This is a genomic window from Kitasatospora sp. NPDC028055, assembly GCF_040637885.1.
Lineage (GTDB): Bacteria > Actinomycetota > Actinomycetes > Streptomycetales > Streptomycetaceae > Kitasatospora.
In genome coordinates this window covers 54,563-98,455 of record NZ_JBEZXE010000035.1, presented here as the reverse complement: position 1 = coordinate 98,455, position 43,893 = coordinate 54,563, and the positions used below count along the sequence as shown (strand labels likewise).

Below are 43,893 nucleotides of genomic sequence, written 5' to 3'. Positions count from 1 at the left end.
CAGCACGACCCACCCCCACAGTCAGCCAACCCACCCAAATCAACAGGCACTTACTGTCCCACAACCACCCCAACCGACTTCGCCAGCAGAGTCGCGGGTTCGACTTCCTGTGTCGGCCTCGGGGTGGGACCGGGTGGTCCTTGTGGCCCAGGGAGGTCGGTTGGTTCGTGTTGGGGTGTCGGCGTGCATGAAAGTCGGCTGGGTCGACGTTCTGTGTGCCCTGCGCCCGTGCCGAGCGGCAGTAGACGCGAGCATGGGTTGCCTGGCGCTGTGCGTGGGGGAGTGGGCGGGTCCGACTGTCTGCGTTGTTGGCTCGGGTTGGGGCGAGGCTGCCGTTCGCGCGGGTGGCTGGTGGGTTCGTGTTCGGGTGTGGGCGTGCGTGGGAAGTCGGCCGGGTTGACGTTCCGTGTGGCCGTATCGGGGGGCCGGTGCGTATTCGGTGGCTGTGTGTGGGAAGTCGACGGGTTCGACTTCTTGTGGTGGTTGGGGTGGGGGCCAAGCGGCCTTTTCTACTCCAGGTGGCCGGTTGGCCTGCGTAAGAAGTCGGGTGGGGCGGTTTCTTGGGCGCGTGCCCGGTCAGCGGGGCGTGGGGGCGGTGCGGCGTTCGGCGTGGCGGGCGGTGAGGGCGAGGACTGCGCCGAGGAGGCAGAGGGTGGCGGCGAGCAGGACCGCGCGGTCGGTTCCGGTGGCGAGGGCGTGGGCGGCGGCCTCGGGGCCGGGGGTGCGAGGGTGGGCGGAGGAGGCGACAGCGACCGTCGCGGCGACGCCGAGGGCGGAACCGAGGTAGCGGGAGGTGTTGTTGGCGCCCGAGCCCATGGCCGCGCGGTGGGCGGGGACGCTGCTGACCGCCAGCCGGGCGAGGGCCGCGTTGAGGACGCCGCTGCCGAGGCCGGCCACGGCCAGGCCGGGGGCCAGCCGCAGCCACGAGGAGTCGGGGCCGAGGCCGTACAGTCCGGCCTCGCCGACGCCGCAGACGAACAGGCCGAGGGCGACCTGGGTGGTGGCCGACAGATGGGCGGCCAGTCGGCGGGCCTGGAGGGCGGCGACCACGGACAGGCCGGACCACAGTGCGAGTACGCCGCCCGCTGCCAGGCCCGAGAGGCCGAGCACGCCCTGGAGCAGGGTGGGCAGGTAGCTCATGAAGCCGACCAGTGAGAGCCCGGTGAACAGGGCGCCGCCGGTCGCGGCGAGGAAGCCGGGGCTGCGGAACAGGGTCGGGTCGAGCATCGGCTCGCGGCCCTTCGTCTCGACCACCGCGAAGGCGGCGAGCAGCAGCACCCCGCCGACCAGAAGCGTCACCACCCAGGCTCGCCCCCAGCCGTCACGGCCCTCGGCGAGTCCGGTGATGAGCAGGGTGGTTCCGGCGGCGAGGGTGAGCACGCCGTACGGGTCCAGCGCGCGGGGCCGTTCGGCCCGGGACTCGGTGAGGAGGACGGCGGCGCAGACGGCGACGGCGGCCGAGACGACGGCGAGTCCGCCGCCGACCGCCCGCCAGCCCGCCCACTGCTGGACTAGCGCGCCGTAGACCGGTCCGACCGCGATGCCGAGGCCGACGGCCGCGCCCCAGACGCCGAGCGCCCGGATCCGCTGCGGCCCGGCCGGGTGGGCGTGGCTGATCAGGCCGAGTGCGGGCGCGAGGACGGCGGCGGAGGCGGCGCCGAGCAGGATCCGGGCGGCCAGGTAGACGCTGCCGTCGGGGGCGAGTGCGGCCAGGGCCTCGGCGGCGGCGAACAGCAGCACGCCGGAGGTGAAGACCCGTTTGCGGCCGTGGTCGTCGGCGGCGCTGCCGGCCGTGAGCAGGAGGGCCGAGATGCCGACGAGGGTGCCGGTGAGGATCCAGGTGCGGCCGGTGGCGCCGAGGTGAGCGGCCTGGGCGGTGGCGGCGAGCGAGGCGGTGGGGGCGGTGTACGCGACGGTGCCCAGGGCGGTGGCGGCCGCCGTGACGGCCAGGGTGGCACCAGGCCGAACAGGCCGAACAGGCCGGGCGGGTCGAACAGGCCGGGCGGGCCGGAGCGGCCGTACGGACCGGCGGGCCCGGACGAGCAGGCCGGGCAGTGCGGACGCGGCAGGTGGTGCGGGGGACATGGGTGTTCCCTCCGGAGGGCGGGCCGATGGGTCTGGTGAATGAACCTTCATCTCGAGTGGGACGCTACCACCGAAAGTCTGTTCATTGAACCCATGTCGCCCGTGGACTACGCTGGCCCGCATGGCGCTGGGAACGGACTACGAACTGCAGGACTGCGCACTGGCCCGCGCCCTGGAGGTGGTCGGCGAACGCTGGAGCCTGCTGATCGTCCGCGACGCGTTCTACGGCGTGCAGCGCTTCAACGACTTCCTCGTCCACCTGGGCATCCCGCGAGCCGTCCTGACCGCGCGCCTCAACGCCCTGGTCGCGGCGGGGGTGCTGCGCAAGGAGCCGTACCAGCAGGCGCCGCTCCGCCACGGCTATCTGCTCACCGACACCGGCCTCGAACTCTGGGGCCCGCTCTACCAGTTGAGCCGCTGGGGCGGTCGGCACGCGACCCCGGGCGGCCCGCACCACCTGTTCGCGCACCGCGCCTGCGGCACCGACCTCGACCTCATCGGAGCCTGCCCCAGCTGCGGCGGCGGGCCCGTCCCCCCGGCCGAGGTCACCATGCGCCCCAACCCGGCCCACGCCGGCGGCCACCGCGAGGACCCGGTCTCCCGCGCCCTGGTCCGCCCGCACCCGTTGCTCGAACCGATCGCCTCGGCCGCTGCCTCCGCCGCGTAGCGGAGCGCCGTCGGGCGGCGTGCTCAAGGCCGACGGGGCCGCCGGCAGCGCGCCGACGGCCCCGCGGGTGCAGCTGGTCAGGAGTGGAAGTGGACCTCCGGGTCGGCGGCGGTCGGCCCGTCGAGCAGCGGCTGGTCGATGCCCTTCAACTGGAGGTCGAAGAACGCCCCGACGTACCGGCGGGTGAGCTCGACGGCACGCTGCCCCGTGATGGTGGTCTCCGGGGGCTGGGGCGCGCCGAGCGCCTTGAGGAAGAGCGGGTAGTCGGTGAAGCTGCCGTGGTCGGTGCCGTCGACGGTCAGCCACCGCTTCCAGCCGTCGAGCCGGGGCCAGCTGTCGGTCCAGCTGGGGTCCTCGGCGCCGGGCAGCGGGTGGCCGATCATCAGGTACGGCTTGCCGCCGATCCCGGACTCGGGCACCTCGTAGTCCATGCTGCCGTCCAGGTCCACCCCCGCCCGGATCCGGTCGTCCGTCACCAGCGCCGGGACGCTGGCCGCGCCGCCGACGGAGTGCCCGGCCATGCCGATCCGATCGCGGTCGATCATGCGGGCGTAGCGCCAGGCCGGGTGGGGGCGGTCGGTCAGCTGGTCGATGACGAAGGAGGCGTCCTTCGCCCGGCTCTCGTCCAGGCCCTTCCAGGCCTCGCGGGTGGTGAGCTTGCCGCACTCCACGCAGGGCAGCGTCTGCCCGTCCGGGAAGGTGGTCCCGGTGTTCTCGTACGTATGGTCGACCAGTGCCACCACGTAGCCGCGGCTGCCCAGGTCCTCGGCGAGGCTGCTGAGCGAGGCGCGCGGCATGGTGAAGCCGGGGGAGAGGACCACCAGCGGGTAGTGGCCGCCCTGGGGGCGGGCGTCCGTCCTGGACCAGGTCCGGGTGCCGGTCACGGCCTCGGTCGGGATGCTGTTGCCCGGGAGCTTGCTGTCCAGCAGCAGCCGGGCGGCCGCGGCGGTCATGTACGGGGCCGGGCTGCCCGTCCCGGCGTGGGCGGGGTAGTACATCGTGACCATCAGCTGGCGCGGCCCGGCGGAGGGCACCCATGGGTCCGGGCGGTTCTCGTCGACCAGGTGCAGGACCTCCTGCCCGACCGTGAACGGCCCGGTCGGGCGCGGGAGTTCGAGGTGCACCGCGCTCGGCGTGCCGGTCGCGGCGGAGCTGCCGGCCGCACCGGCAGCGGCGGCGACCGGTGCGGCGGGTGCGGCGGGTGCGGCCAGGGCCGGTGCCGCCGCTGCGACGGACAGGGGCACGGCGAGCAGCAGGGCTGCGAACGCGGCGGTGGTGCGAACTCGGCTCGTGTGTCGGCTCATACGGGCGACGGTAGGTCGCCGGCGGGTGGCCTGACGTCCACTCAGAGAGGTACTGATCCCTTGCGGGGCGGGCCCCCTGCGGCCCTTAGGGGGTGATCGGTCGGCGTCAGTCGACCGCCTCCAGGATCGTGGCGTTGGCCAGGCCGCCCGCCTCGCACATGGTCTGCAGGGCGAACCGCCCTCCACTGCGGCGCAGTTCGTGCACCAGAGTCGTCATCAGTCGGGTGCCACTCGCGCCCAGCGGGTGGCCGAGGGCGATGGCGCCGCCGTTGACGTTCAGCCGGGCCGGGTCGGCGCCGGTCTCCTGCAGCCAGGCCAGGACGACGCTGGCGAAGGCCTCGTTGACCTCGAACAGGTCGATGTCGGCGAGCGAGAGCCCGGCGCGGTGCAGCACCTTCTCGGTGGCGGGCAGGACGCCGGTGAGCATCAGCAGTGGGTCCGACCCGGTGACGGCGAAGGAGTGCAGCCGGGCCAGCGGGCGCAGCCCCAGTCGGGCGGCGGTCTCGCTGCTGGTGATCAGGACGGCTGAGGCGCCGTCGTTGATCGGACTGCTGTTGCCTGCCGTGACCGACCAGTCGATCTGCGGGAAGCGCTCGGCGTAGGCCGGGTCGGCGAAGGCCGGACGGAGCCCCGCCAGGACCTCGGGCGTGGTGCCCGGGCGCACCGACTCGTCCGTCGTGACCAGGCCCTCGGGCGTCGGTACGGGGACCAGCTCGTCCGCGAACCGGCCCTCCGCGTGCGCCCTGGCGGCCTTGGCGTGCGACCCGGCCGCGAACTCGTCCATGGCCTCCCGGGTGAGCGACCACTTGGCGGCGATCAGCTCGGCGCCGACCCCCTGCGGAACCAGCCCGCCCGGGTAGCGGGCCGCGACGGCGGCGCCGAACGGATCTGCCCCCGGCGGCACGTTCGACCACATCGGCACCCGGCTCATCGACTCGATCCCGCAGGCCACCACCAGGTCGTACGCCCCGGAGATCACCCCCTGCGCCGCGAAGTGCACCGCCTGCTGGGAGGAGCCGCACTGCCGGTCCACGGTGGTCGCCGGAACGGACTCCGGGAACCCGGCCGCCAGCCAGGCGTAGCGGGTGGTGTTCATCGCCTGTTCCGCGACCTGGTCGACGCAGCCGCCGATCACGTCGTCGACCAGGGCCGGGTCGATGCCGCTGCGCCCGATCAGAGCCTGGAGGGTGTGGGCGAGCAGTTCGACCGGGTGGACGCCCGAGAGCGAGCCTCCCGGCTTGCCCTTCCCGACCGGGGTGCGGACGGCTTCGACGATCACGGCATCGCGCATGGCGGGCCGCCTCTCCTCTGCGGTGGATTGGAAAAGCAAACTCACTATAGGTCGGTGAGTTTGGGAATCCAACCCTCTAGGCGTTCGCCAAGGCGCCCGAGCCCCGGACGTCCTCCAGGAACTCCGCCGCCGCACGGGCGTTGGGCACCGGGAGGGTGAGCGGCAGCCCCGCCGACCGCGTCCGGAGCTCCAGCTCGCCGAGACCGGTCGCCCGGGCCGAGTGCACCTCCGCCCACCGGTACGCCGCCGCCGCGACCAGGGGGTGCGGCGGCCGGTGCACCAGCCCGCCGGCCGTCACCGTCAGCCGCCCCCGGGCTAACCGGACGCTCCCCTCGCTGCGCAGCGCCTCGTGCAGCGCGGCCCGGAGGCACGGGGACAGGCGCTCGTCCACCTCCCGCGCCAACCCCTCCAACCCGTGCAGTCGGGCCAGCACAACGGGCTCGTCCGCACCGGCGGGCCATATTCGGATCCGCTCGGGCTCCCGGCGCCGCCCGCCGGGGGAGTACTCGACGGCTTCGATGCCCGCCCACGGCAGCAGCCGCTCGTCGGCGCCCGCCCCGACCAGTGCCAGACCGCCCTCATGGACCCGTACGGTGCGCAGCCCGGGCGCGGGCCGTAGGGCGCCGTACCCGTTCGCGCCCACCACCGCCGCGGCCGCCACCACCGGGGCGGGCCACCACTGACCGAACGCCAGGCAGACCACCAGCGCCAGGACCACCGCTACGGTGTCCAGCCACGTCCGCGCCCGCCACGGGACCGGCCGGAACGCCCGGTGCACCTGCACCACCGGCCCGAGCGGACCGGCCGACCCGCGACGGGCCTGGCCGTTCTCCACGAACGACCACGCCCACCCGGGCGACCACAGCATCGCCACTTCGCCCTCCTTGCCTCGACCGTCTCCCCAACCGGAACTGCGACTGCCGGATGGCGGACCATCAGGATCGATCGCCCACCACCCTCCGGAACAGTGCCAATCGACACCCTTTGGACCGAAACAGCCGGAGTGTGTCCGGCACCAGGGGGTGCCGTTCGGCAGGGGCGACCGACCGACACGACCGAAACGACAGTCGGCGGGCGAGCCGAGGTGCGGGGGGAGGACCCGCCGGTCAGCGCCCGGCCGCGCCGAGCCCCACCTGCAGGCGCCGCAGCAGCGCCGTGCCCGCCTCGTCCACCGACCGCCGGGAGTTGGCCAGCACCACCACCCCCACCTGCTGCTCCGGGTCGAACGCGAGGAAGGAGGCCGACCCGCCCGTCCCCCCGTTGTGCCACAACTGCAGGTGCCTGCCCTGCTGGGCGTGCAAGCGGTGGCCGAGCCAGCCGAGGTGCGTCCAGGCGAACGGGTTGACCCGGTGCCTGGTCTCCCGGGTGAGCAGCATCGCCGGCGCCAGCGGTGCGTCCGGCTCGCCCTCGGCCGCCAACTGCGCCCGCAGGAAGGCCGCGAGGTCGGCCGCCGTCGAGCGGAGCCCGCCCATGCCGGGGAGCGCCGCGAACTCCCAGGACGGCACCGGGCGCCCGCTCGGCGCATGGCCGGACGCCAGCCGGGCGGACTGGTCGGCGTCCGGCCGCAGGCAGGTGTCCGTCAGCCCCAGCGGTGCGCAGACCTCGCGGTCCACCAACTCCCCGTACGCGCTGCCGGACCGGTGGGCGAGGGCCAGCCCGAGCAGCCCGACGCCGAGGTTGGAGTACCGGAAGTTGCGCCCGGGGGCGGAGTGCAGCCGCGTCCGCCCGAGCCCGGAGAGTATTCGCTCGGCGGTGCAACGGGCGTACGGGTCCGGCTGGTTGGGCCGCAGCAGCGCGCGCAGCAGCATGCCCCGGGGCAGCCGGGGGAGCCCCGACGTGTGGGTGGCGAGGTGCCGGAGCGTGATCGCCGCCCCGCCCCGGGCCGGGACGGCCGCCGAACGGGGCAGCACCTCCGTGAGCGGCTCGTCGAGACGTACGGTGCCGTCGAGCGCCAGCCGCGCGAGCGCGAGCGAGGTGAACACCTTGGTGACGGAGCCGATGTCGAACAACGTCCGGGCGCCGGGCACTTCGCCCCCCGGACCCGTCCGCCCGGCACCGTGGATCTCCACGGCGCCACCGGCCACCCCGGCGACCACCACGCCGACGCACCGGCCCGCGAGCCGGTCGGAGGTCTGCTGCACGAGCCGCGCGAGTTCGTTCATGCCCCGACCCTAGGGCCCGCGACCTGCGAAGTCGTCCGCCCGGAAAATGATTTCACCCCCGCCTGGATGCTCCCCCGGGCGTACGCCCAACCCCGCCCGGCCCCTACCCCTCGTCGAGCACCGCCCGCAGCCGCGCCGCCACCTCCGCCGCCCCCGCCTCGTCCGGGTACTTCCCCCGCGGCCAGAAGAACCCGCGCAGCCCGTCCTTGGGATTGCGCGGGACCACGTGGACGTGCAGGTGCGGCACCGACTGGCTGATCCGGTTGTTCACCGCCACGAAGCTGCCCGCCGCGCCCAGCCCCCGCTCCACCGCCGCCGCCACCCGCTGTACCCGCAGGAAGAACGGCCCGACCTCCTCGGTCGGCAGGTCCGCCAGGGTCCGGTGGTGGGGGCGTGGCACGACCAGCACGTGGCCGGGGAACAGTGGCCGGCGGTCCAGGAAGGCCACCGCCGCCGCATCGTCCAGCACCCGGTGCGCCGGTTCCTCGCCCGCCACCACCGCACAGAACACGCAGTCCATCCGTCCATTCAAGCCACCGGCGGCCTCCCCGGCACCCCCGCAAACCCCGATCCGCCCGGCGTCACCCATCCGGCGGCCGACCGCGTGCGCGGGCCTCCGCGCCGGGCGCACGGTGACTGAGAGGGGGAGGGGGACGGATCGACGCGGCGCACCCGTGCCGCACGAGGAGGTGGCCCGGATGTCGGGCAAGTTCGAGGTCTACCAGGACGCCGGCGGCAAGTACCGGTTCCGGCTCAAGGCGGGCAACGGCGAGATCGTCGCGACCGGCCAGGGCTACGTCAGCAAGGACGCCGCCCACAAGGGCGTCGAGGCCGTCCAACGGGCCGCCGACGGCGCGGCGGTGATCGACGTCCCGAAGGCCGCCTGACCCGGGCCGGGGCGAGCGAGGCCCCGTGGCCGGCCCACCCGGACCGGCGGCGGGGCCCACCGGCGCCGATCAACCGGCGTACCGGGCGCCCGCCGACGGCACACCGGCACACCGGCACACCGGCACACCGGCACACGGGCGCACCGCCAACGGCGCACCGGCGCCGCGTCTACTCGTAGCGGTACAGCAGCGCTTCCCGCTCCGTCTGCTCGATCATGTCGATGGTCAGCGAGTCGTCCCGCAAGTGCGACAGCGTGACCTCCGCCGACGTCGGCTGGGCGTCCGTCGCCAGCCAGTTCTCCGGCTTCCAGGCCGAGCCGCGCATGAGCGCCTTCGGGCAGTGGGCGTACACCTCCTCCACGGCCACCACGATCGCGCTGCGCGGGGGCTTGCCGACGGCCGTCAGCTGCCGCAGCAGCTCCGGGTCGGTGGAGACACAGGCCCGCCCGTTGACCCGCAGCGTGGTGTCCCGCCCCGGGACGACGAAGAGCAGCCCGACCCGGCCGTTCTCCAGGATGTTGTGCAGGGTGTCCAGGCGCTTGTTGCCGGTGGCGTCCGGAATGGCCAGGGTGTACTCGTCGAGCACCGAGACGACCCCGGCTGGGCCGCCGCGCGGGGAGACGTCGCAGCGGCCGGCCGCGTCGGAGCTGGCCACGAAGACCAGCGAGGCGCAGGCGATGAGGCGCTGGGCGACCTCGTGGAGGTGGTCCACCTGCTTGCGGCGCGCGTGGTCGCCGGGCTGCTCGTAGACCTCACGCAACTGGGCCGGCTCGGTGAGGGCGCGCGCGCTGAGGGCGGCGAACAGGCTGTTCGGCGCGCCCGGGGCGGGGGTTGACGGAGCGGGAGCTTCCGGTGTGAGGGTCATACCGGGAATCTAGCGGAGGGCCCTGCTCGTGTCCCTTCCCCTCGGCTTCCTCAACTCTCCGTGAAAGAGTCGCCCCACCCCTCCCCACCAGCGGTTTTCCGCTGATAATGGGGCCAGGGACTCCAGCCAGCCGGAGGTGGTGGCCGTGATCGTCAGAATTTGGGCCGGGCAGGTCACGGCCGATCGCATCGAGGAGTTCTGCGCGCATCTGGTCAGCCAGGTGATCCCGCAGTTGGGGCGGACGGACGGGTGCCTCGGCGGTGAACTGTTGCGCTCGGTGACCGAGGATGGACACCGGGTGCTCGTGGTCAGCCGCTGGCGTGACGAAGAGGCCCTGCGGGGGTACGCCGGGCCGATGTGGCGGATCCGGCCGGTCTGGTCGGAGGGCGAGTTGCACTACCTCGCGCACCCCCCGGAGGTCACCCACTTCACGCCGATCGCCGCACCCGCCACGCTCTGAGTCCGCTCTGAGCCCGGCCGAGGCCCAATGCACCGGGGACGGCGGCACCGGGGACGGCGGCACCGGGAACGGTCGCGCCCGACCGTCACACCGAGAACGGCACCGAGTGGATCTCGGCCGCCGGGTGCCCGGTCCGTTCGTGGACCCGCTGCACCGCTTCCCTGGACGGCGCCTCGGACAGGCAGTACACCGTGCCGGTCTCGGGGTCCGCCCAGGCCTGCTCGAAGTGCACGCCCTCCCCGCCCTCGACCGCCAAGTCGGCCGCGTGAGCGGCCCTGAGCTGCTCCGGCGTGATCCCGACCATCCCGTGGTGGACGTCCATGAACTTCATCGCGCTCGCCTCCGTACCTTGCGAAACCTTGCGAATCCCGCGAACCCCGCCGGCCGTCCGGCCCCACCACCAGGGTCACCCTGCGCGCACGGCGGCGCCACCGGCGCCACCGGCGCCGTCCCGGACGCACCGGTGCCGTACCGGACCCACCGCGCATTCCCCGCACGGCCGTGAAACAGGCCACAGCGGAACCCTCTCCCTCGGCTCGCACCCCGCGTGGCACAATGACGTCATCAGCAGTGACGTTCAGCGCACTCCGGGGTCGGTGAAAATCCGAACCGGCGGTTACAGTCCGCGACCCGTCCGCAGCCAGCGGCCGGTTGACCAGGTGAAATTCCTGGACCGACGGTTAAAGTCCGGATGGGAGGCGTGCGCGGGCGGACGAAGAGCAGTACCCGTGGTCCATCACGAACCGGACCGGACCACGGTCAGGTGAACGGCGGGAGAGGTGTCTCCCGGGTCGGGCGAGCGATCTCCCGGCGGTTGCGGCACCCCGGCGACGGGTCGTGTCGGCAGCCCTGTGCACCGGTGCCCGTCCGTGTCATCTCCCTCTGCCGCCCCGGAGTCCGCGCCCCAAGCGCGAGGAGACCCGGGTGTTCACCGGCATCATCGAAGAGCTCGGCGAGGTCGTGTCGATCGAGGAGATCGGCGACTCCTCGCGAATCCGCCTGCGCGGCCCGGTGGTTCGTGTCGGCGCGCGTCACGGCGACTCCATCGCGGTCAACGGCGTCTGTCTGACCGTGGTCGACAGTGCCGAGGAACTGGCCGCCGAGACGGGTGAGTTCAGCGCCGACGTGATGGCCGAGACGCTGCACCGTTCCAGCCTGGGCGAGTTGAAGCCCGGCTCCCCGGTCAACCTGGAGCGCGCGATGGCGCTCGGCGCCAGGCTCGGCGGGCACCTGGTCCAAGGTCATGTCGACGCCACCGGACGGCTGTTGAGCCGCGAGCCCGGCGAGCGCGACGCGGCCGGCAACCTGCGCTGGGAGGTGCTGCGGTTCTCGCTGCCGGAGTCCATCTCCCGGTACCTGGTGGAGAAGGGCTCGATCACGGTCGACGGCGTCAGCCTCACCGTGGTGGAGGCGGCCCGCGACAGCTTCACCGTCAGCCTCATCCCGGCCACCCTCGCGCTGACCACGCTCGGCGCCAAGGCCCTCGGCGAGAGCGTCAACCTCGAGGTGGACGTACTCGCCAAGTACGTGGAGCGGCTGCTCGAATCGCGCACCCTCCCGAACCTGCCGCACACCGCACAGGCGACGCACGCCGCAGACACCGCACAGGCCACGCACACCGCAGACACCGCACACATCACGCACAGCACGGGGGACAAGGAATGAGCTGGCTCAGCGGAGAGGCGTTCACCGTCCTCGGTGAACACGTGAAGTGGGCCGACATGATCGGCAACCTGTTCGGCTTCGGCGGCCTGGCGCTCGGCTGGCGCCGCTCGGTCTGGAGCTGGCCGGTCCAACTCCTGTCCGGCGTCGTGCTGATCGCGGCCTACTTCGGGGGCCACGTCCCCGGCCTGATCGGCAAGCAGCTGATCGTCATCGTCACCGCCGCCTGGGGTTGGGCGCAGTGGCGGCGCGGGCGCCGTGACGCCGGCACCATCTCGGTGCGGTTCGCCAGTTGGCCCGAGCGGGCCGCCCTGGTGGCCGGCACCGCGGCCGGCACGGTCGCCCTGGCGCTGCTGTTCACCGCCTACCCCGAGCTGTCCTGGAGTCCCTGGTCGGACGCCTACATCTTCGTCGGCACGCTCGCCGCGATGGTGGCCCAGGCGCGCGGCTGGCTGGAGTTCTGGTTCGCCTGGATCGCGGTGGACGCGGTCGGCGTCCCGTTCGCCTTCAACAGCGGCTACACCTTCTCGGGCCTCACCTACTCCGTCTACTTCGTCCTGGTGCTGCTCGGCCTGCGCTCCTGGTGGCTGAGCACCCGTGAGCCGCGAGCCACGTCCGCCAACGTCCCGCAGGGAGTCACGGCATGACCGAGAACCAGACCCAGCACGGCGCCCGGCCCGGCAGCGAGTCCGGCACCCGCCCCGGCGGCGAGCCCGGCACCGAGCCCGGCAGCGACGGCGACGAGTTCGTCCTCGACCCGGTCGAGCGGGCGATCGCCGACATCGCGGTCGGCCGCGCGGTGATCGTGGTCGACGACGAGGACCGCGAGAACGAGGGCGACATCGTCTTCGCCGCCTCCGCCGCGACCCCCGAGCTGATGGCCTTCACCATCCGCTACAGCTCCGGCGTGATCTGCGCCCCGATGACCGGTGAGGAGCTGGACCGCCTCAAGCTCCCGCCGATGACCCAGGTCAACGAGGACCGCAAGGGCACCGCCTACACCGTCTCGGTGGACGCCCGCGAGGGCGTGGACACCGGCATCTCCGCCGCCGACCGCGCCCGGACGGTACGGCTGCTCTCCTCGCCCGGCACCGAGCCCGGGGACCTCACCCGGCCCGGGCACGTCTTCCCGCTGCGCGCCGTCGAGGGCGGGGTGCTGGTCCGCCCCGGGCACACCGAGGCCGCCGTCGACCTGGCCCGGCTGGCCGGGCTGGCACCGGCCGGGGCGATCGCCGAGGTGGTCAACGACGACGGCACCATGGCCCGGCTGCCCGAGCTGGTCGCCTTCGCCCGTGAGCACGGCCTGGCGATCATCTCCATCGAGGACCTGATCGCCTACCGCCGCCGCACCGAGCTGCACGTCGACCGGGCCGCCACCACCGCCCTGCCCACCGTGCACGGCGAGTTCACCGCGGTCGGCTACCGGGGCACCATCGACGGCGTCGAGCACATCGCGCTCGTGGCCGGCGGCCTCGGCGCGGACGGCCGGCTGCCGGACGGCGAGGACGTGCTGGTGCGGGTGCACTCCGAGTGCCTGACCGGCGACGTCCTCGGCTCGCTGCGCTGCGACTGCGGTCCGCAGCTGGAGGCCTCGCTCCGGCGGGTCGCCGAGTCCGGCCGCGGCGTGGTGCTCTACCTGCGCGGCCACGAGGGCCGGGGGATCGGCCTGGCCCACAAGCTGCGTGCGTACGAGCTGCAGGAGCAGGGGCGCGACACCGTCGACGCCAACCTGGACCTGGGCCTGCCCGCGGACGCCCGCGACTACAGCATCGCGGCGCAGATGTTGGTGGACCTCGGGGTCCGCTCGCTCACCCTGCTGACCAACAACCCGCGGAAGCAGACCGCGCTCACCGACCACGGGCTCAAGGTCAAGGGGCGCGAGTCGGTCGAGATCGCGCCCAGCGAGCACAACCTGCGCTACCTGCGCACCAAGCGCGACCGGATGGGCCACGACCTGCCCGGCCTCGGCTCCTGAGACCACCCGAACCTCCCACCAAGAACAGGAAGTAGCGACATGAGCGGCCACGGAGCCCCCGAGCTGACCATCGACGGCGCCGCCGACCTCAAGGTCGCCGTCATCGCCGCCCAGTGGCACGACAAGGTGATGAACGGCCTCCTGGACGGCGCCCACCGGGCGCTCAAGGAGCTCGGCGTCGCCGAGCCGACCGTGCTGCGCGTCCCGGGCACCTTCGAGCTGCCGGTCGCCGCCAAGCGCCTCGCCGACCGCGGCTACGACGCCGTGATCGCCCTCGGCGTGGTGATCCGCGGCGGCACCCCGCACTTCGACTACGTCTGCCAGGCGGCCACCGCCGGCCTGACCCAGGTCAGCGTGGACACCGGCGTCCCGATCGGCTTCGGCGTGCTGACCTGCGACAACGAGGAGCAGGCGCTTGACCGGGCCGGTCTGCCGGGCTCGGCCGAGGACAAGGGCCACGAGGCCGTCACCGCCGCCGTCGCCACCGCCGCCGTCCTGCGCGACGCCCGCTGACGTCAGGCCGTACGGTCCTGGACCGTGGACGTCCACCGGACTGTCCACGGTCCGGGACCGTTTACCGTCCGCCTCCCCGCACGCCGTATGGTGAGTCCCATCATGGCTTCGAAGACATTCGAGGAGCTCTTCGCCGAGCTCCAGCAGAAGGCCGCCACTGGCGACCCCTCGTCCTCCCGTACCGCCCAGCTCGTCCAGCAGGGCGTCCATGCGATCGGCAAGAAGGTCGTCGAGGAGGCCGCCGAGGTCTGGATGGCCGCCGAGTTCCAGTCGGACGAGCAGACGGCCGAGGAGATCTCGCAGCTCCTCTACCACGTTCAGGTGATGATGATCGCCCGTGGGCTGACGCTCGACGACGTCTACAAGTACCTCTGAACCGCTCCCGACAGCACCCCCTCCCCGAACAGGTAAGGAACCGACTTCCCATGCTGCGCATCGCCGTCCCCAACAAGGGTTCTCTCTCGGGTCCCGCGGCGGAGATGCTCCATGAGGCCGGATACCGCCAGCGGAAGGACCCGAAGGAGCTCGTCCTCGTCGACCCGAACAACGAGGTCGAGTTCTTCTTCCTCCGCCCGCGCGACATCGCCGTCTACGTCGGCTCCGGCCGCCTGGACGTCGGCATCACCGGCCGCGACCTGCTGCTGGACTCGCACTCCAACGCGGAGGAGGTGCTCGCCCTCGGCTTCGCCGGGTCGACCTTCCGCTTCGCCCGCCCCGAGGGCCTGGACGTCAAGGACGTGCAGGGCCTGGAGGGCCTGCGGATCGCGACCTCCTACACCGGCCTGGTCGAGCAGCACCTGGCCGACCACGGCGTGACGGCGACGGTCACCAAGCTGGACGGCGCGGTCGAGACCGCGGTGCAGCTGGGCGTCGCCGACGTGATCGCCGACGTGGTGGAGACCGGGACCAGCCTGCGCAACGCCGGCCTGGAGGTCTTCGGCGAGCCGATCCTGGTGTCGGACTCCGTGGTGATCCGCCCCAAGGGCGCGGGCGAGGACGCCCGGGTCGAGCAGTTCCTGCGTCGTCTCCAGGGCGTGCTGGTGGCCCGCCGCTACGTGCTGATGGACTATGACATCCGGGCCGAGAAGGTCGGCGCCGCCGTGGCGCTCACCCCCGGCCTGGAGTCGCCGACCGTCTCCCCGCTGCACACCGAGGGCTGGGTGGCCGTCCGCTCGATGGTGCTCCGCAAGGAGGCCCAGCAGATCATGGACGACCTGTGGGGCATCGGCGCCCGGGCGATCCTGGTGACCAACATCCACGCCTGCCGTCTCTGACCTGCTTGCACTGCAGAGAGTAAAGAACGGTTCAATAGGGGCGGGGACGCTGACCGGCGTCCCCGCCCCTGTGCTGTCGCCCGTCATGATCCAGAGCCACCGGAGACCCCACGTGTCCACCCCGCCCGTCGAGTTCCCCGTCACCTGGGCGCCCCGGCGCACCCGCGCGGTGCTGCTGCCGGTCTGCGCCGTGCTCGTGGCGCTGTTCGTGGTGCTGGCGGTGCTGCTCCCGGCGAACTGGCAGCTCAACGACCGGATCATGATGGTCGCCAGCGGCGTGCTGTTCGCCGCCGTCGGCCTGATGCTGGCCCGCCCCCGGGTGAGCGCCGACGCCGAGGGCGTGACGGTGGTCAACTTCGTCCGCAGCCGCCGGCTGTCCTGGCCGGAGATCGTCCGGGTCAACTTCCGCCAGGGCGACCCGTGGGCCACCCTCGACCTCGCCGACGGCACCTCGCTGGCCGCGGTCGGCATCCAGTCCGGCGTCGGCAAGGACCAGGCGATCGCGGACGCCCGCGCGCTGCGCGACCTGGTCGAGCACCACGCCCAGGTCTGACCCCGGTCCTCAGACCCGGACCCCGGACCCGGACCCCCAACCGGGGGTCCCGGCGGGTCCGAACACGCTTCCTACCGTCGCGCCGGTATGGTCTACGCTGGTAAAAGTGGGGCAAAGCTTCGGTTCCGCCCCAGCACGACCTGTACCGCACCGACCAGAGGAGTGACACTCCCCCTCGATGGACGATCCGTCCGGTAGTACCTGCGCCGCCTCGCTTCCGACCCCCGGAAGGCAGGCGGCACTGTGATCACCGCCTGGCTGCTGTTGCTCGCGGCTGTGCTCTTGATCCTCGCCAACGGCCTCTTCGTGGCCGCCGAGTTCGCCTTCGTGACCGCCGACCGGGGCGCGGTGGAACGTTCCGCCGAAACCGGCGACGTCAAGTCCCGCCGGGTCTCCCGGGCCCTGCGGCACCTGTCCTTCGAGCTCTCCGGCGCCCAACTGGGCATCACCGTCACCTCGCTGGTGGTCGGCATGCTCGCCGAGCCGGCCCTGTCGACCCTGCTCTCGCCCGTGATGTCGGGCATCGGGGTGCCGGACTCGGCCGCCCGCGGCGTCGCCGTGGTGGTCGGCATGGTGGTGGCGACCGTCGTGCAGATGGTGATCGGCGAGCTGGTGCCGAAGAACTGGGCGATCTCCCGCCCGCTCCAGGTGGCCCGCGCGGTCGCCGCCCCGCACATGGCCTTCTCCTTCGCCTGCCGCCCGCTGATCAGCTTCCTGAACGGCGCCGCGGACCGCACCGTCCGGGCCTTCGGCATCGAGCCGCAGGAGGAGCTGGAGCACGCCCGCACCCCGGCCGAGCTGGTCTCGCTGGCCCGGCACTCGGCCAAGGCCGGCGCGATAGACGAGGAGTCGGCGACCCTGTTCGTCCGCACCCTCGGCCTCAGCGAGCTCACCGCCGAGTCGGTGATGACCCCGCGGATCGACGTCGCCGCCCTCCAGCGCGACGCCACCGCCTCCGACGTCATCAACCTGACCCGGGCCACTGGCCTGTCCCGCTTCCCGGTCTACACCGACACCGTGGACGAGATCACCGGCATCGTGACGCTCAAGGACGCCCTCGCCGTCCCGGCCGCCCGCCGCGGCCTGGTCCGGGTCGCCGAGCTGGCCTCGCCGCCGCTGCTGGTGCCCGAGACCCTGCCCGCAGAGCGGCTGCTGGACCAGCTGCGCCGCCTCCAGCCGATGGCCATCGTGGTCGACGAGTACGGCGGCACCGCCGGGGTCGTCACCGTCGAGGACATCGTCGAGGAGATCGTCGGCGAGGTGCAGGACGAGCACGACCCCGAGGACCACCCCGACCTGCTCCAGCTGCCGGCCGTCAACGGCCTGCCCGCCTGGGAGGCGGACGGCCGTGCCCGGCTCGACCAGCTGGAGGTGATCGGCCTGAACGCCCCGGACGGCCCGTACGAGACCCTGGCCGGTCTGGTCTCCGACCTGCTCGGCAAGCTCCCCGAGGTGGGTGAGCAGGCCGAGCTGCCCGGCTGGCGGTTCACCGTGACCGGCGTCGACCGGCACCGCACCAGCCAGGTCCGGGTGGAGCGCACCAGCGCGCCCGGCCGGTTCGGCGAGAACGGGGAGAACGTCCGATGACCGTGCTCCAACTCGCCGTCGCCGTCCTGCTCCTGCTCGGCAACGCCTTCTTCGTCGGCGCCGAGTTCGCCGTCGTCTCGGTGCGCCGCAGCCAGATCGAGCCGCTCGCCGAGGCCGGGCACAAGCGCGCCCGGACGGTGCTGCACGCGCTGTCCAACGTCTCCGCGATGCTGGCCGCCGCCCAACTCGGCATCACCGTCTGCTCGCTGGGCCTCGGTGCGCTCGCCGAGCCGACCATCGCCTCGCTGCTGGAGGACCCCTTCCACGCGATCGGCGTCCCGGCGGGCCTGATGCACCCGCTCTCGTACGGGATCTCGCTGGCCCTCGTGGTCTTCCTGCACATGGTGCTGGGCGAGATGGTGCCGAAGAACATGGCGATGGCCGGCCCGGAGCGGGCCGCGCTGCTGCTCGGCCCGCCGCTGGACCGGCTGGCCCGCTGGCTCACCCCGGTGATCCGGGCGCTCAACGCCTTCGCCAACGGCGTGCTGCGGCTGTTCCGGGTGGAGGCCAAGGACGAGGTCGAGTCGGTGTTCACCACCGAGCAGCTGATGTACCTGCTGGTCGACTCCCGGGACGCCGGCCTGCTCGACGAGGACCGCCAGGAACGCCTGGAGGACGCCCTGGAGCTGGGCCGCCGCCCGGTCACCGACGTCCTGCTGCGGCCCGAGCAGCTGGTCACCGTGGACCCGAAGGCGACCGCCGCCGAGGTCGAGGAGCTCGCCCTGCGCACCGGCTTCTCGCGCTTCCCGGTCACCGACGGGGACCCGGCCGGCCACGGCTACCTGGGCTACCTCCACCTCAAGGACATCCTCGACGTGGACGACCCGTCGGCGCCCGTCCCGGCCCGGCTGTGGCGGCCGATCACGGTGCTGCGCGGCAGCCTCCCGCTGGACGACGCCCTCGGCGCGATGCGCCGGGCCACCTGCCACCTGGCCGCCGTGCTGGACCAGGACGGCCGGACGGTCGGCGTGGTGATGCTGGAGGACGTCCTGGAGGAACTGGTCGGCGAGATGCACGACCCGGACCACCGGACGAGCGCCTAGCCACCGGAACCAGCGGAAGCACGGGAAGACCCTCCTCCGCCGACGGCGTGTCCGCCGAGGGCGAATCTGCCCACAGCAGGCAACGGTTCCCAGGCCGGCCGCCCCGGGGGAGGGTGGTCGGCATGAGACTCCTGCTGCTGGGTGGAACGAAGTTCGTCGGACGGGCCGTCGCCGAGGAGGCACTGGCCAGGGGATGGGAGGTGACGGCCCTCAACCGCGGCACGCAGCCCGCGCCCGAGGGCGTCCGGGTGCTGCGCGGCGACCGCACCGCCGAGGACGGCCTGGCCGCACTCGGCACGGGGGAGTGGGACGCGGTGGTGGACACCTGGTCCTGGGCCCCGGCGGCGGTGCGCGACAGCGCCCGGCGGCTGAACGGGCGGGTCGGCCACTACGCGTACGTCTCCAGCCGCTCGGTGTACGACCACCCGCTGCGCGCCGGGGCCGACGAGACCGCGCCGGTGGTCGACTCCGACCCGGACCTCACCGGCGAGGTGGGCTACGCGGAGGCCAAGCGCGGCGCCGAACTGGCCCTGGAGGCGGAGTTCGGCGGACGCGCCCTGCTGGTCCGCGCCGGACTGATCCTCGGCCCGTACGAGGACATCGGCCGGCTGCCGTGGTGGCTGAACCGGATCGCCCGGGGCGGCCCGGTGCTCGCCCCGGGCCCGCGCGAGCTGCCGCTGCAGTACATCGACGGCCGCGACCTCGCCGCCTGGACCCTGGACGCGGTGGTGGCCCGGCTGGGCGGACCGTACAACGTGGTCAGCCCGGCCGGTCACACCACCATGGGCGGGCTGCTGGAGGCCTGCGTCGGGGCCACCGGCTCGGACGCCGAGCTGCGCTGGACGGATCCGGAGCGGATCCTGGCGGCCGGTGTGCAGCCGTGGACGGAGCTGCCGGTCTGGCTGGCGCCCGGTGAGCTCTACGACTTCCTGCACGGCGCCTCGGTCGCCCGCGCCGTCGCCGCCGGGCTGCGCTGCCGCCCGGTCGCCGAGACGGTCGAGGACACCTGGGCCTGGCTGCGGTCGATCGGTGGCGAGGCCCCGCAGCGCGCCGACCGGCCGAGCGTCGGGCTCGACCCGGAGCGCGAGGCGGAGCTGCTCGACGGCTGAGGCCCGGAGCGCGAGGCGGAGCTGCTCGACGGCTGAGGCCCGGTGGGGGAGCCGGTCGTCAGCTCCGGCCGTCGATCAGCTCCCCGTACGCCTGCACCAGGTCCGGCAGCCGCAGCGTCGCCAGGTCCTCCCGGCCCGGCGGTTCGCGCAGCAGCGACAGCCGCAGGTCCCGGTAGGCGCAGGACTTCTCGTACAGGGTGCGGATGAACCGGCCGTTGCCCAGCTCGTCGATCCAGCCCTCGCGCACCACGTGGGTGCAGATGCTGGCCAGCTCCTCGGCCGCGTCCTCGTCCCAGCCGTCGCCGTCCCGGCCGGCCAGCGCCGCGCCGATCGCGGTCAGCTCGTTCGGGCGGTAGCTCGGGAAGTCGACCCGGGTGGTGAAGCGGGAGTTGAGGCCGGGGTTGGTGGCGAGCAGCCGGTTCATCCCCTCCGGGTAGCCGGCCAGGATCACCACCAGCCGGTCCCGGTTGTCCTCGGCCCGCTTGAGCAGCACCTGGAGCGCCTCGTCGCCGTAGGCGTCGCCCTTGGTGTAGCCGGAGTTGGAGAGGCTGTACGCCTCGTCGATGAACAGCACGCCGTCCAGCGCGGAGTCGATCAGTTCGTTCGCCTTGACGGCGGTCTGGCCGAGGAACTCGCCCACCAGGTCCGCGCGTTGGGCCTCCACCAGGTGGTCGCCGGAGAGCAGTCCGAGGGCGTGGAAGACCCGGCCGAGGATCCGTGCCACGGTGGTCTTGCCGGTGCCGGAGGGGCCGGAGAAGACGAAGTGCCGCTTCGGCGGCTGGACCGGCAGCCCCTGCTCGGCGCGCAGCCGCGACATTCTCAACTGTGCCGACAGCGCCCTGACTTGGCGCTTGACCGGCTCCAGGCCCACCATCAGCGAGAGTTCGGCCAGGGCCGCGTCCAACTCCCGCTCGTTGCCCGCGGTCCGGGGCGGCGGAGCGGCGGCGGTGCGGGGCTGGGCCTCGCCGCGCACCGGCAGCGGCGGGGGCGGCGCGGCGGGGCCGGCCGGCGCGCCCGAACCCGAGCGTTCACCGGCCGTCTGGGGTGCGCCGTCCGCCGGGGCGGTGTCCGCTTCCGCTGCGGTGAGCGGGCCGTCCACGAGGGTCGCGTCCACTGCGGGCCCGCCGCCGACCGGGGTGGCGCCGGTGCCGAACTCGGCGTCGTAGAGCGGCCCTTCGGCGTATCCGGGGTCGTCCTGGTAGCCCGTCCCACCGCCCACCCCGGCTCCGTCCGGCCCCGCGCCGTCGAGCCCGACGCCGTCCAGCCCCGCACCGTCAAGGCCGGTCCCGTCGAGCCCGGTCCCGTCGAGGCCGACGCCGTCCGGGCCGGTCCCGTCCAGCCCGCCCGAGCGCCCGTCCGCGAGCAGCCCGTCCGCGAGCGCGTCCTCGGCCGAGATGGCCGCCAGCCGGGCCGAGGTGTCCATGAACGCCGGGTCCGCCCGGTGCACCGCCCGGTACAGCGGCAGCGCTGCGGCGCTGCGTCCGGCCCCCTCGTACGCCCGGGCCAGCCAGTAGCGCAGCTCCTTGCGCTGCGGCTGCTCGGAGCGGCAGCGGGCCAGCGAGGCGGCCAGCGGGGCCTGCGCCTGGGCGCACATGTCCAGCCGCACCCGGGCCATCCCGGCGAAGAGCCCGGCCTCGATGCCCAGCAGCGGGTCGTCCAACAGCCGGTCGGTGTCCCTGATCAACTGCTCCCAGTCCTTGAGCAGGTAGGACCGGCAGGCGTACAGGAACTGCGCGGACGGGTCCTCGCTGGGGGCCGGGCACTGCTCCAACGCCCGGTCCAGCTCGGCCAGGTGGCGGCCGTCCAGCCAGTGCGAGGCGTGCGCCAGCGCGAGGTCGCGGGTGTCCTCCAGCACCGGCTGCACCCACCAGCCCAGCCAGTACCAGGAGCTGAGCGGGCGGCGGTGCAGTCGCCGCTGCTCGCCGAAGCGGTTCTGGTTGCGGTACATCGCGAGCAGGGCGGCCGAGGTGTCGCTGCGCAGGGCGTGCAGGCCGAGCCAGGCGTCGGCCATGCCGGGGTCCAGCCGGACGGCGGCCCGGAACTCCTCCTCGGCCCGGGCGTAGGCGCCGGCCGTGTAGGCGTCCATGGCCCGCAGCCAGGCCCGGTCGGCGAGCCGGTCCGGGCCGCCCGCCGTGCTGTCGGAACTGTCGACCGTCGTCACTCACGCCCCCCGCGGTGTGGCCCGGGGCTCGGCCGGCGGATCGCCTGTGCGCAGCCGGGCCGGTGGTCGTCGAGCCCCCGGGGCGCATATGCGCCTACCGGGAATCGTACCGGCGCGGGGCTGATCCGGAAGGGTGCCGCACAGGGTCAAATGCGATCGTGCACAAGGTGGTTGGGCGGCCGGATGGCCGAAAAACCGCTGACCGGCGGGCTGCGGGAGGGGACCGGACGGCGCCCCCGGCTCACGGGGGAACAAGTCGGGAGCGCCGGGTCCGAAGCGGCCGGAACGATGAGTTCCAGCGACTGACGAGAACCTAAGTCCTGGCGATGTCGCAGGTCAAGGGCTTAGTTGAAGTTTCACCGACAGTGCTCGACGCGATCCGCCCGGTCACCCCGTCGACCCTGGTGGCGGCGTACGGACGGCTCGGGTCGGCGGCGAAGTGCGCCGCCTCCGCGCGGGCCCAACCGGCCCAGAACGCGGCGAGTTCCGGCCCGTCCCGCTCCTCACCGCGCCGGCGGGCCGCAGTGGCCTCCAGCTCCATCCAGATCACCCGGGCCAGCCAGGGCCGCACCTCGCGGCGCCCCGCGCCGACCCCCTCCACCAGCACCACCGGGGCGAGCGGTACCCGGGCGGTGCCGGCGAAGCGGCGCAGGGTCCAGTCGTACACCCGGTGCTCCGCGGGCCGGCCGGCCGCCAGCGGCTCCAGCACCTGCTCGCGCAGCCGTCCCGCCCAGCCGAAGAGCTCGGTGTGCGTGGCCAGGTCGTCGAGGTGGACCACCGGCGCGCCGCCGAGCGCCACTGCCAGCCGCCCGGCGAAGGTCGTCTTGCCGGAGCCCGCGTGCCCGTCCACCGCGACCAGCCGCACCGGCCCGCAGGAGGGCGGCAGCGCCCGCAGCTCCCGGGCCAGCCCGGCCAGCGCATCGCTCCCGTCGGCCGGCGCATCGCTCCCGGCTGCCGGTACGTCGAGCCCGGCCGGCGGGTCGCCGGGAACGGGCGGACGGGGGGAGCGAGCGGTTCCGGATGCAGCCACAACGTCAACCCTACGGTGCCGTAGCCCACCACTGCGGACAGATCATCTGCGCAGGTCGTGACGGCAGCGCGGGTTTCGGGCATACTCGCCTTCGCCACGCCTGTGAACGGCCGTTCACCGCAACCCGGTGCCGGTCGGGCCGACCTGCCACACCCGCGCCGGACCACCCGCCACCCCGGGCCGGCGCCCGATCGAGGAGGCGACCCTCGCCATGACCCCGTCCCCCGTGAAAGCCGTGGAGCGCCAGCTGCCCAGCGAGGAGGCCCGCGAGCTGCTGAGCCTCACCCGGGACCTGGTCCAGCGCGAGCTCCGGCCGCGCGCGGTGGAGGACGAGGCCGCGGACCGCTTCCCCCGGGAGGTCTTCCGCACCCTCGGCGAGGCCGGCCTGCTCTCCCTCCCGTACGACGAGAAGTACGGCGGCGGCGAGCAGCCCTACGAGGTGTACCTCCAGGTCCTGGAGGAGCTGGCCGCGGGCTGGCTGGCGGTCGGCCTCGGCGTCAGCGTGCACACCCTGTCCTGTCACGCGCTGGCCACCTTCGGCAGCGACGAGCAGCGGGAGAAGTGGCTGCCCGGCATGCTCTCCGGCGAGCAGCTCGGCGCCTACTGCCTCTCCGAGCCGCAGTCCGGCTCCGACGCGGCGGCCCTGCGCACCCGCGCCGACCTCGACGGGGACGAGTACGTCGTCAACGGCACCAAGGCCTGGATCACCCACGGCGGTCAGGCCGACTTCTACAGCGCCCTGGTGCGCACCGGGGTGGACGGCCCCAAGGGCATCAGCTGCCTGCTCGTGCCCGGCGCCCAGCCGGGCCTGTCGGCCGCGCCGCCGGAGCACAAGATGGGCATGCGGTCCTCGCCGACCGCCCAGCTGCACTTCGACGGCGCCCGGGTGGCTCGCGAGCGGCTGATCGGCGAGGAGGGCCAGGGCTTCCAGATCGCGCTCGCCGCGCTTGACTCCGGCCGCCTCGGCATCGCCGCCTGTGCCGTCGGCGTCGCCCAGGCCGCGCTCGACCTCGCCGTCGACTACGCCCGCACCCGGCGCCAGTTCGGCCGCCCGATCGCGGACTTCCAGGGCCTGTCCTTCATGCTCGCCGACATGGCCACCCAGATCGAGGCCGGGCGTTCGCTCTACCTCGCCGCCGCGCGGCTGCGGGACGCGGGCCGGCCGTTCTCCAAGGAGGCGGCGATGGCCAAGCTGTTCTGCACCGACGCCGCGATGCGGGTGGCCACCGACGCCGTCCAGGTGCTCGGCGGCTACGGCTACACCCAGGACTTCCCGGCCGAGCGCTACATGCGCGAGGCCAAGGTGCTGCAGATCGTCGAGGGCACCAACCAGATCCAGCGCCTGGTGATCGGCCGCCACCTCACCAAGGGCTGAGCCGAAGTCCGGCCGGGCCCCGAAGTCCGGCGGGGCCCCGGCCCGGCCCCGAAGCCCGGCCCGAGGCCGCGGCCTCCCCGATACGGCCCCCGGTCGTCACTCCAGGGTGCGGAGTGACGACCGGGGGCGATTCTCTGACCGGGCGTCAACTCGCCCGACATCGAAGGGAATCAGCGCCGCGCGAGCCGTCGGCGCTGCTCCGGGATGGTGGCGAGCGGGACAGTCGAGGCGAGCTGCCGCCCGGCCTTGGCCGGGGCGCCGACGCCCGCGCCGGCACCGGCCCCCGCACCCGCGCCGCGCACCGGGCGGTGCACCAGCGCGTGCGAGAACGGCTGGGTGCGCCAGTCGAGTCCGCTCGGGAGCTTGAACAGCGCCTCGAACCGGGTCGGTTCGGCGTCCTCCCGGATCTCCGCCTCGGCCAGGTCGTCGGTCAGGGTGCCCGAGCCGGGGCAGATCGCGGGGGCGAAGGGGTTCCATGCCGTCGGCAGCAGGGCGTGCTGCGGCAGCCGCTCCTCGTCCGCCACCAGGGCGATCGGGCGGCGGCACTCGGGGCAGTGGACCCGGAAGATGTCCCAGGTCTCGGCGTCGCCGGGGTCGGTGCCCGGCGCGTGGTCGACCGCGAGGTCGTCGCGGCCGGTCGGATCGTCGGTCTCGTCGAGAGCCAGCGCGCGCTGGTCGGTAGCAGGCATGGAGATCCCCCTAGGATCGGGCCCGGCGTGGTCGCTCTGGGGCCACAACCAGCACTTCCCGCCGATTCGGGCTCATAACCCTGCGGAGTTGCGCACCGTGATGCACCGGGTGTGTCCTTGGCCACACCGCCCGCCACATTCACCAGGCACATGCCCCTGCGACACCTGCAGTCCGACCCCGTGCCACCACCGTGCGCCCCCCGTGCTCCCCGAGCGGGTAGGTTTGCGCACCGTGGAGGATCTCGACCAACGCATCGTCCAGCTGCTCCTAGAGGACGGCCGGATGAGCTACACGGACCTGGGCAAGGCCACCGGCCTGTCCACCTCGGCGGTGCACCAGCGGGTGCGCCGCCTCGAACAGCGCGGGGTGATCCGCGGCTACACCGCGATCGTCGACCCCGACGCCGTCAACCTGGCGCTGACCGCGTTCATCTCGGTCAAGCCCTTCGACCCCAGCGCCCCGGACGACACCCCGGAGAGACTGGCCGGCCTGCCCGAGATCGAGGCCTGCCACAGCGTCGCCGGCGACGAGAACTACATCCTCAAGGTCCGGGTCGGCGCCCCCGGGGACCTGGAGGACCTGCTGGCCCGGATCCGCAGCGCCGCCGGAGTGTCCACCCGCACCACCGTGGTGCTCTCCACTCCCTACGAGGCACGACCCCCGAAGATCTGAGGGCGAACCGGCGGGGTGCAGACTTGGGCGCATGACCGAACGCACCAGCCCTCCTTGCCCGCCCTCGGGCCGGAGGGGCCCACGGACCGTCCTGCTGCGCGGCGGCGCCGTCTACAGCCCCGCCGACCCCTTCGCCACCGCGATGCTCGTGGAGGGCGGGCACATCGCCTGGGTCGGCAGTGACGGCGCCGCCGAGGCGTACGCCGCGACCGCCGACGAGATCGTCGAGCTGGACGGCGCCCTGGTCACCCCCGCCTTCGTGGACGCCCACGTGCACGCCACCGCCACCGGCCTGGCGCTCACCGGACTCGACCTCACCGGCAGCCCCTCGCTGGCCGCCGCACTGGCCGCCGTCACCGCCTTCGTCGAGGCGCAGCCGGAGCCCGGCGGGGTGCTGATCGGCCACGGCTGGGACGAGACCGGCTGGCCCGAGGGCCGCCCGCCCACGCTCGCCGAACTCGACGCGGCCGCCCGCGGCGCGGCGCTCTACCTCTCCCGGACGGACGTCCACTCCGCGCTCGCCACCACCGCGCTGCGCACCCTCACCGAGGGCCTCGCCGAGCGCCCCGGCCACCACGCCGACGGCCCGCTCACCAAGGACGCCCACCACGCCGTCCGGCAGACCGCGCTGGCGCACCTCACCCCCGAGCAGCGCCGCCGCGCCCAGCGCGCCACCCTGGCCCGCGCCGCCGAGCTCGGCATCGGCGCCCTGCACGAGTGCGCCGGCCCGGAGATCTCCTCCGAGGCCGACCTGGCGGCCCTGCTGGAGCTGGCCGCCGAGGGCGAGGGCCCCGAGGTCTTCGGCTACTGGGGCGAGCTGGGCGGTATCGAGACCGCCCGCCGGCTCGGCGCGGTGGGCGCCGGCGGCGACCTCTTCGTGGACGGCGCGCTCGGCTCGCACACCGCCTGCCTGCACGCCCGGTACGCCGACGCCGAGCACACCGGCACCGCCTACCTGACCGCCGAGCAGGTCGCCGACCACGTCGCCGCCTGCACCGAGGCCGGGCTGCAGGCCGGATTCCACGCGATCGGCGACGCGGCGCTCACCGCCGTGATCGACGGCGTGCGCACGGCCGGCGAGCGGGTCGGCGCCGACCGGGTCAAGGCGCTGCGCCACCGCGTCGAGCACGCCGAGGCCCTGGACGACAAGGCGATCGCGGCCCTCGGCGAACTCGGCCTCACCGCCTCCGTCCAGCCCGCCTTCGACGCCGCCTGGGGCGGCCCGGACGGCATGTACGCGCAGCGCCTGGGCGCGGAGCGGGCGGCCGGTCTCAACCCGTACGCGGCCCTGCTGCGCGCCGGTGTCCCGCTGGCCTTCGGCTCGGACGCCCCGGTCACCCCGCTCGACCCCTGGGGCACCGTCCGGGCCGCGGCGTTCCACCGGACCCTGGAGCACCGGATCTCGGTCCGGGCCGCCTTCACCGCCCACACCCGCGGCGGCTGGCGTGCGATCGGCCGTGACCACGACGGCGTGCTGGTGCCCGGCGCGGTCGCCAACTACGCGCTCTGGGCCGCCGACGAGCTGGTCGTCCAGGCCCCGGACTCCCGGGTGGCGGGCTGGTCCACCGACCCGCGCTCCGGTACCCCCGGCCTGCCCGACCTCACCCCGGGCCACGAACTCCCGGTCTGCCTGCGCACGGTGGTCCGCGGCCGCACGGTGTACGAGCGGCAAGGGTAAGACCGGGTACGACCCGTAGGCCGGTGTGCGAGCGCTAATTCGGGTGATCGGCGGGCGGCCGCCCTCGTAGGGTGCCGACCATGACCGAGATCGTCCCCGCCGACTTCACCGTCCCGCGCGAGCTGCTCGCCCCGGAGTTCCGCCTGGAGCCCCTGGGCGAGCAGCACAACGCCTCCGACCACGCCGCCTGGACGGGCAGCATCGAGCACATCCGTGCCACCCCCGGCTGGGCCGGCCGCGGCTGGCCGCCTGCCGACGGCATGTCCCTGGCGGACAACCTCGCCGACCTGCGCCGGCACGCCGCCGACTTCGAGGCCCGCCGGGGCTTCACCTACACCGTCCTGGAGCCGGACCGGGACGAGGTGATCGGCTGCGTCTACATCTACCCGGACCGCGAGGACGCCTCCCTGGTCTCGGTCAGCTCCTGGGTCCGCGCCGACCGCGCCGAGCTGGACGCCCCGCTGTACCGCGCGGTCTCCGCCTGGCTCACCGACCACTGGCCGCTGGGGCGCTTCCGCTACACGGAGCGCTGACCCCACCACCCCCCGAACCGGCCCAGCACCCTGACCTCACGCGCCCGCGACGTTCCGGGGTACCTTCTTCGCACAGCGTCCTAACAGCAAGCCTCAGGAAGATGGTGCGCCGGTGGCCATGCCCGTCACCCAGGAGCGGTCCGGGACCGCTCCCGAGCCGCAGGAACCGGCCCCGGCCCCCGGCCGCCTGGCCCGCGCGCTCGCCAAGGTCCGGGCCGGCCTGCCGCGCACCGGCCTCGCCGCGCTGTCCGGCCTGCTGCTCGCGCTCGCCTTCCCGCCGTACGACCTCTGGCCGCTGTCGCTGCTGGGCGTCGCCGCGCTGTCGCTGCTCACCCGCGGCCGCACCTTCCGCCAGGGCGCCTGGACGGGCTTCGCCTTCGGCCTCCCGTTCTTCCTGATGCTGCTCAGCTGGCTGCGGGTGGTCGGCTGGGACGCGACCGTCGGCCTGTCGGTGATCGAGGCGCTGTTCCTGGCCCTGCTCGGCGGGGCGCTGGCGCTCACCTCCCGGCTGCCCGGCTGGGCGTTCTGGGCGGCCGCCCTCTGGGTCACCCAGGAGTGGGCGCGCGACCGGCTGCCGCTGGGCGGCTTCCCCTGGGGCCGGCTGGCCTTCGCCAACACCGCGACGCCGTACACCCCGCTGGCCGCCCTCGGCGGCGCGCCCCTGGTCACCTTCGCCGTCGCCCTGTCCGGCACCCTGCTCGCCTGGGCGGCGCTGCGCCTGCGCGGGCCGGGCCGGGCCCCGAAGGCGGCGGCGCTGGCGGCGCTCGGCGCGGTGGCCGTGCTGCTGGCCGGCTTCCTCGTGCCGGTGCCCACCGCCGCGGCCGACACGGTGAAGGTCGCCATCGTCCAGGGCAACGTGCCCAACCCGGGCATGGACTTCCTGGGCCGCCCGATGATGGTGCTCAACAACCACGCCTCGGCCACCGAGCGGCTCGCCGCCGACGTGCAGGCCGGCAAGGTCCCGCGCCCCGACGTGGTGATCTGGCCGGAGAACTCCTCCGACCTGGACCCGTTCAGCGACCCGCTGGCCCGCCAGCGCATCGACGAGGCGGTCAAGGCCGTCGGGGTGCCCACCCTGGTCGGCACCCTGGTGGACGGCCCGGACGCGCAGCACGTCCAGAACGAGGGCATCGTCTGGGACCCGGTCACCGGCCCCGGCGCCTCCTACACCAAGCAGCACCCCGTCCCGTTCGGCGAGTACGTGCCGTTCCGGGCCCAGCTGATGAAGGTGATCACCCGCCTCCAGCGGGTCGCCCGCGACTTCTACCCCGGCGACCACAACGGCGTGATGCAGCTCGGCCCGGCGAGGATCGGCGACGTGATCTGCTTCGAGGTGGCCTACGACGAGATCGTCCGGGACACCGTGGACAGCGGCGCCCGCGTCCTGGTCGTGCAGACCAACAACGCGACCTACGCCGAGACGGGCCAGCCCGAGCAGCAGCTGGCGATGAGCCGGCTGCGCGCGGTCGAGCACGGCCGGGCCGTGCTGATCGCCGCCACCAGCGGCATCAGCGCCGTGATCGCCCCGGACGGCACCGTCGAGCAGCGCACCCAGGAGCTGACCCCGGCCGAGCTGTCCGCCACCGTCCCGCTGCGCGACGGCACCACGGTGGCCGACCGGGTCGGCGCCGTCCCGGAGTGGACGCTGGCCGTCGGCGGCCTGCTGGCCTGCGCCGCCGCCCTGCTGGCCGGCCGCCGCAGGAAGGCCGCGGACGGAACACCGGCCGCCGCGGAATCGTTGGACCAGGTGGTGCCGTAGCCGGCCCGGACCTCCCGTGCGGCGCGCAGAGCACCGCTTGGAGTGGATTCGTATCGTGACCCAGCAAGCTACCCCCGCCCGTCCGGCCCCGCGTAGCAGGCTCCGCCGGGTGCTGCCGCTGCTGTTCACCGCCTGGCTGGTGCTGGAGATCTGGCTGCTGGTGCAGGTGGCCTCCTGGCTCGGCGGCCTCACCGTCCTGCTGCTGCTCATCGTCGGCGCGGTGATCGGCGGCTCGCTGATCAAGCGGGCGGGGCTCAAGGCCCTGTCGGCGGCGATCGAGCAGAGCAAGAACCCGCAGTCCGAGCAGCCGCAGACCGGCACCAGCATGACGGTGGGGGCCGGGCTGCTGCTGATCGTGCCGGGCTTCCTGTCCGACCTGGTCGCCCTGACCCTGCTGTTCCCGCCGACCAGGGCGCTGTGGCGGGCGGCCGGCCGCAGGATCGCGAACAAGGCGATGCGCAGCACCGCCACCGTCGGCTCCGACGCCTTCGCGGACGCGATACGGCTGCAGGAGCAGATGCGCATCCACCGCCCGGACGGCAAGGTCATCCGGGGCGAGGTGGTCGACCCGGAGACCGGTCCGCCCGGGCCGCAGGGCCCCGACACCACCTACCGCCCGCCGATCGCCGGCTGACCCGTCCGGAGCCGCGCCGCCGATCGCCGGACGGGTCAGCCGGCACAGCTCCGGACAACGCGAAAGGGACCCTGGTGACCAGGGTCCCTTTTCGCGTCCTCCCGCTCGAGGCGGGAGCGAGTCGTGTCAGGCGCTCTTGCGGGTGTCACGCGGGTGCACCGCGAGGTTCATCCCGCCGGAGCGGAGCACGGCCAGCCGCTCGGCCAGCACCTCCTCCAGCTCCTCGCGCGTCCGGCGCTCCATCAGCATGTCCCAATGGGTGCGCGTGGGCTTGGTCTTCTTCTCCTCGGGCTCGTCACCGTCGAGGAGAACCGCCTCCTGACCGCAGAAGCGGCATTCCCAAGCCTGAGGGATCTCGGCCTCGACCGAGAAAGGAACCTCGAATCGGTGTCCGTTCTGACATGCGTACTCGACGGTCTGGCGCGGGGCCAGATCGATACCACGGTCGGTCTCGTAGCTAGTGGCCCCGAGTCGCGTGCCGCGGAGAGCTCGCTCGCTCATGAATCGTGCCTCCCGGGCTTTATGGCCCACAGGACTAGTGGTCGCTGTTCTGGTCGCTGTTCTTCGTCGTTCGGTCAACGCTCGGCTTCCGACGAAGATTCCCGTCCCGGGACATGCGTCGTCTGTCGTGCCGCCCCTGTTTGTACCCACCGTCGCCCGATTTGTCACATCTGGCCGGTGATATCACCCCAGGTGTCACCTATTTCACATCTGGTGATCGTGCGGACTTTCTGTGACGAGCGTACCGGTCGGCGATTTCGCGGTGCCGGTCGCCCCCGCTTCCCGGGCGGTCAGGAGATCGGTCGGGAACGGATCATCGGCTCGGTCTTGCCGAGGTCGACCGGGCGGACGGGCGGGGCGGCGTCCGCCGGGACCACCGGCGGGCGGTCCGGGCGGGGCGGCGCCTCGGAGGCGGGCTCGGTCCGGCTGTCACGGTGCGGCAGCAGGGCGATCACCGCGTCGCGCAGCTGGGCCGGGGCCTCGTCGTCCAGCGGGTCGACGGTGGCGGGCACCTGGAGCCGGACCGGGGCGCCGTTGCCGATCCGGGCGTAGCCGCGGCCGACCGGGGCGTGGGCGGCGGGCACGATGTCCAGCGGCGCGCCGAGCGCGGCGTGGCCCTCCTCGGGCCCGGCCGGGCCGAGTAGCACCCGGGCCCGGGTGGTGGCCCGGACGGTCGGGGTGATTCGGTCCCGGGCCTCGACGTCGTCGGCGATCACCACGGTGACCCGGGCGGCCCGGCCGTGCCGCAGCGGCAGCTCCAGCAGCTCCTGCGGGTCGGGGCGGCCCTCGGCGCGGGCGAGTTCGCCGAGCTCGGTCGGGTGGTCCAGCAGCAGCCAGAGCGGCCGGGTGAGGTCCTCGGGCAGCGCGGCGCCGGTGTGCCGGGCGGTGTTCAGCGCGGCGAGCCGCCGCTCGGTCTCCCGGGCGGCCCACTCCAGGGCGGCCAGTGCGCCGTGCAGGCTGGTCTCCACGGTGTGCACGCCGGGCCGGTTGACCAGGCAGGCGTGCTCCCCGGTGCCGGCGCCGTCGACCACCACCAGGTCGGCGTACGGGAGCGCCTGGAGCGCGATCGAGCGGATCAGGCTGGAGGTGCCGTAGCCGGCGACGCCGAGGGCCAGCAGGTGCGGCTCGGAGGAGCGCGGGCCGGTGCGCCAGACCACCGGCGGCTGCTGGGCGGTGGCCCCGCCCTGCTGGACCGGAATCGTGCGGGCGGTGCCGTCCTCGTCCGTGAAGCCGAGCACGATCTCGCCCGGGGCGGCGACGAAGTGCTGGGCGGTGATGTCGGTGGGCAGCGGGGCCAGTGCGGTGATCCGCAGCCGGTTGGACTCCTCGTCCCAGTCGAAGCGGTACTCCCGGGCCCGGCCGGCCTTGCCCTGGACGACCTGCTCGATCCGGGCCCGGGCGGCGGGCTCGGTGTCGGTGAAGTACGCGGGGTAGCTCAGCTCCAGCCGGGAGAGCCGGCCCTCGCCGTCGAACTCCCAGGAGCCGAAGGCGTTCTTGTAGCTGCCCTCGAAGTGGTACAGCGGGTTGGCGTCCTCGGGGCCGCACAGGTACGGCGTGAGCGCCGAGTAGAGGGCGGCGAGCTTGACGTCGGCGACGTCGGGCGCGGGCGGGGCGGGCGCCGCCTTGGGGGCCCGTCCGGCCCAGGCGGCGCTGGCCATCAGGCCGACCAGCGCGAACAGCAGGCCGTGCGGCAGCAGGTAGATGCCGATCAGCACGGCGGCCGACAGGAACAGCGTCGGACCGCGCCGCTCCTTCGGGGTGGCCTGCCAGCGGCCCTTGGCCCAGCCGGCGTGGTGGCGCAGCCCGCGGCCGATCACGGTGAGCGGGGCGAACATGTCGGTGGCGTGGTCCCCGGCGGTTCGGGCGAACTCGCGGCCCTTGCCGAGATGGCGGTGGAGCGGCATTCCGTGACTCCCCGGACGAGTGGGACGGGTGGGGTGAGGGGGGACTGCTCGTGGTACGACGGGGCCCGGGGCGGTGGGATCCGCGCCCGGGCCGGTGGGGGAGAGGCGGCGCCTAGAACCGAATGCCGCCGAGCAGGCTCGCCAGGCTGGCACCGCCCGCGGTGATGCTGGGGGCGATCGAGGAGCCGGCGACGTAGAAGCCGAAGAGGGCGCAGACGATGGCGTGCGAGACCTTCAGTCCGTCCCTGCGGAAGAACAGAAAGGCGATGGTGCCGAACAGGACGATGCCGGAAATCGAGAGGATCACTTCTGCTCCTCGGGGAGGGGGACGGGGGACAGTGTTACTTAAAGTGCCCTAATCGTGACAAAAAGTAATAGATGATGGAACGGTGCAAACGGGTGGTTCTGCGGTTCAAGGCCTTCGGGTGGGCCGGACGGCGGTGTGCGAACCGGTCGGGGTGGGGGCCCGGAATCGCGTCGGATCCGGGTGGGGCCGGTGCCGCGAGGCATTCCCGGGGGGTGGGCGGGAATCTTCCGGGGGGTCCCGAAAGTTCGCTCGAACGGCGGCGCGACCCGCGCGGCCGCACGTCGTACCGCGTCCCGGGTCGGTGGGGCCGTCGTCCGGAATCCGGACGCCCGCTGGTTCGGCGGCGGCTCCGGCCGCTACGGTGCGGTACGCACGAGCCCTCGTCACCCCTCTGGAAAGGCAGTCCGCCATGACCGATGCCCCCGACGCCGAGGTGATCGCGCTCGCCGGGAAGCTCTTCGACGCCGCCCGGGCCGGCGACACCGCCACCCTGACCACCGCGCTCGACGCCGGGGTCTCCGCGGACCTCACCAACGGCAGCGGCGACACCCTGGTGATGCTGGCCGCCTACCACGGCCACGCCGCCACCGTCGAAACCCTGCTCCAGCGCGGCGCCGACCCGAACCGCGCCAACGACAAGGGCCAGACCCCGCTCGCCGGGGCCGTCTTCAAGGGCGGCACGGACGTCGTCGAGGCCCTGCTGGCCGGCGGTGCAGACCCGAGGGCCGGCGTCCCGTCCGCCGTCGACGCCGCCGCGATGTTCGGCAAGACCGAGCTGCTCGCCCGGTTCGAGGGTCGCTGAAGCCGAGTCGTAGGCTTTTCCACCATGGAGAGCACCGCCGAGCAGGCCACCAGCACCGTCGAGTTCCGCATCACCGGGTACGCCCACCCCGACGCGCAGGCCCTGTCGGCGGAGGTGCAGCAGGAGTACGTCCGCCGCTACGGCGACCCGGACGAGACCGTGATGCACCCGGAGGACTTCGAGGCCCCGGCCGGCCTGTTCATGATCGCCTACCTGGACGGCCGGCCGGTCGCCTGCGGCGGCTGGCGGGCCAAGCAGGCCGGCCCGGACGGGCTGCGCGACGGCGACGTCGAGCTCAAGCGGATGTTCGTGGTCCCCGCCGCCCGCGGCCGGGGCCTGGCCCGGGCGGTGCTGCACCGCCTGGAGGAGACCGCCGCCGAGGCCGGGCACACCCGCGTCATCCTGGAGACCGGCAGCGAGCAGCCCGAGGCCATCGCGCTGTACGGCTCCGAGGGCTACACGGCGATCCGCAAGTTCGGCATCTACAAGGACCACCCGCAGAGCATCTGCCTCGGCAAGGAACTCCCCGCGGCGGTCTGAGCGGAGGGCGCCCCGGGTAGACATCCGGGGTGGACCACCGAGCCCCCGAAGCGGAACGCCTCCCCGCCCTGGCCGCGCCCGGCGGGGAGCTGGACCGGCTGGTCCTGGCCGGCCTGCGGGCCGTCGGCGCGGGCGCCGTCTGGGCCGTCGGCGACGCCGGGGGCACCCTCGGCGGCGGCAGCCACGGCACCCTCGGGCAGGGCCCGTACGCGCGGCTCGTGCCGGGGCCGGACACCCTGTACGACCTCGCCAGCCTCACCAAGGTGGTGGCGCTCTGGCCCGCCGCCGGAGTGCTGTGGCAGTCCGGCCGGCTGCCGCTGGACGAACCGCTCGGCCACTGGTGGCCGCCCGCCGCCGGACGTCCTGTCGCTGCGGTGACGGTCCGTCAACTCCTGGCCCACACCGCCGGGATGCTGCCGTACACCCGCTTCGAGCAGCTCTACGGGCGGGAGCCGGCGGCGATCCGGGCCGGGGTGCTGGCCGCCCCGCTGCACCGCGCGCCGGGGGTGGCCGTGGAGTACACCGACCGCGCCGCCGTACTGCTCTGCTACCTGGTCGAGGACCTCGGCGGCGCGCCGCTGGACGTCCTCGCCGAGCGCTGGACCTGGCGGCCGCTCGGCATGACCGACACCCGGTACGGGCCGCTCGGCGCCGCGGAGACCGCCCGGACCGCGCCCACCGAGTGGCACGAGCCGACCGGCGCCCATCTGTGCGGCGTCGTGCACGACCCCTCCGCCCGGCTGCTCGGCGGCGTCTCCGGCAACGCCGGCGTCTTCTCCACCGCCCGCGACCTGGCCCGCTTCCTCGCCGCCGTGCTCGCCCCGCCGCCCGAACTCCCGTGGGGCGGGCGGTGGATCACCGAATCGCTGCGCGAGCAGACCGGCGGCCTGGCCCCCGCGCGCGGCCTGTCCTGGCTGTTCTCGGCCGGCACCGACCCGGCCGAGGGCACCTTCGTCCACTACGGCTTCACCGGCACCGGCTGCTGGGTCTCCCGCCGCCAGGGCCGCTGGGCCCTGCTGCTCACCAACAAGGTGCACCACGACCGGAACACCCAGCCGCTGACCGACCTGCGCAACACCTTCCGCCGGGCGGTCTTCGGCTGACACGCGTCTCGGCACGCGCCACGGCTACCCGATCGGGTGGATTAGGTACGAACCACCTTTGCCGGGGCGGCGGTTGCGGCAGAGTGGCCGGGACGGACAGCGGCCGGCGGAGGAGGCGCGATGACGGAGACCTGGGCACTCACGGAGGAGGAGTGGCTCGCCGGGATAGTGCGCGCCTACATCGGCTGCAGCGTGCTGCTGACCGATGAGGACGGCAAGATCCTGCTGCTGAAAGCGACTTACCGCGACCAGTGGCAGTTCCCCGGCGGCGGGATGGACCCGGGGGAGCGCCCCGCCGAGTGCGCGGCCCGCGAACTGCGGGAGGAGACCGGGCTGTCGGCGGGCGAGCTGCGGCTCCTGGCGGTGGAGTGGCGCGAGGCGATCCCCGACCAGGGCCGGCACGCCCACCCGGCCGTGCACTTCATGTTCGACGGCGGCGCGGTCGAGCCGGGCGCGGCGATCCGGCTGCAGGCGGAGGAGATCGCCGACCACGGCTACTTCACCCCCGCCCGGGCGGCCGCCCTGCTGCACCCCTGCGCGGCGCGCCGGCTCACCGGGGCCCTGGAGGCCCGGCGCACCGGCGCCGCCGTGCTGCTGCACTCGGCGGGGTACGTGGGTTGACCGGGCCGGTCAGCCGAGGGTGCTCCAGTAGTACCAGAACCGGTTCAGGACCAGCAGGGCGATCACCGCCGCCCACAGCACCGGCAGCGCCCAGTGGTAGCGCGCTGCCTCCCGGACCACCGCCCGCGCCCTGGGCCCGACCGGGATCACGCCGGTGCGCAGGTTGTGCAGCGTGGTGTACCAGAACAGCACCACCACCGTCGCCCAGACCACCATGCAGTACGGGCACAGCGCGCCGATCTCGTACAGCGCCTGGTCGATCAGCCAGTGCACGAACACCACGCCCAGCGCCGTCCCGGCGTGCAGGCCCAGCCAGAACCAGCGCCGGTACGCGGCGCCCGCCAGCAGCCCCGCCCCGATCGCCGCCAGCGCGCCGAACGCGGCCAGGCCGAGCAGCGGGTTCGGGAAGCCGAAGACCTCCGCCTGCTCGGTGCGCATCACCGAACCGCAGCTGATCACCGGATTGATGTTGCAGCTGGGGACGTACGACGGGTTCTCCAGGATGCGGAGCTTGTCGAAGGTCAGGACGGCCGAGGCGGCCAGCCCGACCAGTCCGCCGAGGAACAGCAGGAGGGCGAGGGCCCGGCTCGCGCCGATCGGGCCACGACCGGCGGTGTCGGGGGCGGACGGGGAAGGGTGCACGGTGGTCGGGGCGGTCATGACAGCACACTCCGGTGGCTGGCTGGGAGGGGCCGGCCCGGCCGGGAGTTCGGCCGGGCCGGTGGTGCCGTGCGGGGCGGGACGGTGCGGGCTCGGTGCGGTGCGGGCGCGGTGCGGCCTACTGGAGGCCGGCGGCCTGCTTCACCTGGGCGGTGAACTGCTCCGGCGTGGCGGTGGTGTTGCCCGCGAACAGGTTGATCGTCTTGCCGTCCACCTTGACCGTCGGGGTACCGGTCACCTGGCTGTTGTTGAACGCGTCGGCCACCTTCGCCGCCCACGGCGCGTACGTCCGGTCGGTGACCGCCTTCACGAAGGCGTCCGTCTTGAGCCCGGGCACCTGGCCGGCCAGGTCCAGCAGGTGGTTGACGTCGCCGAAGTCGTCGCTGCGCTCGTCCGGCTGGTTGGCGTACAGCACGTCGTGGAAGGCCTTGAACTTCTCCACGCCCTCGTTCAGCGCGGCGCCGGCCGCCGCCAGCGCGGTGCGCGAGCCCTTGCCGCCGAGGTTCTTGTCCAGGAAGGCGGCCAGGTGGAACTCCACCTTGATCTGGCCGTCCTGGGTGAGCTGCTTGACGGTCTGGCCGTTCGCCGCCTCGAAGTGCTTGCAGACCGGGCAGCGGAAGTCCTCGTAGACCTCCATGGTGTGCGGGGCGTCGGCCTTGCCGTAGGTGATCACCGTGCCGTCCGGGCCGGTGGCGTTGGCCGGCACGACCAGCGGGGCCGAGGAGGCGGCCGCGGCCGCCTTGTCGTCGTTCTTCGAGCCGGTGTTGATCGCGAGCGCGACACCGCCGGCCAGGGCCAGCACGACGACGGCGGAGACCGACACGACGATCAGCTGGCGGCGCTTGGCGGCCTGCTGCTCGCGGCGCTGCGCCTCCTGGATCCGCTCGCGGGCGCTGACGCGCTTCTTGTTCTTGTCCTGAGCCATGGGGAAGTCAACTCCTGTACGCGGCGCGCGGGCGCGCGCGGGTGGCCGCACTCGGGTGCGGCGGGGGCAGGGAACGCGGAGTCGAGCGCACTGCCCGCGGGCGTACGGAACCGTGCACGCTCAGGTGACGGAAGGGGGTACGCGCTCAGCAGGCAGGCGCGAGGACCGGCGGACCACGCCGGGGAGCCGGGCTCAGGACCACGTCCTCGCGGCGCGGCCGCTCGTGGTCGGACACCGGCAGCGGCACCCGCAGCACCGGGCGCACCGGGGCGGGGAGCAGCAGCAGGAGCAGCGCCCGCAGCGGGCGGGCCAGGGACTGGCGCAGCGCGCGCAGCGCCCGGGCCAGGCCGGACAGCGCGGCGTCACCCAGCCGCAGCCAGGCCGAGGCGGCCAGCGCGATCGCCAGGTGCACCACCAGGAGCAGCAGCTGGGTCGCCGCCGGCGCCAGCTCCCCGGTGTGGCCCAGCGGGCCCCCCAGCAGCGAGCCGTCCACCGAACCGCCGCCGCAGACCAGCAGGTTCACCCCGCGCGCGGACACATGCTCGGAGAGCACCGGCCCACAGGCGGTCTGGCCCAGGTTGAAGGTGGTGTTCAGCAGCAGCTCGACCGGCACCATCACGGCGGTGATGTGCAGCAGCCGGCGTTCCCCGCCGGCCAGCGCGGCCACCACCAGGAAGACGACGGCGCTCGCCGTGGCCACCAGCGACAGCGACAGCGGGCGACCGGTGATGACCACCTGGCCCAACGCGGCCATCGGCACGGCGAGCGCGGTGAACACCGCAGCCCGCAGGGCCCTGGTCGCATGGGTGGAGGTCAGCACGCTCCGGAGTATGCCATGCTCCCCGCGCCGGGCACGAGGGTGCGTACGGCCCTTGACTGCCGAGGGTGCCGCCCGCCCGGGCCGTGACGGCGCCCGCCCGGGCGGTGACCGCGCCTGCCCGGGCCGTGACGGCGCCCGCCCGGGCCGTGTGGGTCGACAGCCGCCGCCCGGTGCCTACCCTGGAAGGCATCACCGGTGACCCCGACGAGGGGGTGCGCGTCCATGGCGAGGCCCGAGACCACGGTCGGACGGGTGCTGCTCGACCGCGTCGAGGCCCAGGCGGTGGTGCTGGCCGGACTGGACGACGCCGTCCGCGCGGACGAACCCGACGCCGTGCACCGGATGCGGGTCGCCTGCCGACGGCTGCGCAGCGCGCTGCGCACCTTCCGCCGACTGCTCGCCCCCGGCAGCACCGACACCCTGGTCGCCGACCTGCGCTGGCTGGGCGCCGCCCTCGGCCGGGCCCGGGACGGCGAGGTGCTCGCCGAACGGCTGGCCGCCCGGGCCGGCGACCTGCCGAAGGCCTGTGGGCCGGAACGGGTCGCCGGGGCGCTGCGGGAGTGGGGCCGGACCGAGTACCGCCGGGCCTGGCCCGAGGTGGTCGCCGCCCTCGACAGCCCCCGCCGCCGGGCGCTGGCCGAGGCCCTGACCACCCTGCTCGCCGACCCGCCGCTGCGCCCGCGCGCCGCCCGGGCCGCCGGCCCCGAGCTCTCCCGGATCGCGGCCCGGGAACAGCGCCGCACCGCCGCCCGGATCCGCACCGCCCTCGCGGCCGGCCCCGCGGAGCGCGACGTCGCCCTGCACGAGGCCCGCAAGGCCGCCAAGCGCGCCCGCTACGCCGGGGAGACGGCGGCACCCGCGGTCGGCGCGGCGGCGGAGCGCTACGCGGAGCGGATGAAGGCCGTCCAGGAGGTGCTGGGCGAGCACCAGGACGCGGTGGTCGCCGCCGCGGCCCTGGCGGCCCGGCCCGCGGCGGCCGGCGAGCCCTTCGCCTGCGGGGTGCTCTACGCGGGCCAGCTGGCGGCGGCAGAGGCCGCCCGGGCCAGGCTGCCGGAGGTGTGGGCGAGGGCGTCGGGCCGGAAGCTGGCGCGGTTCGGTTAGGCGGCCTGGGGAACTGCGGCCCGGGGAACGGCGCGCCTCGGGAACTGCGGCCTGGGGAACTAGCGGGTGCCGCCGTCGGGCAGGGCGAGCCAGCGGTCGTCCTCGAACTCGGCGGGGACGTCCTCCGCCCAGGGGTCGATGCCCCGGCGTTCCAGCTCGTCGAACCAGCGGTCCCGCTGGGACTCGGGGAGCCGTGCCGCGCACCACGGGCAGAAGTCGATGCCGATGCTGGACCGGCCGCCGTCGTGGACGACGATCCCGTACTCCTGGTACTTCGCGATGAACAGCACCACCGCGTCGGGGCAGTCGTACGGGTCGTCGTGCTGGTGGCACTGTCGGTCCAGCTGCCTGGTCATCGACTCGCAACAGTGTGCTGTCATCGCCTCGGACGCTCCGGGTCATCGGGTGGGGCACAACGGGTCCGGGTGGAGGTTACGGCGGTTCGGCGCCGCGCCCTAACGGGGGCTGAGCCCCGCCGAGACGGCCGCCTCGCGGAGCAGGTCGCGGAGCATCGCGGTGGTCAGCCGCCCGGTGTTCGTGTTGCGCGGGCTGACGTGGTAGCAGCCGTACAGCCGCAGGTCGGGGCCGCCGTCCCGGGCGGGGAGGGTGACCAGGGCGGCGTGGCCGAAGGCCGGGCGCGGGCGGGGGACGGTCCAACCGGCGTCGGCGAGCACCGGCAGCATCGCCTGCCAGGCGAAGCCGCCGAGGGCGACGACCGTCCGTACGGTGGGGCGCAGCAGTTGCAGTTCGCGGGTGATCCAGGGGCGGCAGGTGTCGCGTTCGGCGGTGCTGGGCTTGTTGTCGGGCGGGGCGCAGCGGACCGGGTCGGTGATCCGGACGCCGTACAGCTCCAGTCCGTCGCCGTGTCGGACGGACTCCGCGCGGTTGGCGAGTCCGAGTTCGTGGAGGGCCGCGTAGAGGAGGTCGCCGGAGGGGTCGCCGGTGAAGATCCGGCCGGTGCGGTTGGCGCCGTGGGCGGCGGGGGCGAGACCGACCAGGACGAGCGGGGCGTCGGGCGGGCCGAAACCGGGGATCGGCCGGGCCCAGTAGTCCCAGTCCTGGTAGGCGCGGCGCTTGGTGCGGGCGGTCTCCTCGCGCCAGGCGACCAGCCGGGGGCAGGCCCGGCAGTCGGTGACGACCCGGTCGAGGACGGTGAGTCCGCCGGCCCGGGCGGCGGCCGCGGCCGGGTGGCGGGGGTCGCCGGGGTCGTCGGCGGGGTCAACGGCGAGGGCCGGCTGCATGTCCTCGATCCTAGGGCCCGGGGCCGTCTTCCCCAGGGGTGCAGCCCGTTCGGTCCGGCGGTGTCCGGGCAGGCGTAGCGTGGAAGCAGTTGCTCCGGTGGCCCCCGGCCCGGTCCGGTCGGCGGCGGCCGGACGCGCCGGTGTGCGCGGAGGCCGCGAGGAGGCCGCGATGATCGTCGATGCGGTGCTGGGGGCTCTCGGGGGGCTGGTCGGGCTGGGGGCGATCTGGGCGGGGCTGAGCATCCGGGTGGTCCAGCAGTTCCAACGGGGCGTGGTGTTCCGCTTCGGGCGGGTGCGCGAGGAGGTCCGGGAGCCGGGGCTGGTCGCGCTGCTGCCGATCGCGGACCGGCTGCGCCGGGTGAACGTTCAGATCGTGACGATGCCGATCCCGGCGCAGGAGGGCATCACCCGGGACAACGTGACCGTGCGGGTGGACGCGGTCGTCTACTACCGGGTGGAGGACCCGGTCAAGGCGACGGTCAACGTGCAGGACTACAACTTCGCGATCTCCCAGGTCGCGCAGACCTCGCTGCGCTCGATCATCGGCAAGAGCGAACTGGACGACCTGCTGGCCAACCGCGAACCGATCAACCAGGGGCTGGAGTTGATGATCGACAGCCCGGCGCTGGGCTGGGGCATCCAGATCGACCGGGTGGAGATCAAGGATGTCGCCCTGCCGGAGTCGATGAAGCGCTCGATCGCTCGCCAGGCGGAGGCCGAGCGGGAGCGGCGGGCGCGGATCATCACGGCGGACGGTGAGTTCCAGGCCTCGGCCCGGCTGTCGGAGGCGGCGGCGGTGATGAGCGCGACCCCGGCGGCGCTCCAACTGCGGTTGCTGCAGACCGTGGTGGAGGTGGCGGCGGAGAAGAACTCGACGCTGGTGCTGCCGTTCCCGGTGGAGCTGCTGCGCTTCCTGGACAGTGCGACGGAGTCCCAGCAGCGGGACCTGCTGGCGGCCGCCGCGGTTGCCGCCGCCGCGAAGTCCGCGGAACAGGCGGTGAAGCGCGGGGAGGTGCCGGAGGAGGAGCTCCCGCACGAGCCGCTCAAGCACGAGCTGCCGCCGTTGGAGGAGCTGTTGAGCACGTCGCCGCTGGACCGAGCGGATCTGGACGGAGCGGATCTGGACGGGGCGGGTCCGGAGGCCGCCGGCCCGGCCGCCGGGTCCGGGTCCGCAGGTGGTTCGACGGAGAGCGGGGCGCAGGAGCGCACCGGGCGCGGGGCGTCGTCCTGAGCGCTGCCCGGCCCGCCCGGGCCCGGTGGCGTGGGTCACCCGGTCGGACCAGGATGGACGAGGGGTCGGAAGTCAGGCCAGGAGGCGGATCATGACCATCGCCAGCGACATCATGCACCCGGGGGCGGAGTGCATCCGTGAGCACGAGACGCTCGCCGCCGCCGCCCGGATCATGCGGGAACGACACGTGGGCGCGCTGCCCATCTGCGGGGAGAACGACCGGCTGCTGGGCATCGTGACGGACCGCGACATCGTGCTGCGCTGCGTCGCGGAGGGGCGCGATCCGTCCGAGGTGACGGCGGGTGAACTGGCGCTCGGCCGGCCGATGACGGTGGAGGCGGACGAGGACTGCGAGCAGGTGCTGCGGGTGATGGAGCAGTACCAGGTGCGCCGCCTGCCGGTGATCAACCACCCGGAGCACAAGCTGGTCGGCATGATCAGCGAGGCCGACATCGCCCGCGGGCTGCCGCAGGCCCGGCTCGCGGAGTTCGTGTCGGCGGTCTGTTCCGACGCGCCGCCGAAGAAGGAGGCGCTGCAGGGCTGATCCGGACGGCGGGTGGTCAGCCGCTCGCCAGGGTGTCGAGGTGGCGGCGCAGCACCGCGCGCAGTTCGTCCGGGCCGACCAGGTCGGGGTGCTGGACGGCTTGCAGGGTGAGGCCGTCCAGCAGGGCGGAGAGCCGGCGGGTCTCGACGTCGAGGTCGAGGCCGGGGGTCAGGCCACCGGCGCGTTCGATCTCGACCAGGACATGCCGGACCAGCGCGTCCAGGCCGGTCTGCAACTCGGCGGCGCGGGGCCGTAGTTCGGGCCGGGTGCGGGCAGCTGTGACGAAGGAGAGCCAGAGCGCGGACTCCTCCCGGCGCTCGGCGTCCAGCGGGAGGGTCTCGGCGAGCAGCAGCACGGTCTGTTCGCGCCGGTCGGTGCCGGGAGGCTGATCCGGGTCGAGCAGGGTGCGGGCGTGGGTGCGGATGCGGGCGTCGATCCGGCGGGCCAGCTCCTGCATCGCGAAGATCATCAGCTCGGAGCTGCCGGCGAAGTAGTGCCGCACCGAGCCGATCGCGAGCCCCGCCTCGTCGGCGACGTTGCGCAGCGAGGCGTGCTCCAGGCCCTCCCTGGCCGCGACGCGCAGGACGGCGTTCGCGACGGCCTGGCGGCGTTCCACGGGGTCGACGATCTTCGGCATGTTGCCTTTATAGCACGGGCGAGCTAAATTGATGATTTAGCACGGTCAAGCTATAAAAATTCGGGGAGCAGGGATGAACAACTGGGTGCACGTGGGGCTGATCGCCGCCGTGGTGGTCGTGGTGGTGGTCAGGCGGCTGCGCGGCGAGCCGCTGAACCCCCGGGACCTGTTCGTGCCGCCGGGTGGTGCTCACCGGCATCGGCCTGTGGGTGCTGTGGCAGCGGCACGGCCTCGGGGTGGGGGACTACGTCTGGATCGGCGCCGGCGCCGTGCTCGGCACCGCGTTCGGGGCGGCCCGCGGCGCCACCATCCGGGTCCACGAGCGCGAGGGGGTGCTGTGGCAGCGCTATACCGGCTGGACCTTCCTGATGGCGGCGGTCTCGCTGGTGGCGATGGTGGGCTTCGCGATGCTCGCCGAGCGCAACGGCCTGGCCGCGGACGCCCGGCCGGTGCAGTTGTCGATCGGCGTCGGCTTCCTGGGGGAGGCGCTGGTGGTGGGCTACCGGGCGCTCTCCTCCGGGACCCCGTTCGCGCCCGAGCACAAGGACTCGGGCTCGTCACTCGGCCCGGATCGATCGAGGCGGTAACGTTGGTTGTCGAAATCGCGAGCGGTAACTAAAGTTGTCATCATGGCTGCCGTAGAGATCACCCATGAGGAGCAGGCGGCGCTGGCCAAGGCCCTCCTCGATGCGCTCAACCCCCTCGCCGCCGCCGTGCGGTCCCGGACCACCGGGCTGCCCGAGCAGCGGATGTGGAACGCCGACCCGGCCGAGGTCGCCCTCTCCGTGCTCTCCGCCTGGAAGCTGGTGGACACCGAGGTCAAGCGGCTCACCGCGACCGCGGCCGCCACCGCCGGGTCCTACGGCGCCAGTTACGAACAACTCGGCGCCGCCTGGGGCATCACCCGGCAGGGCGCCCGGAAGAAGTGGCCGGAGGCCGTCAGTCGTCCGGCGACCCGACCGGGATCGCTCGAACTGTTCGGCGGCA

48 protein-coding genes and 1 riboswitch (1 of these 49 running past the window's edge) are annotated in these 43,893 nt (G+C 73.9%); of the genes, 28 read left to right on the top strand and 20 right to left on the bottom strand.

What is annotated here, in order from left to right:
* Positions 1-576: 576 nt before the first annotated feature.
* On the bottom strand, positions 577-2,085 hold the full coding sequence (locus AB0F71_RS28635; protein ID WP_360239904.1) for an MFS transporter: 1,509 nt from the start codon (positions 2,083-2,085) through the stop codon (positions 577-579).
* 121 nt (positions 2,086-2,206) lie between these two features.
* Between AB0F71_RS28635 and AB0F71_RS28630 the strand changes: the two genes are divergently transcribed.
* Positions 2,207-2,752 (top strand): helix-turn-helix domain-containing protein, encoded by a 546-nt coding sequence (locus AB0F71_RS28630; RefSeq protein ID WP_360239901.1) that lies wholly within the window; start codon positions 2,207-2,209, stop codon positions 2,750-2,752.
* Positions 2,753-2,829: 77 nt separating this feature from the next.
* Here the strand turns inward: AB0F71_RS28630 and AB0F71_RS28625 are convergent, their stop codons facing one another.
* From AB0F71_RS28625 to AB0F71_RS28605, 5 genes are all read right to left on the bottom strand, one after another.
* Positions 2,830-4,056 (bottom strand): alpha/beta hydrolase, encoded by a 1,227-nt coding sequence (locus AB0F71_RS28625; protein ID WP_360239898.1) that lies wholly within the window; start codon positions 4,054-4,056, stop codon positions 2,830-2,832.
* 106 nt (positions 4,057-4,162) lie between these two features.
* The gene (locus AB0F71_RS28620; protein WP_360239895.1) at positions 4,163-5,347 is read right to left on the bottom strand and encodes a thiolase family protein; all 1,185 of its coding nucleotides are present in this window, start codon (positions 5,345-5,347) and stop codon (positions 4,163-4,165) included.
* Between the two features lie 76 nt (positions 5,348-5,423).
* Positions 5,424-6,221, bottom strand: a complete 798-nt coding sequence (locus AB0F71_RS28615) for a hypothetical protein (protein WP_360239892.1) — start codon at positions 6,219-6,221, stop codon at positions 5,424-5,426.
* A 232-nt stretch (positions 6,222-6,453) separates the two neighbouring features.
* Positions 6,454-7,509, bottom strand: a complete 1,056-nt coding sequence (locus AB0F71_RS28610) for a serine hydrolase domain-containing protein (RefSeq protein ID WP_360239889.1) — start codon at positions 7,507-7,509, stop codon at positions 6,454-6,456.
* Positions 7,510-7,612: 103 nt separating this feature from the next.
* Entirely contained in the window at positions 7,613-8,029 is a 417-nt protein-coding gene (locus tag AB0F71_RS28605) for an HIT family protein (RefSeq protein WP_360239886.1), read from the bottom strand.
* Between the two features lie 178 nt (positions 8,030-8,207).
* Here AB0F71_RS28605 and AB0F71_RS28600 point away from each other — a divergent pair, with 178 nt between their 5' ends.
* Positions 8,208-8,396, top strand: coding sequence for a DUF1508 domain-containing protein (locus tag AB0F71_RS28600; RefSeq protein ID WP_360239883.1), 189 nt, complete (start codon positions 8,208-8,210; stop codon positions 8,394-8,396).
* 169 nt (positions 8,397-8,565) lie between these two features.
* Here AB0F71_RS28600 and AB0F71_RS28595 read toward each other — a convergent pair whose 3' ends face one another.
* A complete protein-coding gene (locus AB0F71_RS28595) occupies positions 8,566-9,261 on the bottom strand; it encodes an MSMEG_1061 family FMN-dependent PPOX-type flavoprotein (protein WP_360239880.1) in 696 nt (231 codons plus the stop codon).
* A gap of 145 nt (positions 9,262-9,406) precedes the next feature.
* Here AB0F71_RS28595 and AB0F71_RS28590 point away from each other — a divergent pair, with 145 nt between their 5' ends.
* Positions 9,407-9,721: an antibiotic biosynthesis monooxygenase family protein gene (locus AB0F71_RS28590; RefSeq protein WP_360239877.1), complete on the top strand. Its 315-nt coding sequence runs from the start codon at positions 9,407-9,409 to the stop codon at positions 9,719-9,721.
* An 85-nt stretch (positions 9,722-9,806) separates the two neighbouring features.
* Here the strand turns inward: AB0F71_RS28590 and AB0F71_RS28585 are convergent, their stop codons facing one another.
* Positions 9,807-10,052, bottom strand: coding sequence for an SCO4226 family nickel-binding protein (locus AB0F71_RS28585; RefSeq protein ID WP_360239874.1), 246 nt, complete (start codon positions 10,050-10,052; stop codon positions 9,807-9,809).
* 248 nt (positions 10,053-10,300) lie between these two features.
* Positions 10,301-10,428: riboswitch (FMN riboswitch) on the top strand.
* A gap of 217 nt (positions 10,429-10,645) precedes the next feature.
* Here AB0F71_RS28585 and AB0F71_RS28580 point away from each other — a divergent pair.
* The 10 genes from AB0F71_RS28580 to AB0F71_RS28535 all read left to right on the top strand — a co-directional run bounded on the left by AB0F71_RS28580 (position 10,646) and on the right by AB0F71_RS28535 (position 19,437).
* Entirely contained in the window at positions 10,646-11,386 is a 741-nt protein-coding gene (locus tag AB0F71_RS28580; protein ID WP_360239871.1) for a riboflavin synthase, read from the top strand.
* A complete protein-coding gene (locus tag AB0F71_RS28575; RefSeq protein WP_360239868.1) occupies positions 11,383-12,030 on the top strand; it encodes a nicotinamide mononucleotide transporter family protein in 648 nt (215 codons plus the stop codon). Before AB0F71_RS28580 ends, AB0F71_RS28575 begins: the two co-directional genes overlap by 4 nt.
* Positions 12,027-13,358 (top strand): bifunctional 3,4-dihydroxy-2-butanone-4-phosphate synthase/GTP cyclohydrolase II, encoded by a 1,332-nt coding sequence (locus tag AB0F71_RS28570; protein ID WP_360239865.1) that lies wholly within the window; start codon positions 12,027-12,029, stop codon positions 13,356-13,358. Before AB0F71_RS28575 ends, AB0F71_RS28570 begins: the two co-directional genes overlap by 4 nt.
* 39 nt (positions 13,359-13,397) lie before the next feature.
* Positions 13,398-13,871, top strand: a complete 474-nt coding sequence (gene ribH, locus AB0F71_RS28565) for a 6,7-dimethyl-8-ribityllumazine synthase (RefSeq protein ID WP_360239862.1) — start codon at positions 13,398-13,400, stop codon at positions 13,869-13,871.
* Between the two features lie 102 nt (positions 13,872-13,973).
* The gene (locus AB0F71_RS28560) at positions 13,974-14,246 is read left to right on the top strand and encodes a phosphoribosyl-ATP diphosphatase (RefSeq protein ID WP_360239859.1); all 273 of its coding nucleotides are present in this window, start codon (positions 13,974-13,976) and stop codon (positions 14,244-14,246) included.
* A 50-nt stretch (positions 14,247-14,296) separates the two neighbouring features.
* Positions 14,297-15,145 carry an ATP phosphoribosyltransferase gene (gene hisG / locus AB0F71_RS28555; RefSeq protein ID WP_360239856.1) on the top strand — a complete coding sequence of 283 codons (849 nt, stop codon included), beginning with the start codon at positions 14,297-14,299 and terminating at the stop codon, positions 15,143-15,145.
* Between the two features lie 112 nt (positions 15,146-15,257).
* Entirely contained in the window at positions 15,258-15,698 is a 441-nt protein-coding gene (locus AB0F71_RS28550; protein WP_360239853.1) for a PH domain-containing protein, read from the top strand.
* 243 nt (positions 15,699-15,941) lie between these two features.
* Positions 15,942-17,285 (top strand): hemolysin family protein, encoded by a 1,344-nt coding sequence (locus tag AB0F71_RS28545; protein WP_360239850.1) that lies wholly within the window; start codon positions 15,942-15,944, stop codon positions 17,283-17,285.
* Positions 17,282-18,328 carry a hemolysin family protein gene (locus AB0F71_RS28540; protein WP_360239847.1) on the top strand — a complete coding sequence of 349 codons (1,047 nt, stop codon included), beginning with the start codon at positions 17,282-17,284 and terminating at the stop codon, positions 18,326-18,328. Before AB0F71_RS28545 ends, AB0F71_RS28540 begins: the two co-directional genes overlap by 4 nt.
* A 122-nt stretch (positions 18,329-18,450) precedes the next feature.
* Positions 18,451-19,437 (top strand): NAD-dependent epimerase/dehydratase family protein, encoded by a 987-nt coding sequence (locus tag AB0F71_RS28535; protein WP_360239844.1) that lies wholly within the window; start codon positions 18,451-18,453, stop codon positions 19,435-19,437.
* Positions 19,438-19,495: 58 nt separating this feature from the next.
* Here the strand turns inward: AB0F71_RS28535 and AB0F71_RS28530 are convergent, their stop codons facing one another.
* Both AB0F71_RS28530 and AB0F71_RS28525 read right to left on the bottom strand, forming a co-directional pair.
* Positions 19,496-21,523: an AAA family ATPase gene (locus AB0F71_RS28530; protein WP_360239924.1), complete on the bottom strand. Its 2,028-nt coding sequence runs from the start codon at positions 21,521-21,523 to the stop codon at positions 19,496-19,498.
* Between the two features lie 388 nt (positions 21,524-21,911).
* Positions 21,912-22,514: a hypothetical protein gene (locus tag AB0F71_RS28525; RefSeq protein WP_360239921.1), complete on the bottom strand. Its 603-nt coding sequence runs from the start codon at positions 22,512-22,514 to the stop codon at positions 21,912-21,914.
* A gap of 325 nt (positions 22,515-22,839) precedes the next feature.
* Between AB0F71_RS28525 and AB0F71_RS28520 the strand changes: the two genes are divergently transcribed.
* The gene (locus AB0F71_RS28520) at positions 22,840-24,003 is read left to right on the top strand and encodes an acyl-CoA dehydrogenase family protein (protein WP_360239841.1); all 1,164 of its coding nucleotides are present in this window, start codon (positions 22,840-22,842) and stop codon (positions 24,001-24,003) included.
* A 170-nt stretch (positions 24,004-24,173) separates the two neighbouring features.
* Here AB0F71_RS28520 and AB0F71_RS28515 read toward each other — a convergent pair whose 3' ends face one another.
* On the bottom strand, positions 24,174-24,692 hold the full coding sequence (locus tag AB0F71_RS28515) for a hypothetical protein (protein ID WP_360239838.1): 519 nt from the start codon (positions 24,690-24,692) through the stop codon (positions 24,174-24,176).
* Between the two features lie 232 nt (positions 24,693-24,924).
* On the opposite strand from AB0F71_RS28515, the gene AB0F71_RS28510 reads away from it, so the two are divergent.
* The 5 genes from AB0F71_RS28510 to fxsA all read left to right on the top strand — a co-directional run bounded on the left by AB0F71_RS28510 (position 24,925) and on the right by fxsA (position 29,969).
* The gene (locus AB0F71_RS28510) at positions 24,925-25,365 is read left to right on the top strand and encodes an Lrp/AsnC family transcriptional regulator (protein ID WP_360239835.1); all 441 of its coding nucleotides are present in this window, start codon (positions 24,925-24,927) and stop codon (positions 25,363-25,365) included.
* Between the two features lie 31 nt (positions 25,366-25,396).
* The gene (locus AB0F71_RS28505; RefSeq protein WP_360239832.1) at positions 25,397-27,043 is read left to right on the top strand and encodes an amidohydrolase family protein; all 1,647 of its coding nucleotides are present in this window, start codon (positions 25,397-25,399) and stop codon (positions 27,041-27,043) included.
* Between the two features lie 80 nt (positions 27,044-27,123).
* Positions 27,124-27,576 (top strand): N-acetyltransferase, encoded by a 453-nt coding sequence (locus tag AB0F71_RS28500; RefSeq protein WP_360239829.1) that lies wholly within the window; start codon positions 27,124-27,126, stop codon positions 27,574-27,576.
* 118 nt (positions 27,577-27,694) lie between these two features.
* A complete protein-coding gene (gene lnt, locus AB0F71_RS28495; protein ID WP_360239826.1) occupies positions 27,695-29,335 on the top strand; it encodes an apolipoprotein N-acyltransferase in 1,641 nt (546 codons plus the stop codon).
* A gap of 55 nt (positions 29,336-29,390) precedes the next feature.
* Positions 29,391-29,969: an FxsA family membrane protein gene (gene fxsA / locus AB0F71_RS28490; RefSeq protein ID WP_360239823.1), complete on the top strand. Its 579-nt coding sequence runs from the start codon at positions 29,391-29,393 to the stop codon at positions 29,967-29,969.
* Positions 29,970-30,095: 126 nt separating this feature from the next.
* Here fxsA and AB0F71_RS28485 read toward each other — a convergent pair whose 3' ends face one another.
* The 3 genes from AB0F71_RS28485 to AB0F71_RS28475 form a co-directional block, all read right to left on the bottom strand.
* Positions 30,096-30,470, bottom strand: a complete 375-nt coding sequence (locus AB0F71_RS28485; protein ID WP_350506367.1) for an RNA polymerase-binding protein RbpA — start codon at positions 30,468-30,470, stop codon at positions 30,096-30,098.
* Positions 30,471-30,760: 290 nt separating this feature from the next.
* Positions 30,761-32,374 carry a hypothetical protein gene (locus AB0F71_RS28480; RefSeq protein WP_360239820.1) on the bottom strand — a complete coding sequence of 538 codons (1,614 nt, stop codon included), beginning with the start codon at positions 32,372-32,374 and terminating at the stop codon, positions 30,761-30,763.
* 112 nt (positions 32,375-32,486) lie between these two features.
* Positions 32,487-32,681, bottom strand: coding sequence for a hypothetical protein (locus tag AB0F71_RS28475; protein ID WP_097238968.1), 195 nt, complete (start codon positions 32,679-32,681; stop codon positions 32,487-32,489).
* Between the two features lie 409 nt (positions 32,682-33,090).
* Between AB0F71_RS28475 and AB0F71_RS28470 the strand changes: the two genes are divergently transcribed.
* From AB0F71_RS28470 to AB0F71_RS28455, 4 genes are all read left to right on the top strand, one after another.
* A complete protein-coding gene (locus AB0F71_RS28470; protein ID WP_360239817.1) occupies positions 33,091-33,483 on the top strand; it encodes an ankyrin repeat domain-containing protein in 393 nt (130 codons plus the stop codon).
* Between the two features lie 24 nt (positions 33,484-33,507).
* Positions 33,508-34,023, top strand: a complete 516-nt coding sequence (locus AB0F71_RS28465; protein WP_360239814.1) for a GNAT family N-acetyltransferase — start codon at positions 33,508-33,510, stop codon at positions 34,021-34,023.
* A gap of 29 nt (positions 34,024-34,052) precedes the next feature.
* A complete protein-coding gene (locus tag AB0F71_RS28460; protein WP_360239811.1) occupies positions 34,053-35,126 on the top strand; it encodes a serine hydrolase domain-containing protein in 1,074 nt (357 codons plus the stop codon).
* 120 nt (positions 35,127-35,246) lie between these two features.
* Positions 35,247-35,747: an NUDIX hydrolase gene (locus AB0F71_RS28455; protein WP_360239808.1), complete on the top strand. Its 501-nt coding sequence runs from the start codon at positions 35,247-35,249 to the stop codon at positions 35,745-35,747.
* Positions 35,748-35,756: 9 nt separating this feature from the next.
* On the opposite strand, the gene AB0F71_RS28450 is transcribed toward AB0F71_RS28455, so the two are convergent.
* From AB0F71_RS28450 to AB0F71_RS28440, 3 genes are all read right to left on the bottom strand, one after another.
* Positions 35,757-36,407, bottom strand: coding sequence for a vitamin K epoxide reductase family protein (locus AB0F71_RS28450; protein WP_360239805.1), 651 nt, complete (start codon positions 36,405-36,407; stop codon positions 35,757-35,759).
* Positions 36,408-36,525: 118 nt separating this feature from the next.
* Positions 36,526-37,332, bottom strand: coding sequence for a thioredoxin domain-containing protein (locus tag AB0F71_RS28445; RefSeq protein WP_360239802.1), 807 nt, complete (start codon positions 37,330-37,332; stop codon positions 36,526-36,528).
* Positions 37,333-37,477: 145 nt separating this feature from the next.
* Positions 37,478-38,152 (bottom strand): hypothetical protein, encoded by a 675-nt coding sequence (locus AB0F71_RS28440; RefSeq protein ID WP_360239799.1) that lies wholly within the window; start codon positions 38,150-38,152, stop codon positions 37,478-37,480.
* 222 nt (positions 38,153-38,374) lie between these two features.
* Between AB0F71_RS28440 and AB0F71_RS28435 the strand changes: the two genes are divergently transcribed.
* Complete coding sequence (locus AB0F71_RS28435; RefSeq protein ID WP_360239796.1) at positions 38,375-39,253, top strand: CHAD domain-containing protein; 879 nt, start codon at positions 38,375-38,377, stop codon at positions 39,251-39,253.
* Positions 39,254-39,312: 59 nt separating this feature from the next.
* On the opposite strand, the gene AB0F71_RS28430 is transcribed toward AB0F71_RS28435, so the two are convergent.
* Both AB0F71_RS28430 and AB0F71_RS28425 read right to left on the bottom strand, forming a co-directional pair.
* Positions 39,313-39,609 carry a hypothetical protein gene (locus AB0F71_RS28430; RefSeq protein WP_360239793.1) on the bottom strand — a complete coding sequence of 99 codons (297 nt, stop codon included), beginning with the start codon at positions 39,607-39,609 and terminating at the stop codon, positions 39,313-39,315.
* A 99-nt stretch (positions 39,610-39,708) separates the two neighbouring features.
* Positions 39,709-40,494 (bottom strand): uracil-DNA glycosylase, encoded by a 786-nt coding sequence (locus AB0F71_RS28425; protein WP_360239790.1) that lies wholly within the window; start codon positions 40,492-40,494, stop codon positions 39,709-39,711.
* A 169-nt stretch (positions 40,495-40,663) separates the two neighbouring features.
* Here AB0F71_RS28425 and AB0F71_RS28420 point away from each other — a divergent pair, with 169 nt between their 5' ends.
* Positions 40,664-41,725, top strand: coding sequence for a slipin family protein (locus AB0F71_RS28420; protein ID WP_360239787.1), 1,062 nt, complete (start codon positions 40,664-40,666; stop codon positions 41,723-41,725).
* Positions 41,726-41,816: 91 nt separating this feature from the next.
* A complete protein-coding gene (locus tag AB0F71_RS28415; protein ID WP_360239784.1) occupies positions 41,817-42,269 on the top strand; it encodes a CBS domain-containing protein in 453 nt (150 codons plus the stop codon).
* Between the two features lie 16 nt (positions 42,270-42,285).
* On the opposite strand, the gene AB0F71_RS28410 is transcribed toward AB0F71_RS28415, so the two are convergent.
* The gene (locus AB0F71_RS28410) at positions 42,286-42,906 is read right to left on the bottom strand and encodes a TetR family transcriptional regulator C-terminal domain-containing protein (RefSeq protein WP_360239781.1); all 621 of its coding nucleotides are present in this window, start codon (positions 42,904-42,906) and stop codon (positions 42,286-42,288) included.
* A gap of 182 nt (positions 42,907-43,088) precedes the next feature.
* On the opposite strand from AB0F71_RS28410, the gene AB0F71_RS28405 reads away from it, so the two are divergent.
* Both AB0F71_RS28405 and AB0F71_RS28400 read left to right on the top strand, forming a co-directional pair.
* Complete coding sequence (locus AB0F71_RS28405; RefSeq protein WP_360239778.1) at positions 43,089-43,493, top strand: DUF1453 domain-containing protein; 405 nt, start codon at positions 43,089-43,091, stop codon at positions 43,491-43,493.
* Positions 43,494-43,535: 42 nt separating this feature from the next.
* Positions 43,536-43,893 carry the 5' portion of a hypothetical protein gene (locus tag AB0F71_RS28400; protein ID WP_360239775.1) on the top strand. It continues 149 nt past the right edge of the window, so only the first 358 of its 507 coding nucleotides appear in the window; it begins with the start codon at positions 43,536-43,538; the stop codon falls past the right edge of the window.

Bases quoted from the DNA above. Each gene is read 5' to 3' on its own strand.
- AB0F71_RS28635 (WP_360239904.1), bottom strand. From the start codon at position 2,085: ATGTCCCCCGCACCACCTGCCGCGTCCGCACTGCCCGGCCTGCTCGTC.
- AB0F71_RS28630 (WP_360239901.1), top strand. From the start codon at position 2,207: ATGGCGCTGGGAACGGACTACGAACTGCAGGACTGCGCACTGGCCCGC.
- AB0F71_RS28625 (WP_360239898.1), bottom strand. From the start codon at position 4,056: ATGAGCCGACACACGAGCCGAGTTCGCACCACCGCCGCGTTCGCAGCC.
- AB0F71_RS28620 (WP_360239895.1), bottom strand. From the start codon at position 5,347: ATGCGCGATGCCGTGATCGTCGAAGCCGTCCGCACCCCGGTCGGGAAG.
- AB0F71_RS28610 (WP_360239889.1), bottom strand. From the start codon at position 7,509: ATGAACGAACTCGCGCGGCTCGTGCAGCAGACCTCCGACCGGCTCGCG.
- AB0F71_RS28605 (WP_360239886.1), bottom strand. From the start codon at position 8,029: ATGGACTGCGTGTTCTGTGCGGTGGTGGCGGGCGAGGAACCGGCGCAC.
- AB0F71_RS28600 (WP_360239883.1), top strand. From the start codon at position 8,208: ATGTCGGGCAAGTTCGAGGTCTACCAGGACGCCGGCGGCAAGTACCGG.
- AB0F71_RS28595 (WP_360239880.1), bottom strand. From the start codon at position 9,261: ATGACCCTCACACCGGAAGCTCCCGCTCCGTCAACCCCCGCCCCGGGC.
- AB0F71_RS28585 (WP_360239874.1), bottom strand. From the start codon at position 10,052: ATGAAGTTCATGGACGTCCACCACGGGATGGTCGGGATCACGCCGGAG.
- AB0F71_RS28575 (WP_360239868.1), top strand. From the start codon at position 11,383: ATGAGCTGGCTCAGCGGAGAGGCGTTCACCGTCCTCGGTGAACACGTG.
- AB0F71_RS28570 (WP_360239865.1), top strand. From the start codon at position 12,027: ATGACCGAGAACCAGACCCAGCACGGCGCCCGGCCCGGCAGCGAGTCC.
- ribH (WP_360239862.1), top strand. From the start codon at position 13,398: ATGAGCGGCCACGGAGCCCCCGAGCTGACCATCGACGGCGCCGCCGAC.
- AB0F71_RS28560 (WP_360239859.1), top strand. From the start codon at position 13,974: ATGGCTTCGAAGACATTCGAGGAGCTCTTCGCCGAGCTCCAGCAGAAG.
- hisG (WP_360239856.1), top strand. From the start codon at position 14,297: ATGCTGCGCATCGCCGTCCCCAACAAGGGTTCTCTCTCGGGTCCCGCG.
- AB0F71_RS28540 (WP_360239847.1), top strand. From the start codon at position 17,282: ATGACCGTGCTCCAACTCGCCGTCGCCGTCCTGCTCCTGCTCGGCAAC.
- AB0F71_RS28535 (WP_360239844.1), top strand. From the start codon at position 18,451: ATGAGACTCCTGCTGCTGGGTGGAACGAAGTTCGTCGGACGGGCCGTC.
- AB0F71_RS28530 (WP_360239924.1), bottom strand. From the start codon at position 21,523: ATGGACGCCTACACGGCCGGCGCCTACGCCCGGGCCGAGGAGGAGTTC.
- AB0F71_RS28520 (WP_360239841.1), top strand. From the start codon at position 22,840: ATGACCCCGTCCCCCGTGAAAGCCGTGGAGCGCCAGCTGCCCAGCGAG.
- AB0F71_RS28515 (WP_360239838.1), bottom strand. From the start codon at position 24,692: ATGCCTGCTACCGACCAGCGCGCGCTGGCTCTCGACGAGACCGACGAT.
- AB0F71_RS28505 (WP_360239832.1), top strand. From the start codon at position 25,397: ATGACCGAACGCACCAGCCCTCCTTGCCCGCCCTCGGGCCGGAGGGGC.
- AB0F71_RS28500 (WP_360239829.1), top strand. From the start codon at position 27,124: ATGACCGAGATCGTCCCCGCCGACTTCACCGTCCCGCGCGAGCTGCTC.
- lnt (WP_360239826.1), top strand. From the start codon at position 27,695: ATGCCCGTCACCCAGGAGCGGTCCGGGACCGCTCCCGAGCCGCAGGAA.
- AB0F71_RS28485 (WP_350506367.1), bottom strand. From the start codon at position 30,470: ATGAGCGAGCGAGCTCTCCGCGGCACGCGACTCGGGGCCACTAGCTAC.
- AB0F71_RS28480 (WP_360239820.1), bottom strand. From the start codon at position 32,374: ATGCCGCTCCACCGCCATCTCGGCAAGGGCCGCGAGTTCGCCCGAACC.
- AB0F71_RS28470 (WP_360239817.1), top strand. From the start codon at position 33,091: ATGACCGATGCCCCCGACGCCGAGGTGATCGCGCTCGCCGGGAAGCTC.
- AB0F71_RS28465 (WP_360239814.1), top strand. From the start codon at position 33,508: ATGGAGAGCACCGCCGAGCAGGCCACCAGCACCGTCGAGTTCCGCATC.
- AB0F71_RS28455 (WP_360239808.1), top strand. From the start codon at position 35,247: ATGACGGAGACCTGGGCACTCACGGAGGAGGAGTGGCTCGCCGGGATA.
- AB0F71_RS28450 (WP_360239805.1), bottom strand. From the start codon at position 36,407: ATGACCGCCCCGACCACCGTGCACCCTTCCCCGTCCGCCCCCGACACC.
- AB0F71_RS28445 (WP_360239802.1), bottom strand. From the start codon at position 37,332: ATGGCTCAGGACAAGAACAAGAAGCGCGTCAGCGCCCGCGAGCGGATC.
- AB0F71_RS28435 (WP_360239796.1), top strand. From the start codon at position 38,375: ATGGCGAGGCCCGAGACCACGGTCGGACGGGTGCTGCTCGACCGCGTC.
- AB0F71_RS28430 (WP_360239793.1), bottom strand. From the start codon at position 39,609: ATGACCAGGCAGCTGGACCGACAGTGCCACCAGCACGACGACCCGTAC.
- AB0F71_RS28425 (WP_360239790.1), bottom strand. From the start codon at position 40,494: ATGCAGCCGGCCCTCGCCGTTGACCCCGCCGACGACCCCGGCGACCCC.
- AB0F71_RS28420 (WP_360239787.1), top strand. From the start codon at position 40,664: ATGATCGTCGATGCGGTGCTGGGGGCTCTCGGGGGGCTGGTCGGGCTG.
- AB0F71_RS28415 (WP_360239784.1), top strand. From the start codon at position 41,817: ATGACCATCGCCAGCGACATCATGCACCCGGGGGCGGAGTGCATCCGT.
- AB0F71_RS28410 (WP_360239781.1), bottom strand. From the start codon at position 42,906: ATGCCGAAGATCGTCGACCCCGTGGAACGCCGCCAGGCCGTCGCGAAC.